The sequence below is a fragment of the Shewanella sp. WXL01 genome (assembly GCF_012263345.1).
Taxonomy (GTDB): domain Bacteria; phylum Pseudomonadota; class Gammaproteobacteria; order Enterobacterales; family Shewanellaceae; genus Shewanella; species Shewanella maritima.
The window spans coordinates 115,344-173,014 of sequence record NZ_JAAIKQ010000003.1; the positions used below are offsets into that span (position 1 = coordinate 115,344).

30 protein-coding genes, 1 other RNA gene and 1 pseudogene (1 of these 32 only partly in view) are annotated in these 57,671 nt (G+C 44.2%); 10 read left to right on the forward strand and 22 right to left on the reverse strand.

What is annotated here, in order from left to right; genetic code table 11:
• The first annotated feature begins 5 nt into the window (after positions 1 to 5).
• A complete protein-coding gene (gene folM, locus G3R49_RS09390; RefSeq protein ID WP_167869489.1) occupies positions 6 to 731 on the forward strand; it encodes a dihydromonapterin reductase in 726 nt (241 codons plus the stop codon).
• Between the two features lie 30 nt (positions 732 to 761).
• On the opposite strand, the gene G3R49_RS09395 is transcribed toward folM, so the two are convergent.
• The 6 genes from G3R49_RS09395 to G3R49_RS09420 form a co-directional block, all read right to left on the reverse strand.
• On the reverse strand, positions 762 to 1,460 hold the full coding sequence (locus G3R49_RS09395; protein WP_167869490.1) for a 5-formyltetrahydrofolate cyclo-ligase: 699 nt from the start codon (positions 1,458 to 1,460) through the stop codon (positions 762 to 764).
• A gap of 175 nt (positions 1,461 to 1,635) precedes the next feature.
• Positions 1,636 to 3,528 (reverse strand): hypothetical protein, encoded by a 1,893-nt coding sequence (locus tag G3R49_RS09400; protein WP_167869491.1) that lies wholly within the window; start codon positions 3,526 to 3,528, stop codon positions 1,636 to 1,638.
• Positions 3,529 to 3,597: 69 nt separating this feature from the next.
• The gene (locus G3R49_RS09405) at positions 3,598 to 6,081 is read right to left on the reverse strand and encodes a hypothetical protein (RefSeq protein WP_167869492.1); all 2,484 of its coding nucleotides are present in this window, start codon (positions 6,079 to 6,081) and stop codon (positions 3,598 to 3,600) included.
• Positions 6,071 to 7,540, reverse strand: a complete 1,470-nt coding sequence (locus tag G3R49_RS09410) for a glycerophosphodiester phosphodiesterase family protein (RefSeq protein WP_167869493.1) — start codon at positions 7,538 to 7,540, stop codon at positions 6,071 to 6,073. The genes G3R49_RS09405 and G3R49_RS09410 overlap by 11 nt, the downstream gene beginning before the upstream one ends.
• Before the next feature lie 375 nt (positions 7,541 to 7,915).
• A non-coding RNA gene (ssrS, locus tag G3R49_RS09415) (6S RNA) lies at positions 7,916 to 8,098 on the reverse strand.
• A 45-nt stretch (positions 8,099 to 8,143) separates the two neighbouring features.
• The gene (locus G3R49_RS09420) at positions 8,144 to 8,452 is read right to left on the reverse strand and encodes a cell division protein ZapA (RefSeq protein ID WP_130601211.1); all 309 of its coding nucleotides are present in this window, start codon (positions 8,450 to 8,452) and stop codon (positions 8,144 to 8,146) included.
• Positions 8,453 to 8,663: 211 nt separating this feature from the next.
• Here G3R49_RS09420 and G3R49_RS09425 point away from each other — a divergent pair, with 211 nt between their 5' ends.
• The 6 genes from G3R49_RS09425 (at position 8,664) to gcvP (ending at position 17,243) form a co-directional block, all read left to right on the forward strand.
• A complete protein-coding gene (locus tag G3R49_RS09425; RefSeq protein ID WP_130601213.1) occupies positions 8,664 to 9,239 on the forward strand; it encodes a UPF0149 family protein in 576 nt (191 codons plus the stop codon).
• Between the two features lie 156 nt (positions 9,240 to 9,395).
• Entirely contained in the window at positions 9,396 to 10,682 is a 1,287-nt protein-coding gene (ubiH, locus tag G3R49_RS09430) for a 2-octaprenyl-6-methoxyphenyl hydroxylase (RefSeq protein ID WP_167869494.1), read from the forward strand.
• A 51-nt stretch (positions 10,683 to 10,733) separates the two neighbouring features.
• Positions 10,734 to 11,957 (forward strand): FAD-dependent oxidoreductase, encoded by a 1,224-nt coding sequence (locus G3R49_RS09435; RefSeq protein WP_167869495.1) that lies wholly within the window; start codon positions 10,734 to 10,736, stop codon positions 11,955 to 11,957.
• A gap of 219 nt (positions 11,958 to 12,176) precedes the next feature.
• Positions 12,177 to 13,271, forward strand: coding sequence for a glycine cleavage system aminomethyltransferase GcvT (gcvT, locus tag G3R49_RS09440; protein ID WP_130601217.1), 1,095 nt, complete (start codon positions 12,177 to 12,179; stop codon positions 13,269 to 13,271).
• A gap of 164 nt (positions 13,272 to 13,435) precedes the next feature.
• Positions 13,436 to 13,825 carry a glycine cleavage system protein GcvH gene (gene gcvH / locus G3R49_RS09445; RefSeq protein ID WP_130601219.1) on the forward strand — a complete coding sequence of 130 codons (390 nt, stop codon included), beginning with the start codon at positions 13,436 to 13,438 and terminating at the stop codon, positions 13,823 to 13,825.
• A gap of 514 nt (positions 13,826 to 14,339) precedes the next feature.
• A complete protein-coding gene (gene gcvP, locus G3R49_RS09450; protein WP_167869496.1) occupies positions 14,340 to 17,243 on the forward strand; it encodes an aminomethyl-transferring glycine dehydrogenase in 2,904 nt (967 codons plus the stop codon).
• A 281-nt stretch (positions 17,244 to 17,524) separates the two neighbouring features.
• Here the strand turns inward: gcvP and G3R49_RS09455 are convergent.
• From G3R49_RS09455 to G3R49_RS09470, 4 genes and pseudogenes are all read right to left on the reverse strand, one after another.
• Positions 17,525 to 17,684 (reverse strand): annotated as a pseudogene (locus G3R49_RS09455) (integrase core domain-containing protein); the annotation flags it as partial.
• A gap of 164 nt (positions 17,685 to 17,848) precedes the next feature.
• Complete coding sequence (locus G3R49_RS09460; RefSeq protein ID WP_167869497.1) at positions 17,849 to 19,816, reverse strand: ATP-binding protein; 1,968 nt, start codon at positions 19,814 to 19,816, stop codon at positions 17,849 to 17,851.
• A gap of 389 nt (positions 19,817 to 20,205) precedes the next feature.
• Entirely contained in the window at positions 20,206 to 21,303 is a 1,098-nt protein-coding gene (locus G3R49_RS09465) for a DUF3883 domain-containing protein (RefSeq protein ID WP_167869498.1), read from the reverse strand.
• A 10-nt stretch (positions 21,304 to 21,313) separates the two neighbouring features.
• Positions 21,314 to 22,804: a DNA cytosine methyltransferase gene (locus tag G3R49_RS09470; protein WP_167869499.1), complete on the reverse strand. Its 1,491-nt coding sequence runs from the start codon at positions 22,802 to 22,804 to the stop codon at positions 21,314 to 21,316.
• A 539-nt stretch (positions 22,805 to 23,343) separates the two neighbouring features.
• On the opposite strand from G3R49_RS09470, the gene G3R49_RS09475 reads away from it, so the two are divergent.
• Entirely contained in the window at positions 23,344 to 25,566 is a 2,223-nt protein-coding gene (locus G3R49_RS09475; protein ID WP_167869500.1) for a M3 family metallopeptidase, read from the forward strand.
• 278 nt (positions 25,567 to 25,844) lie between these two features.
• Here the strand turns inward: G3R49_RS09475 and G3R49_RS09480 are convergent, their stop codons facing one another.
• Positions 25,845 to 27,389, reverse strand: coding sequence for a phosphatidylserine/phosphatidylglycerophosphate/cardiolipin synthase family protein (locus G3R49_RS09480; RefSeq protein ID WP_245335321.1), 1,545 nt, complete (start codon positions 27,387 to 27,389; stop codon positions 25,845 to 25,847).
• 265 nt (positions 27,390 to 27,654) lie between these two features.
• On the opposite strand from G3R49_RS09480, the gene G3R49_RS09485 reads away from it, so the two are divergent.
• The gene (locus G3R49_RS09485; protein WP_167869501.1) at positions 27,655 to 28,644 is read left to right on the forward strand and encodes a LysR family transcriptional regulator; all 990 of its coding nucleotides are present in this window, start codon (positions 27,655 to 27,657) and stop codon (positions 28,642 to 28,644) included.
• A 7-nt stretch (positions 28,645 to 28,651) separates the two neighbouring features.
• Here the strand turns inward: G3R49_RS09485 and G3R49_RS09490 are convergent, their stop codons facing one another.
• The gene (locus G3R49_RS09490) at positions 28,652 to 29,551 is read right to left on the reverse strand and encodes a LysR family transcriptional regulator (protein WP_130601237.1); all 900 of its coding nucleotides are present in this window, start codon (positions 29,549 to 29,551) and stop codon (positions 28,652 to 28,654) included.
• Between the two features lie 437 nt (positions 29,552 to 29,988).
• Between G3R49_RS09490 and G3R49_RS09495 the strand changes: the two genes are divergently transcribed.
• Positions 29,989 to 35,004, forward strand: a complete 5,016-nt coding sequence (locus G3R49_RS09495; RefSeq protein WP_167869502.1) for a S8 family serine peptidase — start codon at positions 29,989 to 29,991, stop codon at positions 35,002 to 35,004.
• A gap of 257 nt (positions 35,005 to 35,261) precedes the next feature.
• Here the strand turns inward: G3R49_RS09495 and G3R49_RS09500 are convergent, their stop codons facing one another.
• The 10 genes from G3R49_RS09500 to mnhG form a co-directional block, all read right to left on the reverse strand.
• Positions 35,262 to 37,475 carry a tetratricopeptide repeat protein gene (locus G3R49_RS09500; protein ID WP_167869503.1) on the reverse strand — a complete coding sequence of 738 codons (2,214 nt, stop codon included), beginning with the start codon at positions 37,473 to 37,475 and terminating at the stop codon, positions 35,262 to 35,264.
• Between the two features lie 10 nt (positions 37,476 to 37,485).
• Positions 37,486 to 38,166, reverse strand: a complete 681-nt coding sequence (locus G3R49_RS09505; RefSeq protein ID WP_130601243.1) for a response regulator — start codon at positions 38,164 to 38,166, stop codon at positions 37,486 to 37,488.
• Positions 38,167 to 38,443: 277 nt separating this feature from the next.
• Complete coding sequence (locus G3R49_RS19990) at positions 38,444 to 50,833, reverse strand: thrombospondin type 3 repeat-containing protein (RefSeq protein WP_210147177.1); 12,390 nt, start codon at positions 50,831 to 50,833, stop codon at positions 38,444 to 38,446.
• A 412-nt stretch (positions 50,834 to 51,245) separates the two neighbouring features.
• A complete protein-coding gene (locus tag G3R49_RS09545) occupies positions 51,246 to 52,946 on the reverse strand; it encodes a Na(+)/H(+) antiporter subunit D (RefSeq protein ID WP_167869504.1) in 1,701 nt (566 codons plus the stop codon).
• On the reverse strand, positions 52,933 to 53,289 hold the full coding sequence (locus G3R49_RS09550) for a hypothetical protein (RefSeq protein ID WP_245335323.1): 357 nt from the start codon (positions 53,287 to 53,289) through the stop codon (positions 52,933 to 52,935). Before G3R49_RS09550 ends, G3R49_RS09545 begins: the two co-directional genes overlap by 14 nt.
• Complete coding sequence (locus G3R49_RS09555) at positions 53,279 to 54,769, reverse strand: monovalent cation/H+ antiporter subunit D family protein (RefSeq protein WP_167869505.1); 1,491 nt, start codon at positions 54,767 to 54,769, stop codon at positions 53,279 to 53,281. The genes G3R49_RS09550 and G3R49_RS09555 overlap by 11 nt, the downstream gene beginning before the upstream one ends.
• Positions 54,766 to 56,241, reverse strand: coding sequence for a monovalent cation/H+ antiporter subunit D family protein (locus G3R49_RS09560; protein ID WP_130601249.1), 1,476 nt, complete (start codon positions 56,239 to 56,241; stop codon positions 54,766 to 54,768). Before G3R49_RS09560 ends, G3R49_RS09555 begins: the two co-directional genes overlap by 4 nt.
• Positions 56,241 to 56,603, reverse strand: coding sequence for a cation:proton antiporter subunit C (locus tag G3R49_RS09565; protein WP_130601251.1), 363 nt, complete (start codon positions 56,601 to 56,603; stop codon positions 56,241 to 56,243). The genes G3R49_RS09560 and G3R49_RS09565 overlap by 1 nt, the downstream gene beginning before the upstream one ends.
• Positions 56,584 to 57,594: a Na(+)/H(+) antiporter subunit B gene (locus tag G3R49_RS09570; protein ID WP_348633919.1), complete on the reverse strand. Its 1,011-nt coding sequence runs from the start codon at positions 57,592 to 57,594 to the stop codon at positions 56,584 to 56,586. Before G3R49_RS09570 ends, G3R49_RS09565 begins: the two co-directional genes overlap by 20 nt.
• A 26-nt stretch (positions 57,595 to 57,620) precedes the next feature.
• A protein-coding gene (gene mnhG, locus G3R49_RS09575; RefSeq protein ID WP_167869506.1) for a monovalent cation/H(+) antiporter subunit G crosses the window boundary here: on the reverse strand, positions 57,621 to 57,671 show its 3' end. It continues 291 nt past the right edge of the window; only the last 51 of its 342 coding nucleotides appear in the window; the start codon falls outside the window, past its right edge — the gene reads right to left on this strand; its stop codon occupies positions 57,621 to 57,623.

Sequence of the window (57,671 nt, forward strand, 5' to 3'; positions counted from 1 at the left end):
GGGATATGAGTCGTACGGTATTAATAACAGGTATTGGTAAGCGCATTGGCTTTTCATTAGCCAAGTATTTGTTAGCGAAAGGGCATAAAGTGATAGGTACTTATCGCTCTCACTACAGCAGTGTTGATCAGCTTGCTAAGCTTGGGGCAACGGTGATCCCTTGTGATTTTTGCCAAGATGGCGCTATCGATGCCCTAATAGAGCAAGTGAGCCAGCATACTCAGCTTGATACCATTATTCATAACGCATCAGACTGGTTACCAGATAACGCCGATATGCCGCCGCAGCAGATTATGCAGCGCATGATGCAAGTGCATGTAAATGCACCATACCAAATAAACTTAGGTTTGAGTGAATTGTTAAAAGCTAATGCGAAACTGCATGATGACAGCATTGGCGCCAGCAATATCATTCACATTACCGATTATGTCGCGGAAAAGGGCAGTAAAAAGCACATTGCTTATGCTGCGAGTAAGGCGGCGCTTCACAACTTAACCCTCTCTTTTGCGACTAGCCTAGCCCCAGCGGTAAAGGTTAATTCCATTGCGCCAGCGATGATTTTGTTTAATGAGTCAGATGATGATGCATACAAGAGCAAAACCCTTGCCAAAGCAATTCTGCCAAAAGAAGCGGGCAACGGTGAAATTCACTCGCTGGTGGAATATTTGCTAAGCAGCCACTACGTCACAGGTCGCAGTTTTGCAGTTGATGGTGGTCGGCATTTGAAGTAATCCAATGTTTGGATTACTTCGGCTAGCACGCTACCCAATACTCGAAAAACGTCTCGTTGGCGTGATGATGAGCGGTAGTGGAATATCCCAATACTCAACCGGCAGTTTACTAACTTGCTGACAATCGTGAGCAAAACCCACAGCCAGTGGCTGGCTTTCGACAACCTGCGCTAAGGTGCGATCGTAATAACCACCGCCCATTCCCATGCGATTACCACTGTCATCAAATGCCACTAATGGAGTTACGATGACATCTAATTGATTAACTGGCATCACCTTAGATGCATCAAGCTTTGGCTCGCCAATACCGTACTGGTTTTCTACCATCTCAGTTTGCTTGTCGTATTTTAAAAACAACAAGTTACCCGGACTAAACGGGTGCACAACGGGCAGGTAAGTTTCGATGCCTTGCTGCCAAAGCGCATCAATAATCTTGTTAGTAGCTAGCTCGCCGTCATGAGTTAAATACAAGGCGACACGCTTGGCGTTGAGGCGCTGAATTTCTGCCAGTAAATGGCGGCTGGCAATCAGTGCTAATTGTTGCTGCTCATCTTGCGTTATGCTATTGCGCTCTTGACGAATATGGCGGCGAATTGCCTGACGACTCATATTGTTTGAGTCGAATAATTGAATTTGACTTGCCGAGTTGGCAAAAGTGCTAATAGAGATATTCCCTTTGGCAGGAACTGCGTGAGGCATGTGCTCAGTCATAAAGCGGGTTAAGGTCATTCAATAATCTCTTGAGGTGAACGGCATTAAGAGGGGATTAACTCACAATGGCACTGTTAGCATGTTACAGCAACCAAGAATTATTGATAAACGTATCATTAAAATATTGCTTCTACTAGCATAAAAAAGGCGACCTAGGCCGCCTCATTCATCTCGATTGTGTACTGTTATACGGTTATTTATCGAGCTTTAATGACTTGAGTAACACTGCGCTATTGTATTCAGATATGGCTGATTTAGCGTTTAGCCAAAAACGTCTTCGAGTAAACATAATTGCCAATGGAATACTCAAAGCAGCAATTTCAACAGCTGAAAACACAACATACCCCACCGCAGGGATGATTAAACTTGCGAGCCCCTCAATATAGTCTTGATTATTATCTGGTAATAACCCCATTTGCTTATCCAAGTACATCATTAAAAATTGCAGCGCTATTGCAGCGATAGTTGCTATCACACCGCCCAGCAGTTTCATGTACCATTTTTGGGGACTAAAGGCGCCAAAGAACACCATGTAGATACCAACAAATAGTGCTAGCCCTACAATCATGTTGCTTGGTTCCATGACAAAGTACCCAATAGAAAGACTAAATGACACTAATGAGAGCATGAAATATGACATGACAAAGCCGATTGATAAGGTGAGTAACCATCTTTTTTGCTGGCTAATTTGTTTCCAATACAGTTTAGGGAGCAAGTGGTACAGCAGGGCAAACCAGGCAATGATGATGAGGTAGTTGGCCCAAACAGGAAAACCAAATAAGCCAAAGTCTCCAATCAATGCGCCAAAATAGAACCTATGATGATCTAACAAGCCTAAGCGGTGTTGTGACTCAAATGCGACTTCTGGCAATAGCAGCGCAACACCTGCTGCAAGCATTATGAAAATATAGCTAAAGTGAACTAAGTTTTTAGTCAGCTTCCAGATAAAACCAGCATTAGTCTGCTTTTTAAGTTGTGATAGTAGCGTTTGGTAATTACTCATTACCGCGGCTGCTATATCCTTGGAAACCCAGTTTTCTTGCAACAGGGCAAGTTTCGTATTGGTTTCATGCGCTTCAATCACAGCTTTAATGGCTGGTGTTGCTAATACTTGTTTATCAGACTCTTTATTGCCTTCGCCAAGCTTTTGAGCTCGTTTCCACACAGCAGGGTCATATACGCCACCGGCATCATGGGTGGCATTATGGCTCCCTGCGAAACACATTTTTGTATCGACGTTATCGATATGCGCAGTGAATTGTAGTGTGGGGAGATCAGCGGTGAGACCGTAAAGAAAAGTACAACCTTCAAGTGGTTCACTGACGTCAATCTCGGTGATACCTGTCATACCGTTAATAATATCTAGCCCCGAATTGGCCACATAATCTTGGGTCCAGTCATGGTAATCCGTGCTGTTGAAGAACCATTTTGTTGACCGTTTAGCATCGCCGTCAATGGTGTAGCTGTAATAAAGATAGCCCCCGCCATCGCACGTTCCGCAAGTTACTTTACCGCTGCCATGGCAGGTGTAGCAGGTTTTTTTGCCCGAACCATAACAAGATGAGCAGCTTTCCGTTGTGTATACGGTGCGATTATTGTGATCTTGTCGAGTCACATGGTTACGGCCGCTACCACCGCACTGAGTGCAGCTTGTACTGCCATTACCATGACAGGTGCCACAATCACATTGCCCTGTACCATGGCAGACATAGCATGGATCGCTGCCCACAAACCTATCGGGTGCTGAGCCTAGCGATTTATCTCGAATGACGAAGTTTTTGGCGACATCGTTAGACAGCATGCCTTTAAAAGTTTCATTAAAGAAAGGGTCTTGACCGCTAACATACTGTTTCGCATTTTCATGGGCACAATCACAAGCTTGCTGAGAGCTACCTGCGTTCACCCCGCTCGGGCAATGGGGGCCATGGTCGTGTTTATTGACCCCAATTTCAATTGTCCAACCAAAATGAAACTTAAGGTTAGGTGACTTTGCTTGCTCATCACTGAGCACTACAGGGACTTTTTCACCCGTTAAGTCTTGGCCATTCTTGCGAATGTAATCTTGAAACGCTTGTAATTGACTCACTGTAAAATCCTACTACTTAATGAATGAGTGAGCGATTTAGGCATGTGAAATAGCATGCTTAAATAGCGATTATTGTCGATGTAAATTGATAGTGAACTCAGTGCTTTCTGCCGTTAAATTCACCCATTGGCGCTCAGGTGTATATCCAGGGGCAGTGACTTTAATGTCATATGCGCCCTGCGGTAGCTGCATTTGTGGTGAGTATTTGGGTTTAATATTCATCACGGCAATACGTGCATTGTCGGCGTTGGTGATAATGCTTAGCGGCAATAATGCTGTTGTCTCTTGAGTGGGCTGATGCGCTTTACTGCTGTTTGCTGAGAATCCTTGCATGGCCTCATCAAGGTGGTGAATCGGGCCACGGATAGCGTCAAAGCCGCGGCTAATTTGCAAACTGCTATCTAGTGCATCACCAATAGGCTGTACTAGCGGCTGTGTGGTTAATAGCCAGCGCAAAGCATAGGAAATACTGGCGGAATCATTGGCTTCCATCTGCCTGAAAAAGTAGTTGGTAGCACTGTCTTCAAGGGTGAACTGATTACTACTAAATGACATGGGCACCACAAAAATGGAGGCCAGTAGTGTCGCCGATATGCCCGCATTAATCCGTTTTTGTTTAGAGTGCTTGGTGCGCGGCTCAGCAGGGTTGTGTTTCGCGGCTTTGATTAATTCCCATGCTTTTATAGGCAGCTTTAGCACCGTCAGTAACACTAAGGCTAAGCTTAGTGACATAGATATTGGCGGAATGATGGTCGCTCTCAGTGCAGATTTACCTGATGCTTCAAATGCACCACCATCGGCAAACTCCGCTTTTTGTGCTTCGAGCACACGCAATAATTCAGTGGTGTTGCGCTGAATATTAGGCTCAACTACTCGGTTTAAAAATTGCTTATTATTCCAGTCAGCTAGCGTGGGAGACACATACATGTCACCCATTTCAGCTTGTATTCGTTGTTGGGTTTGTTGATGCTGCTGAAATGCCTGCCAAGATAAATTGGGAGGAATATTATAACCTTTGTTGCGCATTTCATTACGCCAACGAGTGTCAGCTTCTTGTTTGACTTTGCTAGCCACAGCATTATCAAACTCACTTCGATTGGCCATCTGCCAGTAGTCAGCAAGGTGCAAACCTTTTTGTTTGAGTCGGGTTCTCACCTTGTCACTGGTCAGTTTGTGATGCCTAAAGCGGTGAATATCGTTTATCCCGCGCGGGTAGCCACCAGACTCTTTTATGAAGTCACCTTCCATTTTGACCAGTAGAATATTTTTATAGTGATTAACATCATTGGTATACACCATGCGATGATCGCGTATACCAGCATCGCCGCCAGTAGCCGCATCAATGGCCTGCATAGCGGTAAATAAGCCTAAGGTCATTACGCCTGTTACGATGGAGTTGGTGACATTTTCTGAGGTAGAAATCTCTTCGCGAATTAACCACTCATTGGGCTCAATATAAGGCATGCTATTTTTTTCAAATTCGCGGTCGTAACGAGTTTGAATACGCTCGAAGCAGTTATCTCTTCGGCTGCCTTTTTTCATGTCAGCACATTTACTGCGTTGCTCAAAATACGCGTAAATTTGTGGGGCTATTTTTTGTGCGCGCGCTTCTACTCGGGCTTCGTAGGCCGCTTCACCTTGTTGGTATTGCTGCCAACCTTGTTTAACTTGGTTTTGTGTATCAAGCCAATATTCGTCAGCTCGTTGAGGTGACGTTGCCAAAGCATCATTGTACTTTGCTGACCCCGCTAGGTAGTCCGTATAAGCTTGCTGAAGCTCACTACGGAAATTGTCGTAACGCTGATAGTGGCTGTCGAAGTTTGCCATGGCGCGGTCGCGGACAAACTTTTCCATAATAGGGCGTTTTTGTTGCTCAAGCTCTGACACCAAGACATCATCGGCATACACTAAACCGCCAAATACAGACAAGAACGTCTTCTCAACCCCCGTGTGGGGCAGATCTGGATCGTATTCAATACCTTCAAATTGAATCGACTTTTCGATCAACGCGCTACGAAGCACCTGTGAAAGGTAAGCTTGTTGTCGCTGCTCTGGGGTAGAGGCGTCAATAATGAAATAGTCGACCAACCATTTTTGGCCAAAAAACACTGTCGGCCAAACTAAGATGGCGATTAATGCAAAGCTGCCTAATGCGCTTGGAATCGTGGCTAATCGTTTTCCCTTAAGTAATAAATCGGCTAATAACAGGGTGACACCGATACCACTAATGGTTCGCCCGAAAAGCTCCACTGCATGCAATTCGGCTTCTGTGGCATTTTTACCGCCTGCAACATTTACTAGCGCCGCGTTAAATACCGCCTCAGGAAAAAGGTAAACCACCGAGCAAATAAACATGGTCAGCACCCACCAAAATGGTTTGCCTAATGCGGTAATTTGCGCAATTTGCTTTGCCTGTTTAGCTTGTTGCTTTTCGGCTTTTGCTTGCTGTTTTTGGGTATCTGCTAGTTGTTTTTCTGCCTGCGACATCTGCTGCTGTGTCGGAGATTGGTTCAATAAACCACTGGCAAAAGGGCTTTGTTTATTATTGCTCATTGTGCTTACTTGGTAATGTGATGATGATGGTTTCGCCATTGTTTCGTTCTATTTTTTCATCACTAATCGTCGGGAAACGAAATGGCTCATCCTTAGATATATCGGGCGTTTTGTGTTCAGCAGCAACGGCTACATTTGTGTGTGCAATGCGTTTAAGACCATGATTGAGCGATATGTAATAACCCTCGCTTTGGTAGCCCTGCATTTGTGCGAACTGAGTAAAGTCAGCATCAATTGGCAATGACGCAATGTATTTGCCCATAGCGGACGATGGCTGATAGTGGCCTTTAGGTTTGGCGGCTGAAAATAAGCGTTGGCATACTTCAAATGGTGTGGCGTCGACAATTGCGCCATTAGGTAATTGATTTGAGGTTAAACGTTGTAACTGTTGCTGATGATAGGCCGTGCCGTTAATCGTGTAGGTGTAAACCCGCATTCCTCGCTGTTTGGCTCTTGCTTTTACTGCAGGCGTTTGCATGAAGCTGCGAATATCCAAATGTAAGCCGGAATGACTGCCGAGTTTTTGCTGTATTTTATTTAATGCCGCACTGCTGGTGTGATCTTGATATCTGCTACGATATCGCTTGGTGCCGTAGCGATGCCCACGTTCGAAATTGCGCTGATTATCCAGATAGTAAGCATCATTCTTGACACCCTTCTTCATATCGGCAAGTAAGATATCGACACTGGTTGGGTGAGCTTTTTGCACCAAGCCAAGATAAACATTTGGGTTAATGCCTCGCAGCTTTTCTAAAGTGCGAATATCGTCAGCTGAGTAGTAAAAGTGCCCTTGACCAACATAGGTTAATAACATCTGGTTTAGCTCAGTTAATCGCTCTACATTGGCAGAGGATTTAATTTCTACATTAAGGGACTGTCCTCTATGGCGGTAGTAGGCAAAGGTTTGAAAGGCTTCAAGTGCCGTGATTGGGCGTATGTTGACGAGTTCTCGGGTGTCTTTATCCCTTAGTTTCAGCTCAGTGTATTGTTTTAAATTCATCCGGTTGAGTTTGTATTTCTCACCGGTGTAATGCACGGTCGCTCGGCCTGTTTCTTCATCGTGATGATTAACCCAGGTACCGTCTCTTAACAGCATCACATCAATTTCTACACTGTTAAAGTTGTCGACTAATGCACTTGCAATCGCCATTTGACCACTCTCTGGCTGGCGAAAGTCTCCCCTGTGTGCAGAAATGTCTAGAGCACACTGCTCGGTAGACAACATTTTTATTTCATCGTTGATATCCATGTATAAGTTGCGATCAGCTAATGCGAGTTGAATATCGACGGTATCTTTTCCTCTAAATTGACTATCTAAAGGAAAGTTAGCCAGTGCAGCAGGTCTTTTTTCTGGGACAGTTTTGATTGGTTCTGGGGCGGAAGAACAACCGCTTATGAGCCAAATTGTCGTGAGTGACAACAAGCAACAATACAGCCCTCTTAGTAATCTATTTGTCATAATCCATACTGCAAACCATTAATATTGAAGGCGTTATACCTCAGCATTAGTTGGTTAACAATTGGCATATGGGGAGATTTACCAAAACGATACAAGCCGCTTATTTTTCACTGTGATAAATGATGCATTTACCTATACTTGTATCGACTATTTGCTTGTATGCGCTCTTTGAATGGATTGATAGCTTTGTCGTATGTGGCTGGCAAATCGTGATTTTATAAACGCAACCTTGGGCAGAAAATTAAATAGCACTGACTGCGCGGTTATCAAAACCGCACAGTTGAGCTTGGCGTGATTTTATCTGAAGAGTAGTTGAACCCGTGACAAGGTATTAAACAGAAGGGATTTGGATATAACAGATAAGATAAAGTTGGAATGCTCCCCAAGATACCGTCGCCGGTGTAGCCCTTGAACCGTAGGTTCAAGGCGGGTAAATGTTTATCTCCTAAGGCTTCTCGGTACTTGCCAAGCATGCGCAATGTCAATAAAAGCATCTACCCTGGGTTTGTAAATATCGGCACAGGGACATTACCAGCTAAACGCATATCCCAGGGAGCAAAAACAGGGGTGATAATCGCAGTTGCGTGTATCAGAAATTCTAGTTTAGTCGTCCTTGTGGCTACGTTCAATCAAGGCATTTTCTAGCGTTGCTTGAAGTAGAGAGATACGCTCGTCCATTTGCGCCATGTACTGTTTGTTTTGTTGTTTTTCTTCAAACAGTTGGTTGCCAATATTGAGTGCGGCCATAATGGCTAACTCTTCACGGCTTAAATTGTTCGTGCGGGCTTTTAAGGTGCTCAGTTGGCTTTCAACTTCGCTGGCGACTGCGTGCAAGGCTGCCTCGCGTCCTTCAGGACATGCGATTGAGTAGGTGCGACCGAGAAGGGTAATTTCTACTGCACGATTACTCATACCTAGTTTGCGTCTTCCTTAATTTATTCACGATATTGGCGAACTATATAGGGCAATATTTAAAAGAGCAAGGCACAGCAAGGTTAATTTTCTTATTTGCTGTTTGTCTGAGCAAATCGGTACTTTTTTCCTACAACATAGGGGCGATCATTTGGTGAGCAGGGGCAACTCTGTTAGCATTAAGTCATTAATGTTCTAGCGAGAAAAGACTATGGCAACCCCACCTTCACTGTGTATTGATAAGTTAAAACAAGCCCTTGATGCGGCAGAAATTGGCCAGCATCCGGTTGAGGTTCACGGCGCGTTAGTTGGACTTATATGTGGCGGTGTTGAGCAGCAAGGTAATGCCTGGCAAAAAGCGCTTATCGATTTAATGAACGATGGTCAGCCGCTGCCAAATGATTTACAGCACTTAATTACCGAGCTTTATCAAGACACGGTAGCGCGTTTAGGTGATTACGAGTTTGGTTTTACTTTATTGCTACCTGAAGAAGAAGTGCAGCTTAGCCACCGTGTTGAAGCATTAGCACTATGGACACAAAGCTTCTTAACCGCTATTGCGGTAATCCAGCCTAAGCTAAATAGCGCATCAAGCGATGTAAAAGAAGTGATTAAAGACTTAGCTGAGATCGCTCAGGTTGAGTTTGACGTACAAGATGACGAAGAGTCAGAGGCGGCTTACACCGAGTTGCAAGAGTTTGTACGTATGTCAGCTATTTTATGTTATTCGGAATTTGGCCCTGAAATTACTCCAAATGAAGATGACAGCAAGCCGACGATTCACTAACTTGGCTTTCATTAGCTTAGCTTTTATCTAAGAACTTATGTTGATGAAGTCGCTTACCTGTTTTGTATAAGGCTGCAGTTTAAAGCCTGATATTAGAGCCTAAAGCGCTAACGACTTCATTTTGTTTGCACATTTTTTCGCACACGGAAATGCTAGATGCCAACATCTGAATCAGCACCTTCATCTCAATCAGCTACTTCATCTCAAATAGCTACTTCATCTCAAGCACTGTTTGATGTGGTTATTGTCGGCGGCGCAATGGCGGGCGCAACTCTCGCTCTAGCGCTGACTAAGCTCTCTGCTCAGCAGCCAAACAAACCCCTGCGTATTGCGCTTATTGAAGCCAAACAAGTTGATGCTAGCCACCCCGGATTCGATGCTCGTTCAATCGCCATTGCCCACGGCTCAATATTTCAGCTGCAACAACTTGGCATTTGGCAGCACATTGCCCATTTAGGTTCGGCAATTAATCAAATCCATGTGTCAGACCGTGGTCACTTTGGCATGACAGAGCTGCTTTCTGAGTCGCTTAATGTCGATGCCTTTGGTCAGGTGGTTGAGCTTGCAAGTGTGGGGCAGGTGTTAATGGCTGAGCTTGAAAAGCTCAACAAGCAGCATCCAAATATCTTAAGTTTGTATTGCCCAGCAGGTGTTGAAGAAGTTTCTGCACAAGCAGATTACCAGCAACTCACTTTAACAACAGGTGAGCAGCTTAACGCCAAACTCGTGGTTGCTGCCGATGGCGCGTTTTCAAAAGTGCGTACCCAGCTTAATCAACCAAGTGAACAGGTTGATTTTGAGCAGTCTGCCATTGTTGCCAATGTAGTTACCGACAAAGCGCATCAAGGCTGGGCCTTTGAGCGCTTTACTGAGCATGGGCCAATTGCGCTGCTGCCAATGAGTGACGTGCAAGGCAAAGCCAGATTGTCTTTAGTGTGGGCGATGCAACCAACTGAGGTTGAGCGCGTTAAAGCCTTACCTAAGAGTGAGTTTTTGGCTGAGCTACAAACTGCTTTTGGTCATCGTTGTGGCCGCTTTACAGATGTCGGCGCGCTGGTTAGCTACCCACTAACACTGAGTTATATGCCAAGACCGTTTTATCATCGCTGCGTGTTTGTGGGTAATGCCGCGCAAACCCTGCACCCAATAGCAGGGCAAGGCTTTAACCTTGGGCTGCGCGATATCAATGGTTTAATCAAGGCTATTGAGCAGGCATTGGCAGCTGGTGAAGCAGACCTTGGTAGTAGTGAGCTTATTCACAGCTATTATCAAAGTCGCCAGCAAGACAGAGATGCCACTCTCAATAATATTGAGTTTTTAGTGCGCGGCTTCTCAAATCAGCATTGGCCACTAGTTGCTGGGCGCAGCTTAGGGCTAAGATTGCTATCTTGGCTGCCACCGCTAAAAACGCCGGTTGCTGAAATTGCCATGGGGTGGCGCTAAGCTACTCCTAGCACTAGTCATTTGTCGATCACCAAGGAATAAGGAACACCTATGTATCAAACCCAAACCTATGATGTCGCCATTGTTGGCGGAGGTATGGTTGGCCTAGCTACTGCAATTGGCTTAGCTCAAGCGGATTTATCAGTAGTGGTGATTGATGCAAATACCACAGCGCCAAGTACAGGTGATGCCAAACTGCGTGTTAGCGCGATTAATAAAGCAAGTCAGCAATTACTCACTAATCTTGGTGCCTGGCAATATCTCGATGGTGAACGCTTAGGCCCGTATCAAAAAATGGCTGTGTGGGATAAAGACGCGCTCGGTAAAATCGACTTTGATGCCGCTAGCATTAGTGAGTCGACCTTAGGCACCATTATCGAAAATCAGGCGATTAGCTATGCGCTAGCAAAACGCGCCGCAGAGCTAAGCAATATTACCCATCTTGAAGGCCAACGCCTTGAGCGAGTGGCCTTTGGCGAGCGTGAAACTTGGCTGACGCTTGAAAGTGGCGATAATCTATCGGCTGCTTTGGTGGTTGGTGCCGATGGCGCTAACTCTTGGGTGCGTCAGCAATGCCAAATCCCGCTTACCTTTTGGGATTACGGCCATCACGCCATTGTTGCCAGTGTGCGCACTGAGTTAAACCATGATGCCACTGCGCGTCAGGCATTTTTACCTGATGGTCCACTCGCTATGTTGCCACTATTTGAAGATAACTTAAATTCAATTGTGTGGTCGGTAGACCCGCAGCAAGCTGAGCAATTGATGGCGTTAGACGACAGCGAGTTTAATAAAGCGCTAACAGCCGCATTTGATAGTCGCTTAGGTTTGTGTGAAGTGGTGAGTGAGCGTCAGTCATTCCCGCTGCGTATGCGTTATGCCCGTCATTTTGCTCGTCACCGTTTAGCGCTTGTTGGCGATGCAGCCCATACAATCCACCCATTAGCAGGGCAAGGGGTTAACCTTGGCTTTTTAGACGCCGCAAGTCTGGTGCAAATAGTGGTGGAGCTGCACGAGCAGGGTAAAGATATTGGCGATTATGCCAACCTTCGTCGTTATGAGCGCTGGCGCAAAGCTGAGGCAATGGAAATGATCGCGGCGATGGAAGGCTTCAAACGATTATTTGCCGGCAGTAATCCACTGAAAAAAGCTGTGCGCGATCTTGGATTATCACTGGTAGATAATATCGCTGGACTGAAAACAGTGTTCATCAAACAGGCCATGGGCAATAAAATCAATTTGCCTGAGCTGTGCCAGAAAACAAATTCTCACTAATAAGTGTTAAAAACGGTTATATATCAATCGATCCAGCCACATAGCCGTTTGTCATACAAAAAAGCCTAAATTCTCGCATTAGCTAAACTAATGCGAGAGCCCTCAGATTAGAAAAAATTCTTGTATACAATTCAGCTTGGCTGAGTATAATTTCGCGGCATTTTATCAAATACCTACATAGCGCCAAGACGCTGTGATGGCCCACAATAAGGGATAATAATGGCTAGCAAAACTGTACTTTACACTAAGCACTTAGAATCGAATGCGAAGATGGTTGATTTTCATGGCTGGGAAATGCCAATCAACTACGGCTCACAAATCGAAGAGCACCACGCAGTTCGTCAAGACGCTGGTATGTTCGACGTGTCACACATGACAGTTGTAGACGTAACAGGCACTGACGCTAAGGCATTTTTACGTAAGTTGTTAGCTAATGACGTTGCTAAGCTCACTGTACCTGGCAAAGCGCTATACGGCGGTATGCTAGATGAAAACGCTGGCGTAATTGACGACCTTATTACTTATTACCTGTCTGAAACTCATTACCGTGTAGTGGTTAACTCAGCGACTCGCGTAAAAGACCTAGCTTGGATCAACAAGCAAGCGGCTGCATTTGACGTAACTGTTACTGAGCGCCCAGAGCTTGCGATGATTGCAGTACAAGGCCCAAATGCTAAAGCAAAAGCGGCTGAAGTATTTTCTGATGAGCAAAAGCAAGCGGTTGAAGGCATGAAAATGTTCTTTGGCGCGCAAGCAGGCGACTTGTTTATCGCAACCACAGGTTACACAGGTGAAGCGGGTTACGAAATCATCGTGCCACAAGAGCAAGCTGAAGATTTATGGCAAAAGCTGCTTGATGCAGGGGTTCGCCCATGTGGTTTAGGTGCTCGTGATACACTGCGCCTTGAAGCTGGCATGAACCTTTACGGTCAAGATATGGATGAAACCATCAACCCGCTAGCAGCCAACATGGGTTGGACAGTAGCGTGGGAACCAACAGACCGTGACTTTATTGGCCGTGAAGCATTAACTGCAATCAAGGCACAAGGAACTGACAAATTAGTCGGTTTGGTCATGGAAGCCAAAGGTGTTTTACGCCATGATATGGCAGTGTTTTTCACTGATGCAGACGGCGTTGAGCACCAAGGTAAGATCACCAGTGGTACCTTCTCACCAACTTTAGGCTACTCTATTGCAATGGCGCGCGTACCAAACGGTATTGGCGAAGTAGCTGAAGTTGAAATGCGTAAGAAGCGTGTACCAGTTAAAGTGATTGCACCAAGCTTCGTTCGCAACGGTAAGCAAGCATTCTAGAAACAAATTTAAGAGACAAGTCGCATCAAGACTAACGTATAGGTGTTATTGCGAAGCAAAATAGCGTAAAACACTAGTTGGCCTAGCGTCTCGAATTAATACAATAGCTTTGCCTTAATCGGGCAAAGCAACAAGCAAAATTAGTAAATATAGGAATAACCACCATGAGCAACATTCCAGCAGAATTAAAATATGCTTCTTCACACGAGTGGGTTCGCAAAGAAGCTGACGGTAGCTACACAGTAGGTATCACAGAGCACGCACAAGAACTACTAGGTGACATGGTATTCGTTGAGCTACCAGAAGTAGGCGACACTGTATCAGCAGGCGAAGACTGCGCAGTAGCTGAGTCTGTAAAAGCGGCTTCAGACATCTACGCACCAATCTCTGGTGAAGTTGTTGCCATCAACGAAGCATTAGAAGACTCACCAGAGCTAGTAAACAGCGACGCTTTCGGTGACGGCTGGTTCTTCCGCGTAATGCCTTCTGACGAAGCTGAAGTAGAGTCACTACTAGATGCTGACGGTTACCAAGAAGTAATCGACGAAGAATAATCGTCGCAGACGATAAATGAAGCTCCCTCGGGAGCTTCTTTGTTTTTCCTCAAACGCAACAGCTGCGCATCAACTGCGCAAAGCAGTCAGAGGGAAAGCAGGTTAATACAAAGCCTGCCGCCAAGAGTAGGGTATTAATCAAGCCTTAATGCGTTAAGCGTTTAAGGATTAGGTAACAAAACCGCTAATAAATGGTCGTTACCGCGCCAATCAGCGTACTATACCAATTAGGATAAATGAGTGATCAGATATTACGCAGGAAAAATCGCTTAGAACAAGGCGCAAATAGAAGCTAGCTAGTTGTTCTACCTACAAAATTTGCAACGAAGTTATAAGTGATTTTAACCAGTAAGAATGAGCACATTCTTATGCTAATTGGTATTTGCTATCGAACAATAAGATAAGCACTACGCCTTAGGCATTCTCGTTAATTGAGTGCTACAAATCACACAACATAGATTCCGGCTCTGTGCCCTACAGCAACATCACCGGACGATTGGGAACACGATTTATCATGACTAAGCAAACACTGACACAATTAGAGCAGCATGAGTTATTTTTGACTCGTCATATTGGCCCTGACGAACAACAGCAGCAAGACATGCTTAACTTTGTTGGCGCTGAATCGCTTGAAGATTTAACCGCGCAAACTGTGCCGGGTGCCATTCGCCTAAAAGAAGAATTGGCCGTTGGTAATGCCTGTGGCGAAGCTGAAGGTACTGCTTACATCCGTGGTTTAGCTGACAAAAACAAAGTATTTAAAAGCTACATCGGTATGGGTTACTACGGTACTGAAGTGCCGAACGTGATCAAGCGTAACGTGTTTGAAAATCCGGGTTGGTACACAGCGTACACACCTTACCAGCCAGAGATTGCTCAAGGTCGTCTTGAAGCGATTCTTAACTTCCAGCAAATGTCGATGGACCTAACTGGTCTTGACCTAGCATCAGCTTCACTACTTGACGAAGCAACTGCAGCTGCTGAAGCCATGGCGCTAGCTAAGCGTGTATCTAAAGCGAAAAAAGCTAACATCTTCTTTGTTGCTGATGATGTGTTCCCACAAACATTAGACGTAGTGAAAACCCGTGCAGAATGTTTTGGTTTTGAAGTGGTTGTAGGCCCAGCAAGCGAAGCGGCTAACTACGAGCTATTTGGCGCATTGTTCCAATACACTAACCGCCACGGTCAAATTACTGATTACACAGAGCTATTTGCGGCGCTTAAAGAAAAGAAAGCCATCGTAACTGTAGCAACTGACATCATGTCGCTAGTGCTACTGAAATCACCAGGTGAAATGGGCGCAGACGTGGTATTTGGCAGCGCACAACGCTTTGGTGTACCTATGGGCTATGGTGGCCCACACGCTGCATTCTTTGTTGCACGTGACGCGCACAAGCGCTCTATGCCTGGCCGTATTATCGGCGTATCTAAAGATACTCGCGGTAACAGCGCACTGCGTATGGCAATGCAAACTCGTGAGCAGCACATCCGCCGCGAAAAAGCTAACTCAAATATTTGTACTGCGCAGATCTTGCTAGCTAACATGGCTTCATTCTACGCAGTATTCCACGGCGCAGTGGGCCTTAAAACCATTGCTAGCCGCATTAACCGTCTAACCGACATTCTAGCGACAGGCCTTAAAGCCAAAGGCGTTGAGCTAGTGAACAACACTTGGTTCGATACTATCTCTTTCAAAGGTCTAGACGTTGAAGCTGTTAAAGCGCGCGCAGTCGCTGCTGAGCTTAACCTACGTTATGACGAAGACGGCATTGTCGGTGTGAGCCTTGATGAAACTACACTTCGCTCTGACATTTCTGAGCTATTTGATGTGATTTTAGGTGAAGGCCACAGCCTAGATGTTGAAGCGATTGACGTTGACGTACTAGCAGGTAAGGCTTTTGTTAACGGCGGCGGGTCTATTCCAGCTGATCTTATCCGTAAAGATGCCATCTTGACGCACCCAACTTTCAATCGCTACCAAAGCGAAACTGAAATGATGCGTTACATCAAGCGTCTAGAAAATAAAGATTTAGCACTGAACCACTCAATGATCTCATTAGGTTCGTGCACCATGAAGCTAAACGCAGCGGTAGAAATGAACCCAGTAAGCTGGCCAGAATTTGCCAACATGCACCCATTCTGCCCGCTCGATCAAGCTGAAGGTTACACTCAGCTAATCAATGAGTTATCTGACTACCTAGTGAACATCACAGGTTACGATGCAGTATGTATCCAGCCTAACTCAGGCGCACAAGGTGAATATGCTGGTCTATTGGCGATTCAAAAATACCACGAGTCTCGCGGTGAAGCGCACCGCGACATCTGCCTAATTCCACAATCTGCACACGGTACTAACCCAGCATCGGCGCAGCTTGCAGGTATGAAGGTTGTGGTGACTGCTTGTGACAAGCAAGGTAACGTTGACTTAGAAGACCTAAAAGCGAAAGCGGCTGAGCTTGCTGACAACCTATCGTGCATCATGATCACGTACCCATCGACTCACGGTGTGTATGAAGAGTCAATCCGCGAAGTATGCGACATCGTGCATCAGCACGGCGGTCAGGTATACCTAGATGGCGCGAACATGAACGCACAGGTTGGTCTAACATCACCAGGCTTTATCGGCGCAGACGTATCACACTTAAACCTACACAAAACCTTTGCTATTCCACATGGTGGCGGTGGTCCAGGTATGGGCCCAATCGGTATTAAAAAGCACCTTGCACCATTCGTAGCAGGTCACACTGTGGTTAAGCCAGGCCGCGAAAGCGACAACAATGGCGCAGTATCAGCCGCGCCATACGGCAGCGCAAGCATCCTACCAATCAGCTGGATGTACATTAAGCTACTTGGCAACCAAGGCCTTAAAAAGTCGACGCAAATGGCGCTACTAAACGCCAACTATGTGACTAAGAAGCTGTCGGCTCACTACCCAGTGCTATTTACTGGCCGTAATGACCGCGTAGCGCACGAATGTATTATCGACCTACGCCCAATCAAAGAGTCATCAGGTGTAACTGAGATGGACATTGCTAAGCGTCTAAACGACTACGGCTTCCACGCGCCAACCATGAGCTTCCCAGTTGCGGGTACGCTAATGGTTGAGCCAACTGAGTCTGAGTCTAAGGTTGAGTTAGACCGCTTTATCGAGGCTATGATTGCCATTCGCGGCGAGATTGCCAAAGTGGAAGCAGGCGAGTGGCCAGCGGACAATAACCCACTATGTAATGCACCTCACACCATGGCAGACATTATGGACAGCGAGTTCGACTCACGCCCATACAGCCGTGAAGAAGCGGTATTCCCATGCGATGCAGTTAAGGCTAACAAGTTCTGGCCAACTGTGAATCGTATTGATGATGTTTATGGTGACCGCAATCTAATGTGCTCGTGCGTACCGTTATCTGACTACGAATAATTGCAGCCCAAACGCCATTATGGTGCAACGACCCAAATGTCATTCCCGCAAGGCTTTTTAGCGGGAATCTGAGTGTTAAAAAAGCGACCTTGAGTCGCTTTTTTTGTTGGCTTACTGTCGGCAGTAACGCTATTAGGTATAGCTACCTAAAAGTCATTCCCGCAGTGCTTTTGAGCGGGAATCTGGGGATAAAAAAAGCGACCTAGGGTCGCTTTTTTGTCTTAGGTAGTCCTCCCTTTTATGGTAATCCTCCCATTTTTAACCGCAATTAAAAGTAGAAGTTAGGCAGCCATCAGTGGTGGCCTGTCATTATTCGCTTTGTGTGATCTTTCATGGTTGTAAAACCATAATCACTTTGTCGCATAGTCTTGTACTTCTTCCAAGTGATTCACAGTTATAACGAGCTGTACGGCTGTATCGTTCGATGTAGACATTTTGTTGGCTTGTTCTAAATCGAAGTCTCACTCCTATTCTATGCGTATTACTTAAATGACGCAGATTCCTACGCACCACTCTCTATAGCGAGCTAAGCAGCTGTAAAAATAAAGCAGTTAAGTGGCACAAACTTTCTCTTGAAAGGGAGGTTGCCAAGTCAGAATGAAGGATTAGAACAATTCATCTCCATATGTTTGTTGATGATAAACTTGTACAGTTTTTACATCGTTTAAGTATTGTATTAACTCTTTGAGTATTATTGCGTGGAATCTCGTGGTTCCTGAATCAAGAATATGTGTGATACCGTGAAAGTCTCTCTGATGAAGGTTCTCCAAATCTAGTAAAGAGATTGCCTCATAGTTTTTTCTCCAATCAGTTCCCATTTCCCAAGCAATAACTAAATGAATATCTTTTTCAGACTTATATTCAGTTTCAAATTCACTAATCAGCGCATCTAAATTGTACTTATACTCGAGAATTTTAGGAGGGCTAGTATGTTCTGTTCTAAAATGAAGTTCCTCCACTCCTAGAGGGTTAGAGTCCTTATCAAACTCATGCAGTGTTAATGGTTCTTTAACCATGAACTTAAATACACCGTCGTATTGTTTTACTTGACTTGTCGCTAGCAGTTTTATTCCCCTAATAACCCCGCCAGCTATCAGTTGGTTAAATAATACTATTACATCTTGTTCAGATTGGGGTTCGGAAGTAATTGATATCTCATTTACTGGAGCGAAGAAGTTTCTGTTAGTCAACACTAATGGGTGCTCTTCTTCATGAGTTTCTTGCTCTTTAATCCATGCGTGCAATTCAATTTCTTTGGCTATATCTGGCTTCACACCGCTATCAGATTTAAGTAACTTTTTCCATTTCTTGAATCGATTAACAATTGCTACAGCTACTTTTTCCCCAGCTTCTTTTAACTCTGGCTGAAATCCTTTACGTCCTAAATCCGGATCTGCATCTTTAAAGTGGACGATAATATGGCATTGATTTTGATACCCGATATTTGACGTAAGTGGTATCGCAATCAACTCTCCTTGAGTCATATTATTATTGGCTAGTTGAAGTCCCCCTTTTAATACACGATAACCTTTTCGAAGTTTTGCTAACCCATCATTAAGTTGATCCCACACTTTCGTTGAGTATGTAAAATATCCATATGCTTCAACTTTGTAAGAATTGATTAAATCGATATATTCTTTGTCTGATGATAAACGGAGGGCCTTTAAGTCTTCAGAACTAAAAAATTCATAGATTCCATTTGACTTGGTATACTTTGTTGGAATTGCTGATGCGTCCTTACCTTGGGATACCAACTTAGCTTGAAGCTGAGTGACATCTTTTAAATTAACGCTAGCTTTAATTTTTTTGTGAGGGTAAATGTATGCCGCATCACAGTCGGATACTGTCTTAGAATTGCCAGATTTATCGATAACAGTCAATTCAAAAGTGATATAATTTCTATCCTCGTTAAGATAATGGATAGCTCCCAGTGGAGTTTTAATTAATAACAAATATAGCCATTGCTCTGGTGTTGATGCGGTATACCACGATAAGTCTTTAGGACGTGTATGCTCCCCACCAAACTTAAGTTTAAAAGTTGAACCTCGTTCTATTTTCTCGAAAGATTTATCGGCGATATTTGTATAAGTAACGACTGGACGTGTGACTATACCTTTGTAATCTTCAACCCAATCTCGTCCACCGACCAGTTCCCCCACGAATTCATGGCCATTACCTTTAGTGCCAAACCTAAGATAGTCAAAGCCGTAACCAATATACGTCGCACCAACTCCTTTATTCCCTCTAGTACTTCCTCCGTTCTTAAACGAAATATTGGGAGCCAAGAAAGACTCAAATTCCTTCTCTTTGAAACCAACTCCATTGTCTGTAATAGAGAACGAGTTTTCAGAAAGATCTACAGTCAGCCACAATTTTCGCTGATATTCTGAACCTTCAATATTTGCCCGTCGGTCAACAGCATCCATTGCATTTTGTATTAACTCTGAAAAGGAATCGTACATACCAACATAAGACTTTAAAATGTTCTTTATTTCTCTTTTTTGCGCTGCAGACACAATCTCAGCATCAGCCCCTTGGCTCGATAGTAGAGGGTCCCACGTTTTTGCTATCATTTGTTGTTCCTTAGAACCAATTTTTATAGGGAGCAGTTCTATGCAGTTCACCTTAACCAACTAACGAAACTATACTACTTACTGTAAACGTGTAAATCATCATGTTGGCGTAACATTAACAAGCACTTATTTAAGAGTGCCGTTGTAACTCCAATTATTAATTTAGCTTATTCAACCCAAAGCCAATTACGGATTTGCTGCACAAGCGATATCGCGCTGTGTTATTTTTGAGTTAAACCGAGCTTGGTAGGAAGAGAGCTTTGATAAAGTTGATGCCTAAAACAAGCTCGATGCAATGAACGTTGAAGTTTTAACCTAAGCTTTGTCCCAGTTTTATAAATGGTATGCTTTTTTACGCTGTTCAGGTGTAAGGTCATCAGCAGCCATTGTTAACCTTCCAGAGTAATTTCTTCACCAAATTCTAGAATCAAAGGGGCAATAGTAACGCTATCGCATGTCACTCCAATAGGCATATTATCCACTGAGCGAAGAATTTCTTCTGCCTTGTTTTTAATATCCTTTGCTACACGCAACTTGGCTCCATTACTTGTTGCTTCATAAACTCGATAAATGTCATACGGCTTACCACTATCACGAGCTTCAAGCAACTCAGCTATTGATATATGGAATTTTGAGTTGAATTTATATTTAGTAGTTTTTACATCAAGTAACCGTTCTTTTGAAGTTTTGTTGAGTAGCAAACTAAAATCAAAAGGAGATATTGGGTTATCGTCTGCTTTCCAGCTGAAATCTTCAATTTCACCATTGTTTTTAAGTTCAACAAAATGCTCGTTAACTAACCGCTCACCTAGTATACCTGTAGCGCTCGTTGAAGCTTTTGCCTTCTCAAGTTCTTCTTTGGAGACGAAACGTACTTTACGGCGCCTACGTAGCTCCTTGAAGCTCTCAATATCTCCGAGAATAACGTCTTCTATCAAGGCATCGTCAAACAAGCTCTGGAGTGGGTGTTCGTCTGATACAGCAGAACTGTCCAATATTTCTTTAATACTAGTTCTATTGACTTCTACCATTGACTTGTGAGAGTTAAACTGGCTGTTATAACGATTAGTGATGGTGTTATGTAGAGCAGTATCTTGTTCACTGGCTTTTGCTATCAGGTATATTTCGATTTGAGTAGGAAAAGGAGCCCCATTGAATACCATGACTGCATAGTCATGGTTACTCAATAGTTCATAACGATCTTTACCAGACTCATGTGCATTAATCAGCTCACCATTTAACCGCATGTTTTTTTGCTGTCGTACTATTTTTCTTTCCAGAACATGGCGAGGCGAATCTTCCGGGCCATTAAGAGCCAACGTTACATTATGCTTTCCATCCCCCCAATCGATAGGATACATTTGTTCAATAAATATTTTCTTATCAAGGTTCCAAGCTTTTTGACGTGTACCAGATTTCGAATCGAAGTGACAGTTGAACAAAGTCAAATCAGAAGATGATAGACGTTTGATAGCTATTTTTTCCATTTATCTTTTCCTAGAATTCCAGTTTTTCGCGTATACACTGTGCTACATGGTAGGACATCAGTGGAGGTACAGCGTTACCTATCTGCTTGAATGCTGGGTTCATACTACCAGCAAACTTAAAACCATCAGGGAATGATTGCAGTCTGGCAGCTTCTCTGATTGATATGGTCCGAGACTGTGATGAGTCATAGTGAATATGTGAATAGCTGTCTTTTCCTAAATGAGCCATCAAAGTGCGAGCTGGTTGATCTGGTTCCATTTTTCTCCACTTATTGGGAAATTTGCTAGGGTCATAAGGTGGAACAATTTTCTTCTTCAACTCTTCATAGCTTACAGAACCTTTGTTAATCGTGATTCCCTTATTCCTCTCCGCTACCAAAGCCTCTTCAAACATTTCCATAGCAACTCTGTGAGCCTCTGGATACTGATCACCTGGAGCCATACGAGAAAAAATCGGGTAGTCTCTTGGAAGGAAGCGGATTAAATGATCATACACACCTGAGTCTTTATTAGAGAAGTTTGGCCACTGGGTGCGCATTAGCCGAGCATAGTCATTTAGTTCAGTTTCTGGATATGGATCAAGAGTAGTGAAACGCTGAGGTGCTTTCTTTAATTTGCATCTATGGTCATCCGGTATCCTTGGCAAGTCTTTCAGTGCTTCCTCTGCTGTTATTGCAAGTGGGAGATCTTCTGAAGGTTCTGCTAACTCAATATAACGATGATGGACACACTCGGGATTGATAGTCTTTAGAGCTACTTGTCGAGAACTATGGTAACCACGAGGTAATTCAAAGAAATGAGTTGGAGTAGGGAATTGTACCTCTTCTACGTCAAGCTCTTCTGCATAAGCAATTAAGATCATTCGCTCACGCATTTCTGGCACACCAAAATACACCGAGTTCATCAATGTGTACTTAGCAATGTATCCCAATTCTTCGAGAGTTTCACATACTTCTTCCGCTATGTTATGTCCGCCATAATTCAAAACATCTGGAACATTTTCCATCATGATTGCTAGCGGTTGAAAAGCTTTAACATAATCTAAATAACGGAGATAGAGGTTACCGCGAGGGTCAACTTTAAATGCTTCTGGATGATCATAAACCTCTCTTAGCTTCGAACGACCAACACGAGCAAAAGCTTGACATGGTGGACCTCCTACAAGAACATCTATGGCCTCTTGAACGTTTCCCTTTAGACAAAGCTCTTCGACTATATCTTTAGGTTCTAGTTTAGTAATATCGTGCGGATTACTATGCTTTTCTAGCTGTTCTGCATCTAAATGAGAATGGAAGTTCATAGCGTGTGTTTTAGCTGCATGCTTATCTATTTCAATTCCTGCTTTGATTTCAAATCCTGCTTTATTGAAACCAAGCGAAATCCCCCCACAGCCTGCAAATAGGTCTAGTGTTCTTGCTCTTCCTGTATTCCGGAGCGCTTCCAGTTTGTTTTGCCGAACAGAAGACCAACGACTTCGTTCTGATTGTGTGATTACGTTCATTCCAACTACTATTTAATACCTTTGCTAGATTTATTTTAGACAACAAACTTCAGGAAATTGGATATCATAACTGATTTCCATAATTTACCACACAGATAAAATCATCTTCCATTTCACAGCTCACCGTTTGTTGTGGTCGATTAGAATTGGTCAGGGTTTTGTATTTAAACCGTAACATCTGGATCTGACTAAGCCCTCGTAACATCGAGGTCATTAATATTTACGTCAAAGTTAATTCTCAGCTCCCTAGTTTCGCACTTTGGGCTGCGAAACCGGCACATGCTTTATCTTCCAAACAGCTATCAGTCACTCTTCAATATCAATTATCAAAAGTTACATTTGTGTTATCGACAAATGATACCCTGTAACATATTATGCAGTTCGCTTTATATTTGAAACCTCTAATGAATTTGAAAAGCTGAATCGTTTTATCAATCACTTTTTGCTAGGGGTTTGTGGCATTAGTTTGCCTAACTTTAGAAACATAAATAAAAACACAAGATCTAGGCCTCACTTAAATCAATTGATAAGGAAGAGACATGTCCATTCATCGACGATTTTCAGTACTTGCCTGTGCAAGTGCAGTTTCAATCGCAATTTTGGCAACAGGTTGTAGCCATCAACAAGAACAAGAATCAAAAGTGGCTAAACAAGCTGAACCGTCTGCAGCGAATGCAACAGTTGGCGCTGAAGCTGCACAAACAGTTACGCAAGCTTCGCTCAAGGATGGTAGTAATCCATTTTTCAACACTTGGGACACGCCTTACGGTGTACCGCCGTTTGACGATATTAAAACTGAGCATTTCTTGCCTGCGTTCAAACAGTCAATGGAAACGCATTTACAAGAAGTCGATGCCATTGCCAACAATGAGCAACCGGCGACATTTGATAACACGATTAAGCCTTTAGAGCTGGCTGGCGCTGATTTAACTCGCGTTGCTATGGTGTTCTTTAACCTTACAGGTACAGAGTCAAACGCTGACATGCAAGCATTGCAACGTGAAATTTCACCTATGCTAAGCCGTCATAGCACGACCATTCAAATGAATGAAAACCTGTTCAAGCGTATTAAAACCGTTTACCAAACACGTGAGCAAAGTAATCTTAATGCTGAGCAGCTTCGCTTAGTTGAGCGCATGTATAACGACGCTGTTCGTTCTGGTGCAAACCTTGAAGGTGAAGCGAGAGAACGTTTTGCAGCCATTAATGAGCAAATCTCAAGCTTGACCACAAGCTTTGGTCAAAACACGCTTAATGACAGCCGTGGATTTAAGCTAGTGCTGGAAGAAACTGACCTAGACGGTATGTCGCAGTCAATGGTTGAAGCGGCATCAGCTACGGCAGAAGCGCAAGGGCTAAAAGGTAAGTACGTTATCACGCTGCAGCGTTCAAGTGTTGAGCCGTTCTTGCAGTTCTCTAACCGCAGAGACTTACGTGAAAAAGCCTTCAAAGGTTGGGCACTACGTGGTGACAACGACAACGAGTTCGACAATAAGAAAAACGTTGAGCAAATCGTCAAACTTCGTGCTGAGCGCGCACAGTTACTAGGTTATAAGCACCATTCAGACTACGTATTATCAAACACCATGGCAGCGTCGCCAGAAGCAGCCATGGATTTGCTTTTAAAAGTTTGGGACCCAGCTGTTAAACAAGCTAAAAAAGAGCGTGAATGGATTTTAGAGCAAATGGCAGCAGAAGGAGCAAAACACGAATTTGCTGCTTGGGATTGGCGTTACTACGCAGAAAAAGTACGTAAAGCCCGCTTTGATTTAGACCAAGGTGAGATCACCCAATACTTCGAGCTAAATAACATGCTGGAAGCTAAGTTTTATGTTGCTGAACAACTGTTTGGTTTAACGTTTGCTGAGCGTACCGACATTCCTGTTTATAACCCTAGCGTTCGCGTGTGGGAAGTAAGAGACGCAAGCAAAAACGTTATTGGCTTATTCTTTGGTGATTACTACGCTCGCTCTACTAAGCGTTCAGGTGCTTGGATGAGTGCGTTTAGAACTCAGCAAAAACTTGCTGGTAACGTTAAGCCGCTTATCATCAATAACATGAATCTGAACAAGCCAGCTGAAGGCGAGCCAACCTTAATGAGCTTCTCGGATGCCACTACCTTGTTCCATGAATTCGGACATGCGCTGCATGGCTTGTTGTCTGACGTAACTTACCCAACGCTTGCTGGTACTAGTGTGTCACGCGACTGGGTTGAGTTCCCGGCGCAGCTATATGAGCACTTTATTGCCCAGCCGCAAATGCTCAAAAAGTTTGCTTTGCACTATAAAACTAACGAGCCAATGCCAGATGCGCTTATTGAGCGTATGAAAAAGGCCAGCACCTTTAATCAAGGTTTCGCAACGGTTGAGTTTACCGCATCAGCACTTGTTGATATGGCATATCACAAAATGACCAAAGTAGATTCGATAGATGTACGTGCTTTTGAAGACAAGACGTTAGGCGATTACGGCAAACCAGAAGAAATTATCATGCGTCACCGGAGTCCTCACTTCGGTCACATTTTTGCTGGCGGATATTCATCAGCATACTATGCGTATATGTGGTCTGAAATCTTAGATTCAGATGGCTTCAATGCGTTTGTTGAAGCGGGTGATATCTTCGATAAACAAACTGCTGATAAGCTATATAAATACGTATTTAGTACAGGCGATACGCTTAATTACGATGAAGCATATAAGAGCTTCCGTGGTCGCGCACCAACCACAGATGCACTGCTAGAAAACCGTGGTTTTAAGCAGTAATCACAGCCAATAGCAATATCGTTTAAAAGTGCCGCTTCAGTGAAGCGGCACTTTTTTGTAGCATCGGGGCAAAGTGTAACATTTGGGTCAGAGTAAGATGTTAAATCCTAATCTGTTTGTTGGGTGTAAAGTGGATTTTTAATCGAACACAAAGATGGTTGTCTTTTTGCGTATGCCCACTTTTTAACATCTGGGTCAGAGTAAAATTTGCATTAAAGCAGCTTCTTAGTTCGGCGCTTTTCTGTAAAGCACTGAATCAAAGCACCGAATTAAAGCTACTAAAGAATACTCTTAGGCACGACTCGCCTTAATTTTACTTTCATTCGTTTGAGCCTGCCGACTTCGCTGTCGGGGTTCCAATCTGGTGTTATCCGCCAGGCGTTTTCTGGAAGCATTTCAGCGAGCATACCGCGTTTAACCTCGCTGGCGATTTGTGTTGATGGGATGATGACTAAGCTCTCGGTATTAAGATGAGTGCTTCTTGGGTCGAGGTTAAAGGTGCCTATGACTGCAGTGTGATTATCAATCACCATGGTTTTCGCGTGTAAACCAAATATCGGCATTTCAGGCAGTTGTTTTTGCATGACTTCTGACATTACTTTTTGCCTGATTTGCGCATCTGGTTTGAACTCATAAAGTTCGATGCCAGTTTCTAGTATTTCTTCCCTGTCTCTTTGATAGCCGCTAAATGCTTCAAGGTTGTCGTTGGAGGCTAAGCTGTTGGTGAGGACTTTCACTTTTACGCCGCTATCAACCAATGACTTTAATAAGGCTCTGGTTGTTTTGGTGGTGACTAAGTAGGGCGTTTGTATTGTTAGTGATGTTTTGGCTGATTTTGCTAGCTCAATCAGTTTATCAGTGGTTTTACCGCCGCCACCTAAGAAGTCATCTTCGGTATTTTTGCCTGGTATGTCGGCAATGTATTCAACATCATTTAACCAGTGGAGCTGGCCGCTTTGTTGGATTTCAGCAAATACCTTAGGGAGATCATTGATCATCTGCCTGACTTTTGGGACAAAGTTGTCGGGGTTACAGGCGTAGTTGTGTAAATCGCTGAAGTCGTCGGTGAATTTAGTGGATGTTTCAACGAGCTTTTCGATAGGTACGCTCAACGCGCTTTGCCAGTAATCGTTAAATGACGTTTGAATGTCATCGGTTGCGCCACCTAAAACTAGCACGTCTCTGTCTCTGAAATTGTAGGTATGGTCATAGCCAAAATATTCATCAGCCACGTTTCGCCCACCTGTAATCGATACCTGACCGTCAACCGTGAAGGTTTTATTGTGCATGCGCTGATTTACGCCGTGAAAGTCGGTCACCACGTTATAAAGCTTCTGCGCGATATTCTTACCAATGTTGATATTGGGGTTGTAGATTTTGACCTCTAGGTTTTTATGGGCTGAGAGCTTCAATAGCTGCTCAGCTGTGGCGTTAACCAAGATATCATCAACCAAAATACGTACTTTTATGCCTCTGTTGGCTGCTCGCACTAGGTAATCAACTGCAATAAGCCCGATATTGTCAGCTGAAAATATAAAGTACTGAATATCAATGGTCTTTTGTGCTTGCTGGCTTAACCAGGCTCTGGTGAGCATGGCCTCAGTGCCCTGTTCGAGAACATAGATGCCCGTGCTTGATGTCATTTTGTCGGTGAAGGGAGCGAGATATTGACTCAAATTGCCTTGCTCTGCTGCTGGGATTTGCTTGCAATGATCTTTGCTATAAATCGGTAAATACTGCTCATTGGCCGAACATGAAGAGATAAGCATCAAGCTAATTAATGCCGATGCAATTTTTATCAGTATCTGATGCGAACGTTCCAAGTTGTTTCACTCATGTTGGGCTACCTGCCGTTAGAGTACGTTATTCCTTGATGGTTTTTAAGCTGAAGAAAGCAACTTTTAACATTTGGGTCAGAGTAAGGTATTGCCATAGAGGGCATACTTCGAAGTCAAAACTCTGATGAAATCCAATGTCACTGTGAAATAGTATCGTTTGGAAATCCTTTAAGGTTTAGTTAAACGGCGATTGATACATTAGTAGCGTTGACTCAATTTCTCCTATTTCGGAGTAGCCCACGTTAGTAAAATGAAAAATACGCCTTTTGACACCTTGAACTTGAATCTTATTAAAGTTTTTCTGTCTCTATATGAAAGCCTTAATACATATCGCACTGCAAAGCAGCTGAACCTTAGTCAGCCTGCTATTAGTCGTCATTTACAGAAACTTAGATACGCATTTAATGACCCACTTTTCGTTAAGGTTCACAAGGGATTGAAGCCAACTAATAAAGCGCATTTCTTGGCTGAAAAGCTACCTGAAATTTGGCGTGATCTTGAAGAGGTGATTAATCATGAAGAAGAGTTTCAGATTGAGAAGCTTTCTGGTCAGTTAAACATTGCATTGCATCCGCTATATATTGATTTACTCAGTGACAAGCTATTTATCGAGCTAAAGCAGCGTGCCCCCAATGTGCAATTGGTGATATCTGTGTGGAGCAATGACACCGAAGCACAGCTACTGGAGGGTAAGCTGGATTTTGGCATTACCATTGACCCATTGGACATGTCGAAAGAGGTGAGTCAACGTAGGCTGCCTAAGTTGTACGCTAAGCTATACCTTAATAACCAGCATCCGCTAATTGATGAGCAAATTAACCAACATACGTTTTCAAAATATGCGTTGGCAATTCTGCATGTGCGGGGTTGGAACGAACATATAACCTATACAGAGCGCTATTTGTCTCGATTTGGAGTTACGCCTAAAATTGAATACCGTAGCCCTCATCCTAGTTCTATTCTTAACGTTGTGTCCCAAACACAGCTATTACATCCCATCGTTGCAAATTACTACGACTTATCCTCAGAGCAAGTAAGCAAAAAGTTCATATATATAGAGGACTCTCCATTGATGTTAGATAGTGCATTTTGTTATCACTATCGCCATCGAAACTCACCTATACATCAGTGGTTTTATGAGACTATCGAAGATATGTTGCAGCATGAATACCGACGCGATCACGTTCAGCTAGAATCGGTAGCTCCTTGTTTTAATGCGAGAGCTGAAACAATACAGTAGCGCAAGCTTATAACGCCTGCTGAATATAATGCACAAAGGCTCTTTCTGAGGGGAGGAGCTGTCGATGCTTCAAATATACAATACTAAATGAAGCTTGAATTTCAGGCATATCACTAACAGGTAAGGTGGTTAGCTCGCCCTGTTTCATGTCCTTTTCGACCGAAATATCAGGTGCTAGAGCAATTAAATCACAATCTGATAAAGAATCTTTAATTGCTTGAAATTGTTCAAATTTAATTAAGCCAGCAAACCCTTGCCTACTTTTCCTAAACAGATCGTCGAACTGTTCGGTTATGCCTTTAGGCATCGCACTTGGTATAGCAAGTGGAAATGACTTCAAATCATTCAGTGAAACCGTTGAGCATTTTGCGAGAGGATGTGAATGTCTTACGCAAAAGATGACTTTAAATGGTGGTAATTGGATTATTTCGAGCTCACTTTTTTTATCGAGCTCAGTTGCCTTAGTTTCTGCTATGAATAAACCGATCTCAGCTTTATAAAGTTGTCGATATAAGCTGTGCCACTGACCTACTTTTAAATCTACGCTGACTTTGGGGTATGCGTGAATAAACTGCCCCATAACCGGACCAACAATACTATTAAGTGGAATTGCACTGGCGCCAATACTTAAATCTCCATTACCTAATTCTTGTATCGCTTGAATTTCTGCCTTCATAAACTCGACATCCCGGACAATTCGGGTGCCATGAGAAACCACTATTTCTCCCATTGGCGTTAATGTAACGGAACGTGAGGAGCGATCTAGTAATTTTACGCCTAATAATTCCTCCATTTTCTGAATGCTACGAGAAAGTGATGGTTGTGCAAGATTTAATTGCATTGCTGCTTGATGGAAATGTTTTGACTGTGCTACCGCCAAAAAATGTTTTAAATGTCGCAACTCCATCGAATCCTCTCAATAAATATGCAAAAGATATATATAGCTATTACCGATTGATAACAATTACGACAAGATACGCAAAAATATAATTTAATCAATAGTTGGCTTGTTAAATTGGTTTTCTAACGATTGCTTATGTTGGTTTTTATTTTATTCACAGATGCTTCTGTAGGTTTCTCCTTGGTTAAGTTGTTGTTTTTTATTGTGTTGCGCGTAATTCTTTATGTTTCAATATGTATCATTTTTGAAACTATTAATCGATTACAAAAATTAATTGTTGTGATTACAAAAATAAATTAATTCAAGTTTTTGTCTTTTTTATTGATTACAAAATAGCATCAATAATAGACAGATTATGCATTGGAGTTTTTTGTTGCGAGATTGTAATAATGGTTAAGGGAGAATATCTTCCTGTACCCATAATAATAAATTAGGAATCATCCATGAAACTAAAGAAGCTCACATTAATGACATTAGCAGCAATGTATACTGCTGGTGCCGGCAATGTCGCAGCGAGTAATCATGCTACGACAAATGATGCCAAAGTGAATTTACAGTCTGTTGATATAATGGAACTATATCGCGTTCAACAAGAGTTAAAATCGCATCAAGTTGATGAAAATTTTAAACCTCTTCGTCGCTCGAATATGACAAACATTCAGTTTGCTCCCAAAAAAACAGAAGACAAAATAAAGATAGAACCCAATTTAACCGGCACTCATACTTATATTATTCGTCTGCACGGTAACTCTGTTGCGACTTATGGCGGTGGGTTACCCGGCTTACCAGCAACCAAAGCAACAACCAATGGTAAGCGCGGTAAACTGTTTACTGCAGGAAAAGCAAACGGTGCACTATCGAGCGCCATCAATGCGTACACCAACCACTTACTCAATAACCAAAATAGTGTTATTCAAAAAGCGGGCATCCAAGCCAAGCAGCAATTTACATTAGCCGCTAATGCAATTACCGCTGAATTAACTCAGTATGAGGCCGCACAAATTGCAGCCATGTCTGAAGTTGCTTATGTTCAACGCTCAAAAGTGTACCAATTACACACTGATATTGGCCCTGAACATGTGGGTGCGATGGGTGTTTGGGATGGCACTAAAACCAGTGATGGTGGTGCTTATCAAGGTGAAGGGATGGTTGTGGGGATCATTGATACTGGTGTGAACACAGACCACCCCTCTTTTGCCGCCACTGATGCCGATGGATATACCCACACTAACCCATTAGGCAGCGGCAACTATCTAGGCGACTGTGCGTTAGAAGAGTTCGCTAATCGTTGTAATGACAAGCTAATTGGTGTGTACACCCATAAAGATGTTACCGCTGAGTTTGTTGATGAATGGGGTAATCCATTAGCGCCAAAATTTGGTGAAGATTTCCAAGGTCATGGTAGCCACGTAGCCGGCACGGTTGCTGGTAACGTACTCTATGACGTTGATGTTGTAGGTTCTGAGCTTGGTGGTGGTACAGGCCACCCAGTTGGTGTGAAAATGCCGCGTATTTCAGGTGTAGCACCTCGCGCAAATATCATTTCATATCAAGTGTGTATGGTCAGTGGTGGTTGTTCTGGCGACGCCATGTTATTTGCCATTGAACAAGCAATTAAAGATGGTGTTGATGTGATCAACATGTCTATTGGTGGCGCAGAAAGCTTCCCTTGGGATGATGCATTTGAAATGGCATTCCTTTCAGCACGTGAAGCAGGTGTAGCCGTTGCATTATCAGCAGGTAACTCAGGTGAAGCCTTTGGTACTGACTCACTGTATACCGTCGATCACACCTCGCCTTGGGTACTGAATGTTGCTGCAACCACCCATGCTCGCAGTATCAAAATTGCTGACAAAGCACTGGATAATTTCTCTGGTGGTGACGCCGCATTAATGCCGAGCCGATTAGATGGCGCAGGTATTTCTGACGCATTCACTGGTCAATTTGTATTAGCAGCTGATTACGGTGATGCTCGCTGTAATAGTCCTTTCCCGGCTGGCACATTCTCATCCGATCACATTGTTGTTTGTGAACGTGGCGATATTGCTCGTGTAGAAAAAGCAGTCAATGCTGCAGCAGGTGGCGCTGGTGCATTTGTACTGTATAACACTTGGGATGAAGGTGATGCGATAGTGAATGATACCTACGCGATTCCAGGTATCCATATCACAGCCACACAATGGTACGGTAACTGGCAAACCATGGGGTTACAACCTTGGTTAGCATCGGGTACAGGCCATCAAGGCACGGTAACTGCGTCAAACGTCACCCGCGAGATTAACCCAGATGATGCAGATTGGCTTGCCAACTTCTCATCACGCGGACCATCAATCACAGTCGATGAGATTTTCTCACCGGGTATCGCTGCACCGGGTGTGGATATTTTTGCGCCTTGGAATGATGAAAACCCACTCAACCCACAAGCGGATACCCGTAACTACAATGCAATTAGTGGAACCTCAATGGCGAGTCCGCATATTGCCGGTATCATGGCGTTAGTCCGTCAAGCCAATCCAGATTGGACTGCTTCAGAAGTGCAATCAGCACTGCAAATGACCGCTGATAATCAAGCGATTAAGACTACACATCCACTGGATGGCAAAGTAGAAGTAGCCGGTCCTTATCGTGCAGGTCACGGTTTAGCTAATGCTGAACGTGCCATCAATGCAGGTTTAATTATGGATGAGTCGGCTGATAACTTTCGCCGTGCAAACCCTAATAATGGTGGTCAAGTTCGTGAGCTGAACCTGCCTCAATTAATTAATAAAGATTGTGGCTTAAGCTGTAGTTGGATTCGAACTGTCACTGCGACTAAAGACGGTACTTGGAACGTCAATACTAACTTTAGTGATCGCAGTCCGCTGTTCTGGGATTTTACCCTCGACCCAACAGCTAAAGTGACGGTAACACCATCAACATTCACCCTAAAAGCCGGTGAAAGCATTGATTTAACGGTCACCAGCTTCTTCAAAGAATCTGACATGGCTTGGTATGAGGGGACAGTGCAAACGACTGCAGGCCATATTGAGCTTGTAGCAGAAGATGCCAATATTCCATCGTCACACTGGCCATTCCTCGCCACTTACACAGGTAAAACCCTACCAAGTACCATCAATATCACAGCACACGATGATCAGTCGCATCATGTGATTGCCGATGTACCGTTTGGGGCGCCGGCATCAAGTTTAAGTGGTGTTGTATATCAAGCAGTTGAAGCGCAAGCTAAGATGATTGAATTACCTCGCCGCCAGTTTACCGACATCATCATTGATGATGAGTTCTACTGGAACTTAGATTTACCTCATATTCATACTACAGAGGTCACGGTACCGGAAAACACTGCAGTCTTCCGTGCAGAATTACTGGGCCGAGTCAGTTCAGAACAAGATAGTCCGTACAACCAGTATCTTGATACCAGTATCTATATTTTTAGAGATTACAATCAAGATGGTCGTTTACACCAATCAGAAGCCATTTGTGGCTCTATGAACGGTCAAACCACCAAAGGGGAGTTCTGTGCTTTAGAAAACCCTGATGCGGGTGACTACACTATTTTAGTGATGAATGCCTATCCAATGCCGCCATACGACAATATCGACACCATTGAAATGGCGCATGTGATTATTCCTAAACAGGAATCAACTGACATTACACTGCAATTTGATGATAGCGCTGAGCGTAACTCTGATCTGACGATTGATTGGAATATGCCGATGGAGCAAGGCAAGCGTTACTACTCTGCTGCAGCCATTACTGCAGGTGACAATGCAGAAGGCTCACTTGCATTAGTACCATTACAAATCACTCGTGGCGTAGACAGCGTATCAATCGATAGCTCTCAAGATGCTGCTCGTGTAGGTGACATCATTAATGTCGATGTAGTCATCCAGCCTAACCTTTCTGGTAGTGATCGCAATGTTGAATTGACGGCAATGCTTTCAGACGGCTTACGTTTAGTGCCTGACTCTATCAAAGAAATGGAAGGATTAACCATTACAGATAGTGGTTTCTCATTACTGACATCTCAAATCAACACTGCTGATATGGCAACGAACTACAAGATCACCACGAGTCTTGAAGACGCCATGTGTCGTACACCGCTGGATATTGACTATCCTGATGGCGAGCCAGTCAACGGTGGCTACTTGAACCTGTCACGCTTTGGCATGGATGTCTCTTGGGGTAGCTTCTATGAGGTCAACGAGTGGGGCTGGGGTAACTGGGTCCATGATATTGAAATCCCAGTTGCTGCAGGTGAAACCACAGTATTTGATAATGCAGACTATTTCACCACTGACAAGCTTATTTTAAGTTCGAAAGGTTGGTTACAACTGGATTACTTGCAGTACAACCCATGGGACTTTGTGCCGATGAGCATGTACTTAGAGCTGCCAAATACAGAGTACTCTACGCCACCTGATTTTATCATTGCACCTTTCTGGGGCGGTAAAGATGCCGTTGGCGATTTCTTTGGAAATCAAAAATGGAACTTAGCCATGTACGAGCCAAACTGGCAGTTATCAGAGTCTAAAGGTGTCACACTGGCCTATGCTGATGACTACACCATTATTGAATGGAACAAAGCAGGTACCCATGATCAGAGCTGGGATGAAAACTGGAATGAGTCAATTACCCCTCGCGGAGATAGTTATGACTTCCAAGTATTCTTGAAAGCCAATACCGATCACAAACCGGGTCAGTACGAGCTAATCATGGCTTATGACAACATTGATTTTGCGGGTGAGCCTGGTGAAGGTTCTATTGGTGTGCGTGGCTACCATGGCCCTCGAGGTACTTATGGTCCATTACGCGGTCACACTGGTGTGAGCTATGCCTTCAATGACTTAACAGACAAACTGCAAGATGACTTAATTGTGTGTTATGACATTACCGGCCCAAGCGAAAGTATGATTGTGGTCAGTATGCAGGCTGAAGTGACCGACTCAGCATTAGGTATTGACCAAAGCGTGACACTGACAGGTGAAGTGGAAGGCATTAGCAATGCTAATCAGACGCAAACAATCACAGTTGCATCTAATATTGTTATGGCTGAGATTGCTGATCATGTCATGGAGGAGAACACGACATTGACTGGTATTAGCGTTAGCTATGCTGACAACGATGGCGGTTTATCAGGCAACACCATTACTGTGACCGGTGATAATATCTCTGCAGTAGTGCATGGACATACTTCAGGCTCTACATTTGATATCACACCAGATGCTGACTTCCATGGTGAAACAATGGTAACGGTGACGGTTGCAGATAACATTTATTCTAATGATGCTGCACGAACCACATTTATGTTAACGGTGAACTCGGATGGCGTTGAGCCAGCACCGGAATCGCCTGAGACACCGGAATCGCCAGCACCAGAATCTGATTCAGGTGGTCAGTTAGGTTTCGTTGGTTTGATATTGTTGTGGTTAGCTGTCGGCATGCGCCGTAAGCATAGCTAACTATTATTTGCTCTAATTATGAGTAATAGATAGTGTGAGAGTTATCTTATTGGAGTCTTTCCAAGTCTAAGATAACTCTCATATGTTGGCATTTGAGTGTTCTAACGTTAAACGCTTTGTTAAATCTAATATAAGGAAAGCGCTGGATGACAAACCAGCGCTTTTTAACATCTGGGTCAGAGTAAAATTAGGGATGGCCTTTGGGGAGCTATTTACGGATAACTTCATCCAGGTGATTCAGCTAAGTTAGCGATGAATTAACGATGACAGAGTGGGATGGTTATCGTCACAGCCAGACCGCCTAGGTCACTTTGTGAGGCGGAGATAGTGCCGTCGTGGGCTTGGATAATGTTTTGGCTGATGGACAGCCCTAAGCCTGAGCCACCTGTACGTCTATTGCGCGACTTCTCTACTCGGTAGAGTCGTTCAAATATCTTTTCGAGCTCTTTATCTGGCACGCCGGGTGAGCTGTCTTTCAATACCAGTATTAAATTGTTCGAGCTAACATCTAGGCTTAACGAGATTTGGCCGGGTGCGTCTGTGTATTTAATACTGTTTGTGAGCAAATTCGATAGCACTTGTTTGATGCGGTCTGTATCGATATTCACTGGCGCTGTGTCGGCATTAATAGACAGATGCCACTCGAAGCCTTCAGCATTAGCATAGTGCTCAAACTCTTCGCCCCAGTTCATTAAGATTGGTACAAAGTCGACTTGTTTCGCTTCAAACGATAAACCATTCACATCAGATAGGGCGAGCTCATATATGTCGCTAATCAGATGATTCAAATCATCAATTTTAGTGCCGAGCTTTTGGTAGCTAACATCTACATCATCAACCAATTGATATTTAAGCGCATCCACCTGCAATTTTAGCGCGGTTAACGGTGTACGTAACTCGTGAGAAACGTCTGCTAGAATCTGGTTTTTTTGGTTTAATGCATCTTGATAAAGGCTGGCTTTTAATACGGCTAATTTACGGCGTTGATAGAAAAAGTAAATCAGCACCGAAAACAGTAAAAGCAGCACAAATGAGATAAATATCACCCCTTGAGAAATAGTTTTATGCGCCTGGGCTTCGGCCTCTACGGCTCTATTTTCTTCCTGTAATTTTGCGACCTTGACTTGTTCTTCAAGTAGGTTGATATCACGCTTATGTTTTTCGATCTCTTTAATTCTTTGCTCTGAATGAAGCTGCAGTTTTATCTTAAAAGCAGCCTCTAAATGCTGGTGCGCGTCATCGTATTCACCCAGTTCATGATGAATATTACTAAGTAGTTCATTATCGCTTAACTGGTGATCTAGCAGACCAAGCTTGTTGGAGATAATGAGTGACTTTTCTAGGTATTGTTTTGCTTTTGGGTAATCAAATTCTTCTAAATAATAAGCACCTAGGTCATGCCACACATGCCGTAATTGATGGTCGGTTGGTGCGAGCAGAGCCTTTTCTACCGCTATGGTTAAGTGCTTGAAGCGCTGACTATTATCGTTAAGTTTTTGGTATATCTTCGCCATCTGCAGGTGAGAGCGAGATAGCAGTTGGTTGGCAGATTCACTTATGAAAATGTTGATAGCTTGATTGGTGTAGTCAATGGCTTTGTCAAAATCATTGGTTTGAAGATAGATACTGCCGATTCGGTGGTAATCAAATCCCATGTCTTGAATGCTATTGAGCTGTTTATCGTAATCCAGTGCTTTGAGGTAAAAGGTTAGCGACTTGCTGTAGTCGTGAGCGCGGTAATAAAGCTCACCTAGATTAAAGTAGTTGCCCGCGAGCTCTCCAATGTCGTTAGTTGTTTCAAAGTAGCGCATGGCTCTAATTTGATATTCTGCGGCTAAAACTAAATCGCCTTGCGACTCGTACAATGTACCAAGTTGGCTAAATATCCGCGCTTCATTGTGATGGTCTTCGTTTTGCTGATAAATATCTAGGGCAATTAAGAAGTATTCTTTAGCTTCTTTTAGCTTCATTTGCAGGCGAAGAAATGAGCCAGCTAATTGATATAAACGCCCAAGTTCAATGGCGTCAGGCAAAGCGATAGGTAAGGCCTGGTCGATAATAATTTCAGCGGCTTTAGCATAGTTATTTTTGTGTCTTTCAAAAAGCGCTGTACTGATGAGCACTTTAACTTTTAGCTCATTGTTATAGCCTGGAAGCGCTGAGACTAGATCATTTAACAGCTGTTCAGATTTGGCTTGCTGGCTGCTTCTGCGATAAATAGACACCAACTTTATTTGTGCGTGAACAAGGTCGTCACCTGTCGCAGTTTTGATGATTTGCTTAACCTGCTGCTCTGCACTTTTCGAAGCCGATGTTATGTCATTAAGCTGAGCTTCAATGTTAGAGGTGAGGGGAGGTTGGGCTTGTGTTTGCGCTTGAGCCTGAACCTGAAAAATAATGATACTTTGAATGCAAGCGACGAAAAACAGCACTTTAAAGCATAAACCCAAAGCGCTGTTGATTGAATGCATTGTGCCTGTTTTAGCAAAGACAGAAGCGATAGCCTGCTCCATAGACCGATTCTATCGGGTTTTCAGTAATACCGGCTTCTTTGAATTTATTACGAATTTTTTTGACATGGCTGTCAATCGTTCTATCTGTAATATGACGGTATTGAGGGTAGGCTAGGTCTAATATTTCGTCGCGCGAATAGATCCTGTCTGGCTTGTTGTATAGCAGCGAGAACAAGCTTGCCTCAAGGGTGGATAACTCGACTTTTTTGTCCTGATAAACCACCTTGCCTTTCTCTGTGTCTACTGTGAGCTTTGAAAAGCTCACAGTACCTTGGCTGCGAGCCAATAGTGTTTTGGAGCGAAGGATCAGCTCCATGGTATCAAATGGTTTGCAGACATAGTCATCCGCACCGGTACTTAGGCCGAGATTTTTATCAGACTGATTGCACTTGGCTGTGAGCATGATTATGGGCACATTGCTAAACTGTCTTATCTCGTCACAACACTCTATCCCAGTTTTATTGGGTAGCATTATATCTAAGATAATCAGATCAGGTTGGTAGGTAGAAACAGCTTGAGTGACATTGTTGCCATCATCAATATGCAGTGTTTCAAAGTTTTGGTGACGATAAAATAATGCCAGATTTTCGGCAATATCATGATCATCTTCGACAATCAGAATTTTTTGTTTTTCTTGTATTTCGTTCATGTGGCATACCGCTGCTGGTCGTTCCTTGTTCCAGCACTACCCCTATTAGTTGTTACAAAACGACTAAGTATTGTAAAACGTCCATGGCTATTACAAGTTTAGAATTTATTCTCCCATAGTAAATGACTGATTGCCATCTTGTTAAGATGCATAGTGAAAAACTCCCGCTTAGCTATGTTGCCATCCTCTTTGCGGTAATCGAGAAGATGGCAATCTAGCTAAGGAGAGCCGCTAGGTTTGAAGTGTTGCGGGCTTATCTATGTGTTTTATTATTTTCCTATTTGTACCTTCTTCGTTTTAGAGCAACTAACATCAGTAACATCCACCATACGCCCAAGGCACCACCACTATTTGTGTTTGTTTCTGGTTGTGTCGGCTCTTCTGGTTCAGGCTCAGTCTCAGCTTTGTTGGTTACGGTTAAGCTGGTGGTTACTGAATAGCTTAATTCGCCATCAGATACCGTAACTTGAAGCTCAATGACTTCATCACCGCTGACTTCAGGTGTTGTTAGCGTCAGTTGATGAGAGGTTTGATTCTCAAGTACCGCAGTTGGGCCTGATAACTGCTGCCATTGATACGTCAGTGAGTCATCTTCGGCATCACTACCGACTGCTGTCAGGGTAATACTGCTGTTTTCTTCAACTTCACTGTTATGACTCTCAACTACTAGCGATGGTGCAGTGTTTACCGGAGGAGTACCGTTTTGTACGGTCACTACGCCCGGATCTTCAATTGCTCCATTTACTTGTCCGTCGATGTCGTTAGGGCCACCGTCTTCAATGAGCAGTCGAATACAGTTATTGCCTTCAACTAATCCTTGAGCCGAAGCCTGAGTATAAGCTGCATCATTTACGAGAGGGCAGTTACCGTTTTCATCTGCTAACGCCGAGCTAATGGTGTTACGAGCATCAACAACAAAGCTATACCAGCCTAGTGATGGGCTGTACTTACGGTAGATTGCGTCAGCTGGCAGCGTTTGACCTTTAGCTAATGGAATGACCACTGCTGCAGAACCACCATGCTCACTCAAGCCGTTAACGATGAAGTTATAAACAGGCGTAATGCTGTCAAAATACTCATCTTGTGGGTCAGCATCACCTGCTTGTAACAGCGCAGCTAGGTCTTCAATAGCAAAACTAGCTGTGCCTGCGGTAACACCAAGTCGAGCTGCAAATAAACCAAGGGTCATTGATAACCCATCTTCTGTGTGTGCAGGCTCTGCATCACTTTGAGTTGGTATGCGCGTGGTGTTGCTATCATTATCTAAATAATCAGCAATACCGTCGCCGTCGCTATCTGCATAGCCTTCATCACTATCAGAGACACCATCATTATCAGAATCTGCATCACTGCTTAGCGCTGGTAAGTCTGCAATGACTAGTTGCGCTGTGCGAGTGACGGCAAGTGCGTCACTCGTATTGGCTTCAGTGGCAATAGCATTAACTTGATATACACCTGATTGCAGTAAGCTTGGGTCTACCTCGAAAGTCATCAAACTATCATCAATGTCAGCATCAACGAGTCCATCAACACTTGACCATATCAGGGTATGGGTATCGTTTTGGTTAATATCACGTACATTCGCTGTGATAGTAACCATACCTGCATTGGCGTCGATAACACTAACTAGATGACCATCTTGATGCATTGTTAGGTTCATTCTTGGTGCGGCATTGCGTTCAATCACTGTTAATTCAGTTGTGTTGGCATTACCAATAAATGCGTTTACACCAAAGTCTAGCTGAAGCTGCAATTGATCCTGGTTAGTAACGCCTTCAGGAATGAGAACATTGAGTTGGCCAACTTGACCTGCTTCAATGTCTGCAACTAGTTGATTATTAACAAGCCCATTTACCAGCAAGCTATATGAGACTTGTACTGGGTAATTAGCTGCTTCACCACTTAAATAAGCATTGACTCGATACTCGCCACCAGCCTCTACAGGACGTTGTGAAGGCAGAGTGAGCATTGGCACAATATCAAGATTGAATGATGACACCGCTATGTTGCCAAGGGCGTCAGTTGCTTCTACCTGAACAATATGGCTACCAGACGTGAGTAGGGTGTCGCTCATAATGCTTACTGCTATGTCACCGTCTACCAAGTCTGTTGCTGATATTGAAACTAAGTCAGCAATATTGGTTAAACGTCCCTGAGCATTAATCGATATGTCGCTTAGATCGTCAAAGCTTGGTGCAGTAGTATCAACAATCTTAATGATTTGCTCTGCACTCGATTCATTGCCCGATATATCGGTCGCAGTCCAGGTGATAACGTGCTCGCCTAAGCTAAAGGTAAAGTTATCAGTATCAACTGTTAGCGAAGGTGAAGCGTCATTATCATCAGACACCGTTGGCTCAGGCACTTGTACTTGAGTTAACTCGGCCGTAGCTTCAAATGTCATGCTTTCAACATTACTAATCACAGGTGCTTGAGTGTCTGACTCGCCTGGGGTTAGCGGGTTAGGGTCATTGATATCAAGAACGCCGTCACCGTCATCGTCATCATCGGCGTTGTTACCAATGCCATCATTATCGGTATCTAACGTTTCAGTTGGATCGTTAGGGAATGCATCTGCGTTATCACCTACACCATCGTTATCTGAATCTAGTGTTTCAGAGGCGTCATTCGGGAAGGCATCGGCATTGTCACCCACACCGTCGTTATCTGAATCTAAGGTTTCAGTTGGATCGTTAGGGAATGCATCTGCGTTATCACCTACACCATCATTATCTGAATCTAGCGTTTCAGATGCGTCGTTAGGGAATGCATCTGCATTGTCACCCACACCGTCGTTATCTGAATCTAAGGTTTCAGTCGGGTCGTTAGGGAATGCATCTGCATTGTCACCCACACCGTCGTTATCTGAATCTAAGGTTTCAGTCGGGTCGTTAGGGAATGCATCTGCGTTGTCACCCACGCCGTCGTTATCTGAATCTTTGGTTTCAGATGCGTCGTTAGGGAAAGCATCTGCGTTATCGCCTACACCGTCGTTATCTGAATCTAAGGTTTCAGTTGGATCAGTTGGGAATGCATCCGCATTGTCACCCACGCCGTCGTTATCTGAATCTTTGGTTTCAGTCGGGTCAGTAGGGAAAGCATCTGTGTTGTCACCCACACCATCGTTATCTGAATCTTTGGTTTCAGTTGGATCTGTTGGGAAGGCATCTGCATTGTCACCCACGCCATCATTATCTGAATCTTTCGTTTCAGTCGGATCTGTTGGGAAGGCATCTGCGTTATCACCCACACCGTCGTTATCTGAATCTTTGGTTTCAGATGCGTCGTTAGGGAAGGCATCTGCATTGTCACCCACGCCATCGTTATCTGAATCTAGTGTTTCAGATGCGTCGTTAGGGAAAGCATCTGCGTTATCACCCACACCATCGTTATCTGAATCTAGTGTTTCAGTTGGGTCAGTAGGGAAGGCATCTGCGTTATCACCCACACCATCGTTATCTGAATCTAATGTTTCAGATGCGTCGTTAGGGAAGGCATCTGCGTTATCGCCTACACCGTCGTTATCTGAATCTTTGGTTTCAGATGCGTCGTTAGGGAATGCATCTGCGTTATCACCCACACCGTCGTTATCTGAATCTTTTGTTTCAGATGAGTCGTTCGGGAATGCATCTGCATTGTCACCCACACCGTCGTTATCTGAATCTAAGGTTTCAGTAGGATCAGTAGGGAAGGCATCTGCATTGTCACCCACACCGTCGTTATCTGAATCTAAGGTTTCAGTCGGGTCGTTAGGGAATGCATCTGCATTGTCACCCACACCGTCGTTATCTGAATCTAGCGTTTCAGATGCGTCGTTAGGGAATGCATCTGCATTGTCACCCACGCCGTCCTTATCTGAATCTTTCGTTTCAGAAGCGTCGTTAGGGAAAGCATCTGCGTTATCACCCACACCATCGTTATCTGAATCTAATGTTTCAGATGGATCAGTTGGGAAGGCATCCGCATTGTCACCCACGCCGTCGTTATCTGAATCTTTGGTTTCAGTAGGATCAGTAGGGAAGGCATCTGCATTGTCACCCACGCCGTCGTTATCTGAATCTAAGGTCTCAGTTGGATCAGTAGGGAATGCATCTGCGTTATCACCCACACCGTCGTTATCTGAATCTAAGGTCTCAGTTGGATCGGTAGGGAAGGCATCCGCGTTATCACCCACGCCGTCGTTATCTGAATCTAAGGTTTCAGATGCGTCGTTAGGGAAGGCATCAGCATTGTCACCCACGCCGTCGTTATCTGAATCTTTGGTTTCAGATGCGTCGTTAGGGAAGGCATCAGCATTGTCACCCACACCGTCGTTATCTGAATCTAAGGTTTCAGAGGCGTCATTCGGGAAGGCATCTGCATTGTCACCCACGCCATCATTATCTGAATCTTTTGTTTCAGTAGGATCAGCAGGGAAGGCATCCGCGTTATCACCCACACCGTCGTTATCTGAATCTAGCGTTTCAGATGCGTCGTTAGGGAAGGCATCTGCATTGTCACCCACACCGTCGTTATCTGAATCTAGCGTTTCAGAGGCATCATTCGGGAAGGCATCCGCATTGTCACCTACGCCGTCGTTATCAGAATCTAACCACTCACTGCTGTCGTAAGGGAAGGCATCTGATTGATCGCCATAGCCATCGTTGTCGGAATCAACACTTTCATTAGCGTCATTCGGGAATGCATCTGCGTTATCACCCACACCGTCGTTATCTGAGTCTAGCCACTCACTGCTGTCGTAAGGGAAGGCATCTGATTGATCGCCATAGCCGTCGTTGTCGGAATCAACTGTTTCATTAGCATCAAATGGGAATGCATCAGTATTGTCGCCGATACCATCATTATCTGAATCCAGGGTTTCAGTTGGGTCTAGAGGGAATGCATCATTGATATCTTCGACACCATCAGCATCATCATCTCGATCATTAGCGTTGGTTAAACCATCGCCATCTAGATCGTAGTCGTTAAGCATGTTGACTAGGTGTATACCAAAACCATTCCAGTCTGAGCCGGCGATTATCAAGTTACCATCGTCTTGAACGATTATTTTGATAGGGTCATATTCTTGAACATCTAGCTTTACATAACCTAAAGTATTGAACTGGCTGTCTAACTCGCCATTTTCAGTAAAGCGAACAACGTGTGCATAATCAGCCGTTACACCGCTCAATACCAGTATGCGACCGTCACGTTGAACCTGAATATCTTGAACATTCCAGACACTAACATTTTCGTCAAAATCGTTGGCCGAATAGCCATTGTCGGCAAATGAGCCGTCAAGTTGGCCATCAACAATTTTCAGTAAGCTTAAGCGTTCGCTGACATTTGAGGTTGTGCCAGCTGCATAAACATTACCTTCAGCATCTTTTGCTAGCTTAATAGAGCGGGCAAACATATCGCTATCAAGCGCTAGTTCACCATTGGTACCAAAGCTAGTATCAATGTTGCCATCAACGTCAATTTTGGTCAGATAGAAAGTGCGATCTTGTTTCTGCATTGCTAACACTTGGCTATCGTCATCAAGCACGATGGCATCTTGCACATAGATATAACTACCTATTTCTGGCTCACCAATTGTCAGGCTGCCAGCATTACCAAAATTGGTATCAAGTGTGCCATCGGGGCTAAATTTATGACCAATGTTTTGATAGGTGTACTGACCGAAAACTACCGTGCTGCCATCTGACAATGTTGAAGCAACATCTGCCCCACGGATAATTAAGTTGTCTTCATTATCGTAGGTACCTGTTTCATTGAAGCTTGTGTCTATGGCGCCTGTTGTATCGTATTGAGCGATAAAGACTTGATTGTCTTTTTCGCCAGTCACTTTAACGCTGTTTTCAGTGGTTAGCGCCAATTTAAAGTTGGTTTGTACCTCGTCGTAAAGCGCGTAAAGCACACCATTTTCACCGAATTCAGTGTTAACTGCGCCTGTGCTATCAATATCTATGATCACACCGCTATCTTCATCGAGCGTGTTGTGACTAGAACTACCCACCAGATACAGACCATTATCGTGAGCAACGGCGTCAGTAATATAAATTTCTCTATCGCCATTATGCACATAAGCTGAAGCAATACCGTTTAAGCCATAACTTGTGATTAGGTCACCGGCGTCATCGGTATCAGCATTGTTACCAATACCATCACCATCAGTATCATATTGCTCTGTTTGATCATTAGGGAAAACGTCAGCATTGTCACCCAGACCATCGCTATCAGAGTCTAACCACTCACTGCTGTCGTATGGGAAGGCATCTGCGTTATCACCTACGCTGTCGTTGTCGCTATCTAACGTTTCAGCAGGATCATTCGGGAAGGCATCTGCATTATCACCAACACCGTCGTTATCAGAATCAAGTGTTTCAGAGGCGTCATTAGGGAAGGCATCTGCGTTATCACCTACGCCGTCGTTATCGCTATCTAATGTTTCAGCTGGGTCGTTCGGGAAAGCATCTGCATTATCACCCACGCCATCACTATCTGAATCGACAGTTTCAGAGGCGTCATTAGGGAAGGCATCTGCGTTGTCGCCCACACCGTCTTTATCGCTATCTAACGTTTCAGCTGGGTCGTTCGGGAAGGCATCTGCGTTATCACCTACACCGTCGTTATCGCTATCCAGCGTTTCAGAGGCGTCATTCGGGAATGCGTCAGCGTTATCACCTACGCCGTCGTTATCGCTATCCAGCGTTTCAGCTGGGTCGTTCGGGAAGGCATCTGCATTATCACCAACGTTATCGTTATCACTATCTAACGTTTCAGTTGGATCCATTGGGAATGCGTCAGCGTTGTCGCCCACACCGTCTTTATCGCTATCTAACGTTTCAGTTGGATCGTTCGGGAATGCATCAGCATTATCACCGACGTTATCGTTATCAGAATCTAACGTTTCAGTTGGATCCGTTGGGAAGGCATCTGAGTTATCACCCACGCCATCGCTATCTGAATCTAGCGTTTCAGTTGGGTCTAGAGGGAATGCATCGCTGATGTCTTCGACACCGTCTGCATCATCATCTAGATCATTAGCGTTGGTTAAGCCATCGCCATCAAGGTCGAAGTCGTTAAGCATGTTGACTAGGTGAATACCAAAGCCATTCCAGTCAGAGCCAGCGATTATCAAGTTACCGTCGTCTTGAACGATTAATTTGATTGGGTCGTAATCTTGAACATCTAGTTTTACGTAACCCAAGGTATTGAACTGGCTGTCTAACTCACCATTTTCAGTGAAACGAACAACGTGGGCATAATCAGCCTCTACACCGCTCAATACCAGTATGCGGCCATCACGTTGCACATGAATATCTTGAACATTCCAGACGCTAACATTTTCGTCAAAATCGTTGGCCGAATAGCCATTGTCAGCAAATGTGCTGTTAAGTTCGCCATCAACAATTTTCAGTACACTGAGTCGTTTAGGTACATCAAATGATGTGCCTGCAGCGTAAATATTGCCTTCGGCATCTTTGGCTAATTTAATTGAGCGGCTGAGCATATCGCTATCAAGCGCGAGCTCACCATCGGTACCAAAGCTGGTATCTACATTGCCGTCGACATCAATTTTGGTCAGGTAGAACGTGCGATCTTGCTTTTTCATCGCCAGTACTTGGCTATCATCAGCAAGCACAATGGCATCTTCTACATAAATGGCGCTACCCAATGCAGGGGTGCCAATTGTCAGGCTGCCAGCATTAGCAAAATTGCTATCAAGCGTACCATCGGCGCTAAACTTATGCCCAAAGTTCTGATAGGTGTATTTGCCGTAAACGACGGTACTGCCATCAGATAATGTTGAGGCAACGTCTACACCATCAACAATTAAGTTATCTTCGTTGTCGTAGATACCCGTTTCATTGAAGCTAGTATCAAGCGCACCTGTTGCATCGTATTGAGCGATAAAGACTTGATTGTCTTTTTCGCCAGTAATTTTGATGCCATTTTCAGCGGTAAGTGCGACTTCAAAATGGGTTTCTACTTCATCGTATAGTGCATAAAGAATGCCGCTGTCACCGAAGTCAGTATTAATTGCACCCGTGTTGTCCACATCAATGATCACACCGCTCTCTTCATCAAGGGTGTTGTGATATGAACTACCTACCAAATACACGCCGTTATCATGGGCAATGGCATCAGTAATATAAATTTCTCTATCGCCGTTATGCACATAAGCTGAAGCAATACCGTTTAAGCCATAGCTAGTGATCAAGTCACCGGCATCATCTGTATCAGCATTGTTGCCTACACCATCCCCATCGGTGTCGTATTGCTCTGTTGGATCATTAGGGAATATGTCAGTGTTATCGCCTAAACCATCGCTATCAGAATCTAGGTATTCAGATGCATCGTTATCAAATGCATCTTCAAATGCCCAGTAACCGTCAGCATCAGCATCGCGGTATAAATTGCCACTTAATAACAACGCTGGGTATTGTTCGGAGGTGCCAAAGTCCCAGTTTTCTGAAGACCAATCATCTGTGTAAGCTGTGCTGCTACAGTCAGCATCGTACGGCGTAATAGGGCACTTAAGTTCGTAAGAGGTATATCCAACCCCAGAGTTATTAAATGTGGTTGAGATGCCTGTTGCTTCGGTATCCCAAAGGGCATAATTCACTGCTAATGTATTTGACGCGCTGTAACCTAAAAGGCCACCAGTATTGGTATTTTGGCCATCATTGGTATTAATCGAACCAACGGCTAACACGCGCGTAAAGGTTGCGTTGGCATTTAAGTCACCAGCGATACCACCAATAACCGAGTCACCTAACAGTGAAACATCAGCGAATGAGTCGATAATCTCTGTTACGCCATCAATATCACCAATTAAGCCACCCAAAATGGTAGGAGCGGTAATGCTACCTCGAGCAAATACTCGAGTTAATACGCTTGTGCCTTCAATCTTACCGATAAGGCCGCCTGCAACTTCAATATCAGTCTCAATGCCAGCCGCATCAATCAGGGTGATATCTGCAATGGCGTAACTATCATTAATTGTGACGCTTTCAGCATCACCAATTAAGCCGCCAGCAGAAGTAATGGCTTGAATATCGCCTTCAAAGCTCACGTTATCTAATGTGTTGGTACCTGATAATTGACCAAACAAACCACCGGTGTCCGAACCAGCATCACCAGTAATAGAAATTGACGTGATATTACCTTGTGCATGAACTTGATCTGCATCTAGGTTATAAAGCCTACCCGCAACTAAGCCGCTGTCATCATTACCAAGGATAGTACCTTGCACACTAATATTGCTCAGTACAGCTGAATCAGAACTGCTGTTTCGCGCAATTAAGAATGCTGAGTTATTCAAGCCGGTGACGCTAGTTAAATCACCGTCGATATTAATATTGGTGACACTAACTGTACCCACATAACCTAATAGCGCTTGGTAGTCTTCATCTGGGCGATTAATAAATAGATTATGAATGGTGAAACCATTACCGTTGAAGTTGGCGGCAAAGCGGTCATCAGAAGTACCAATAGGCTGCCAACCTTCACCTGCGTTGTAGTAGGTTTCATCTGAAAGATCGCCGTCACCATCTGTATCGAAATCTAAATCAGCCGTTAACTCGTAACCAATACAACCTGTGCCGTCAGTTAAGCCTGCACAACCCGCGGTAACACCACTTAAGCTATTACCAGTTAAGTCATCACGCATCGCGTGTAGTTGTGCCAAGGTTGAGATTTCAATTAAGCCATCATCGTCAATATCAACATCGTGCGCAGCAGTTGAGCCTGTCGCATCAAATGGATAAAGATCTGAGCCATTAGCAACGCCATCGTTATCGGCATCAGGGTCTGAGTTATCACCAATTAAATCGCCATCAGCATCAGACCACTCTGTTGGATCATTTGGGAATGCATCAGCGTTGTCACCGACACCGTCATTATCTGAATCGACACTTTCTGCTGAGTCATCTGGGAAAGCATCTAACGTGTCAGGTGTACCGTCATTGTCTCTATCGTGGTAAACCACGCCATTAATAATTGGCGCAGGATATTGGTTTGATGCGCCAAAGTTCCAGTAGGCTTCATCCCAATTGGCATAAATGCCCACGTTTGCAACAGGTGCTTGTAATTCAGCTGTGGTATAGCCAGTACCTGAGCCACTGGTGTCCATATTACTAGCTTCAGTATCCCAATAAGAATCCGTGACCGTACCTAAACCAGAACCAGTTAATCCGCCTTTATTAATTGCTTGCTTGGCAGAAAGAGTGGAGTAGCTATTGGTGATACTTGAAGCTGCGTTAGCAACACTACCAATTAATCCGCCGACAGCAATACTCGCCTCAGCCCTGACATGAGCAGCAACATTGGTGACATCTGAACTGGTCAGGTTACCAATAAAGCCGCCACCCACACTGCCAGAGGTAATGACTAAGCCGTTAACCAGACAGTTTTCAACGCTACCATTTGCTAACTCGCCTGCAAATGCACCGGCATCACCTTGGCCTGTTACATCAACAGTCGCTAAACATTGCTTAACGCTAGCTTGACTAACACGAGCTGCAATACCGCCGGCATAAGCACCACCTTGATTACTGGTGACTGTGCCCTTAAACGAGATGTTGGTCATAACACTTGGGGTGCTACCATAGATATAACCTACGAGACCGGCTACGTAATAACCGCTAGCCGTTACCTGACCATCAACGTGAAGGTTTTCGATAGTGGCATTTTCAGCATGACCGAATAAACCCAGGCTGTCGTCATCGCCTGATAAAGTGGTGTTGTTGATATAAAGGTTTGAGATTGTGAAGTTATTACCGTTGAAGATACCGATAAATGGGGTGTTAATATCACCAATAGGTGTCCAGCCTTCACCTGTGTTAAAACTATCGTTATTGATGCCATCCTGATTTTCATCAAAATCTAAATCATTAACTAATTCATAACCATAACAAGCTAAAACATCGTTACCATTACCGCATCCTGTCGTGACATCACCATTGCCGTCGTTATAAGCGAAGCCGCCGAGGTTATTTCGCACATTGTTTAGCTCAGCGAGGGTTGAAATATCAATTAAGCCGTCACCATCCGCGTCAATATCTGATGCATCTGCAATACCGTCGTTGTCGTCATCTAAGTCGGCAATATCACCCGTGCCATCATTGTCATTGTCAGCTGTTTCTGCTGCATCATTAGGAAAGGCATCGGCATTGTCGCCAACGCCATCATTATCAGCATCTAAGTGCTCTGTAGGGTCAGCATCCAATGCATCTTCAAAATCGAAATAGCCATCACCATCTGTATCTCTGTATGACTGACCACCGATTTTCAATACAGGATGTTGGCTATCAGAGCCAAAATCCCAGTTGCTACTCGTCCAGGCGCTGTATGGATTTGTTGAACACGCCGCATCGGAAACTGACGTAGGGCAGTTAATATCTGCTGATGCGTAGCCATCGCCAATATCATTAAGCGTTTGGTTTGTACCGGTTTTCTCGAAGTCCCACACTGACGTTGTAGTTATCACTGTGTGGCTTGCGCTGTAGCCAGCTAACGCGCCTAGTGTTGAATCATTATCGATGACACTCGATATCGCGCCGGTGACTAAAACATGACCAAGAGTCAAATCATTACTTAACAAACCGACGAGGCCACCAGTGCGTGAAACCCCGGTACTGCCGACATCATTACCTTGCACACTTGCTGTGACAAGCACATCAGATGCACTTGTCGCTAAGGTTGCTTCACCGAATAAGCCACCGACATTACGGTCACCACTAATTGAGCCTGTAACAACAACGCGCTCGAGGCTTGATATGCCTTGGGCATCACCAGCAATACCACCAACGTTGTCGTTGGTTGCATCAATATTTACTGCGACTGAACTGTCGGCGACATTAACTTGGTCACCATAACCAATAAAGCCACCCACTTCTTCATCACCGGTAATGCTGCCCTTAAAGCTTGAGTTTTCAATATTGATTGGATAGGTTACGTAACCTAAAAAACCGCCGACACTGTCGCCTGTCGCGGTAATATCAGCGTCAATATGTACGTTTGAAATTTCACCTGTTTGTGAAAAATCACCGACTAAAGCGCCCATTTCTTTGACGCCAGTTAACGAGCCAGTAATTGTGATATTTTCAAAATAACTGGTGTTAGTAAATTCAGTCTTTGCCGCTAAAATACCGGCTTCAGTACGACCTGTAACATTGGCATCTAACAGTGATAAATTCTTAATCGTTACGCCGTTGATGATACGAAATAGTGCCGTTCTATCCGAAGTCGCTTTATTAATTGTTAGGTTAGAAATGCTATGGCCATTGCCATCTAACGTACCGCTAAAGCGCTCAATGCGAGTAAAGCCAGCACCAGCATTCCAGTAGCTATCATCGGTTAAATCGCCGTTACCGTTTTCATCGAAATCTAAATCGGCAGTTAACTCATAGCCAAAACAAGCCAGTATATCCACATTGTTACCACAACCTGTCGCGTTATCACCGCCACCGTCGTTGTATGCCGTGCCGCCTTCGTTGTTACGGATATTATTAAATTGGGCAAGGGTAGATATTTCGATTAGGCCATCGCCATCAATATCGACATCTACAACGTCTAGTACACCGTCGTTATCGGTATCTGTCGCATTAGCTTTTATTGGTGAAGTTATACTAATCACCCCAAAAAGGGTGGTTAACAACAGAGGAAACTTGAACTTCATATTCGGCACCAAGGTTACATTTATTTTGTAAAAGTGTGATGAAGATCGATTTTATTCAACAAATAAGGAAGAAATAAGGAACAAATATGCAAAGTGATTTTATTTTAAGCGTTTAGGATTCGAATGTGTTGTGACGAGCTTGCCTAGTGTTTTTGGTTTAATCTATTGTTTTTAAGTGCTTTTTATCTTTATTTGATAGCTAGTCTATTGACCTTGCATGCTAAAGGAATCGTTGCTGGCAGATGCATCATTTGTAAGTCTTTTGGATGGTTTGACGAGATCAGCTTTAAGCCTATAACAGGCAGGTTTTGTCATTCTTCTATGAGAAAGACTTTAACCGTTTGCTTAAGCTATAAATAAAAAACGCGGCTCAGTATGCTGAGCCGCGTTTTTATTGGTTATGTGTATGTTATTATCTAATAAAACCAATAAACAGGTAGGCTGCGAGAATCACTGCGACCCACAGCACCATGTTACCTGACGGGTAGGCGCTAGAGATAAAGCTACCATTGCCTTTATGTTGGCGAGCTAAAAATGCTTGGCATTGGCTCAGTTTACCTAACGCTGCTTGACGTAGTTTGCCATCCACTTTCCAGATAACGGCAAACATACGCTGCACGATATTAGGCATAAGGCGACGGTATACCCAGTCTACGTCCAAATGGGTTGAGCGCAGTTCTGGCGGATACATGTTCTTTAAGTTCAACCATACAAAGGCCAGTGCTGAGAACAGTAACAGCTGAGTTTGTGCTAGCACGTGTGTCGCATCATAAGGGTTGTAACCGGTATCGTAAGGCAGCAGCGAGTAAAGTGCTGATGGATAGATACCAATACCAATACATAGACACGCTGCAATAAACATTGCCCACAGCATATTGCTTGGTGGATCATTCGCACGAATACCTGAGTCGTGGGCGAAGAATGCAAAGTAAGGGATCTTAATACCTGCGTGGTGGAATACGCCAGCAGAAGCAAATAGTAGCATCAACCAAACCCAATCATGTCCACCTTCAATGGCAGCTGACATCACCATCGATTTACTGACGAAACCACTAAATAGCGGGAAGGCTGAAATAGAGGCCGCGCCGACAATACATAAAATGGTGGTTTTGGGCATGGTTTTATACAGACCGCCTAGATCTGAGCCATTGATTCGCCCTGTCATATGCAGCACTGCGCCCATGCTCATAAACAGTAAGCCTTTAAATATCACATCGTTAAATGCGTGAGACACAGCGCCGTTAAGTGCCAGTTCGGTACCGATACCAATACCTACCACCATAAAACCAACTTGGTTAATCAAGCTATAGGCAAGCACGCGGCGAAGATCGTTCTCGATAACCGCAAAGAAAATCGGGAAACAAGTCATTGCCGCGCCGATGTATATGAGCAGCTCTGTACTAGGATAACCGCGAGCTAACGCATAAACCGCTACCTTGGTAGTGAATGCGCTTAGCAGCACAGTACCGGTTGGGGTTGATTCTGGGTAGGCGTCGGTAAGCCAGGTGTGAGCGAAAGGAAACGCACACTTGATGCCAAAAGCGATGAAGATTAGCCAGCCTGCAACGCCTTCTAAGCCAATAAAGTCAAAGCTGATGCTGCCGGTTTCGTTGGCATAGAAAAGTGCGCCAATTAACAAAATGACACCTGAGAGTACTTGCATGATTAGGTAGCGCATACCCGCGCTGTATGCGCGCTGAGTGCGGCGAGCCCAAATCAAAAATACTGAGGTAAAGGCAAGTAATTCCCAAAATACAAATAGGGTGATCAGATCTCCAGCAAACACCGCACCAATGGCACTACCCGCATAAAGCATGGCAGCGACTTGCTGCACAGTATCTTTCACATGCAAGGAGTAGACAACCGCGATTAGCGCAGCAATATGGAAAATATAACCGAACATTAAGCTGAGCTTATCTGCACGGTAGGGGACTAATTCATAGTCCAAGAACATCATTTGCAGATGGATACCTTCAGGTACGGTCCACAGATGTAAGCCACTTAGAATTGGAATTGCGATCATCAATGCGCCACGCAGTTTTCCACGTGTTGTTGCTGCAATCAGACCGCCGATTAAAAACAGTACAAATGGCGGTAGCTCAAGCATCCACATTATGATCACCTTTATGAGTTGAGTTAACTTGGTTGACGTTAGCGTTATCTGAATCGCTGGCTGAATCAGATCTTGTTAGTGATTCTGGCGCTTCAACTTCATCGTAATAGTCTTCTGGGCGCATTAAGAAGGTACGCATCCATTTGGCGATTAACACCAAGATAACGCAGCCAACGAAACCATAAATGGGATAGAAAATCGGTAGATTTTCCCAGCTATGATAAACGTGACGGTGGATCACAAAATCAAGTACCACAAGCAGGCCACAGCAGGCGTACAGTGCATATAAAATACGCTGAATATTTTTGGGGTTGTCAAAGAAGTACTGCTTCTCATTGTCCATGGCTGACTCCTGATACAGTCAAGATAGCTTTCGCCAGTTCATAAAAGGGCTGTGGATGAATGAACATAATCAAGCAGCCTAACGTGGTAATAGTTAACGCGATTAGCGAAGGCAATGGCGCTTCTTTTATGCCACTAGTGGGCGGCGTGAAGCCTTTACCTGGGAAAAACGCATGGTAAGGAATAGGTAATAGATAGGCGATGTTGAGCAATGAGCTCAGCATTAAGGTTGCCATAACCACCCAGTGGCCAGTCTCCATGGTGCCCATCAATAAGAACCATTTGCTCCAGGTACCGCCAGTAGGAGGTACGCCAATAATGCTCAGGCTACCGATGAAAAAGGCCGCCATGGTAATTGGCATGGTGTAGCCAAGGCCACGCATTTCACTGATTTTTGATTTGTGGGCGGCAACTAAGATAGCGCCGGCACAAAAGAATAAAGTGATTTTGCCAAAGGCGTGTGAGGCAATGTGCATTGAGCTGCCTATCACCCCTGACGAATTGGCCAGCAGTGCGCCAATGGTGATATAGCCAAGTTGACTCACTGTTGAATAGGCTAATCGGGCTTTAAGGTTGTCCTGTTGCATGGCAACAACCGATGCCATTAGCACTGAAAACGCCGCTAAATACAGTAAAAAGTCGGTGGTTGGCAGTTTAGGTAGTAAATCTAGGCCAAAGATAAAGATACAGACTTTGAGTACCGTAAATACCCCAGCTTTTACCACGGCAACTGCGTGAAGTAATGCACTGACTGGCGTTGGCGCAACCATCGCCGCTGGCAACCAGCGGTGAAATGGCATAATGGCTGCTTTGCCGATACCAAATATAAACAGCACCAATATTGCCCCTGCAATGGTAGGGCTGACATTGGTATCAAACACGCCGCCGGCTTTAAATTCTAGGCTGCCACCGACTATCCAAGTAAGGATGATGGCGAGTAAGAAAAAAGCAATAGAAGTACTGAGTAAAATGCCTAAGTAAACACGGCCGCCTTGCTTAGCTTTATCAGTACCAGCATGGGTGACCAGCGGGTAGGTTGACAGGGTCAACACTTCATAAAACACAAACAGCGTGAATAGGTTGGCAGAAAAGGCCAACGCCATTACCGCACTAATAGCCAGCGCGAAACAGATGAAGAAGCGGGTTTGGTTATCTTCGTTATGACCACGCATATAGCCAATGGCGTATATGGTGGTAACTATCCAAAGAAAGCTAGCGATTAACGCAAACAGCATTCCTAGAGGCTCAACAACAAAGCTTATCTCTAAGCCAGGCATGAGCTCCCACCAGGTTAGTTCGATGCTTGCACCCGCTTGCAGTGCTTGATAAAGGTTGACCACGCAGTACAGCACCACAAGGCTTGTTGTGATGGTTACCGCTTCTCGAAGGTTAGGTTTGCTTCCTGTTACGGCAATGGCTGCAGTGGCAAACAAAGGTAATAAAATCGTTAGCTGTAACATCAGCGTCAAAGAAAGATTCATGGGTTAATTCCAAACAAACTTTGAGAAGCCGCCTGTGCTACTTGCACACTCAGGCGAGTATCAATACCAAAATAGATATTAGCGATGACCAAAGCCCAAATTGGACCAAGGAAAGACCAAGGCGCCTCTTTGACTTCACGTCCAGGAATTGGTGGTTTGAAGTAGGCGGCTTCGACGATTCGCCAAATATAGACCACGGCTAATATTGAGCCGAGTAGGATAAGCACGGCGACAGGCCACATGCCTGCTTCAACGGTGGCAATAAGCAGATACCACTTACTGACAAAGCCCACGGTTAATGGCACACCAATTAAACTTAACCCGCCAACAACAATGGCTGACATGGTGAGTGGCATCTGTCTACCTAAGCCTTGGAGTTGACTCAATTGAACGCTACCGATGCGATACATTACCGCGCCAAGGGCTAAAAACAGTGCGCCTTTCATTAACGCGTGGTTAAACAGGTGCAATAAGGTGGCCATCACGCCGGTACTGGTATTAATGGAGTAACCGATGATCATATAGCCTACTTGCGCGATACTGGAGTAGGCCAAAATATGCTTGACGTTCTTTTGGTAAATAGCAGCGATAGAGGCGGCAAATACCCCAACTAACCCTAATACCATCAAGATACTTTGCAGTGGCAAACTCGAGAATGAGAACGAAATGCCAAATACAGTAAAGGTGAAACGGATCAGCAGGTATACAGCTACTTTAGTGGAGGTTGCTGCTAAAAATGCGGTGACAATTGATGGTGCGTAGGCGTAGGCATTAGGTAACCACAGGTGCAGTGGAAATAGTGCCAGCTTTAAACAAATCCCCACTAGTACGAATGCAAACGCAGCAAACACAGTACGGTTTTGTCCAACGTCCGCCAATCGCGTAGCTAAATCGTTCATATTGAGCGTACCGGTCATTTGATACAACATACCGATACCAATCAAAATAAAGGTCGCACCAATAGTCCCCATGATCAGGTATTGGTAGGCTGCCCACAGTGCACGTCTATCACGCCCAAGGGCGATTAACGCGTAGGCTGACAGTGATGATATTTCCAAAAATACAAATACATTGAACGCATCACCGGTCGCGACAATACCAAACATACCGGTTAGCGATAGCAGGTATAAACTATAGAACAGGGTGTGGCGGTCTTCGCTGAGTTCTTTATGAATACTCTTGTTGGCCGCAAATAACACTACTGCACCGATAGTTGAAATAATCAGCAGTAGGAAAGCATTGAGCTTATCAATGCGGTATTCAATGCCCCAAGGTGCTTCCCAGCCCCCGAGCTCATAGATGATAGTGCCGGTTTTCATTACCTCAGCAAGCAGCAGTACACTGTTTACACAGGCCGCCACACTCACTAATAAGGCAAAGATCCACACCAATTTAGAACGGTTGATAAACAAGCATAACGGGGCTGCAATCAGTGGCAGCACAACTTGTAAAATAGGCAGGTGAGCTAGCACTATGAATTGTCCTCGTTAAGCAGGTCTTGTTTTTGGATTTCGTCCTCTTCAACGCAGCCATAAGCTTCTTTAATTCTTACCGCCAACGCCAAACCAAGGGCGGTCGTCGCAATACCAACAACAATGGCAGTTAGAATAAGCACATGGGGAAGTGGGTTAGAGTAGTCGCTAATCCCTTCGGCTAAAATCGGTGCGCTGCCGCGCTCAACCATGCCGACTGTAATGTAGAAAATAAATACCGAGGTTTGGAAAATCGTCAGTCCAACCAGTTTTTTAATCAAGTTACCGTGGGCGATAACGATGTAGAAACCTATCATCATTAGCAGCACCACAATCCAATAGTTATAGAGTCCGAGAAACATCTTGCTCCCCTTGTTGTTCAGTGCCGTTTTGTTCTGCAGTTTTTTGTTGCGCTTGTCGGCGTCCAGCAAAGCTGAAGAAGATAATTAGCATCACAGATGTCACCGTGATACCCACGCCGAGTTCAATGAGTAGAATGCCTAAGTGCTGACCAGCGACCGGATCCTCAGCTAATACGTCATAGTCGAGGAAATTAGCACCGTTGAGCATAGAAACCACACCAACGCAGGCATAAAGCAGTAATCCGATTGCGGCAAGTAGCCTTATTAGCCCTTGGTTGAATACGCGCTTGGCGGTGTCTAAGCCAAACAGCATGGTGTAGAGAATGATTGCCGCGGCAAAGATTACCCCAGCCTGGAATCCGCCGCCGGGACCAAAGTCACCGTGGAATTGCACATATAGCGCAAATAGTAAGATAAACGGAATTAACGCTTTGCTGACAATACGTAATACCATGTGACGCTCGTGCATTTGCTCTACGGTCGCTTCATCTGACTTGGCTTGTTTGCTGCGTTTAGGTAAGGCAAGTAATGACAGCACACCTATGCCAGCGGTAAAGATAACCGCAACTTCACCTAAGGTATCAAAGGCACGGTAGCTGCCTAATACCGCAGTAACAATGTTTGGCACACCGACCTCTTGCATGGAGTCATGAATATAGCGCGGTGCTACATGCATATGAACAGGAGCATCAACGGCGCCGAAATAAGGCATATCTAGCGTGCCGTAAATCAACATGCCACCTGTAACCAAAACCACAAACAAGGCAAGGAACGGCTTATGACGTCCAGACTGTTCTTTGCGACCTGTCATGGTAATGGCGGTTAACATCAAAAGCCCAGATATACCGGCACCGACAGAAGCTTCAGTAAAGGCGACATCAACAGCATCGAGCACCACAAAAAAGCTGGCTGAAAGTAGACCATAAATACCGGTTAACATAACGACTGCTAGCAAGTCTCTGGTGCGAACGATTGCGATTGCAATCACCACTAAAAAGGTGAGCAGTACAATATCAACTATAGTTTCGATGACGTGTTTCCTCCCTCATCGGCGTCTTTGTGCTGCTT

Bases quoted from the DNA above. Each gene is read 5' to 3' on its own strand.
- folM (WP_167869489.1), top strand. From the start codon at position 6: ATGAGTCGTACGGTATTAATAACAGGTATTGGTAAGCGCATTGGCTTT.
- G3R49_RS09395 (WP_167869490.1), bottom strand. From the start codon at position 1,460: ATGACCTTAACCCGCTTTATGACTGAGCACATGCCTCACGCAGTTCCT.
- G3R49_RS09405 (WP_167869492.1), bottom strand. From the start codon at position 6,081: ATGAGCAATAATAAACAAAGCCCTTTTGCCAGTGGTTTATTGAACCAA.
- G3R49_RS09410 (WP_167869493.1), bottom strand. From the start codon at position 7,540: ATGACAAATAGATTACTAAGAGGGCTGTATTGTTGCTTGTTGTCACTC.
- G3R49_RS09420 (WP_130601211.1), bottom strand. From the start codon at position 8,452: ATGAGTAATCGTGCAGTAGAAATTACCCTTCTCGGTCGCACCTACTCA.
- G3R49_RS09425 (WP_130601213.1), top strand. From the start codon at position 8,664: ATGGCAACCCCACCTTCACTGTGTATTGATAAGTTAAAACAAGCCCTT.
- ubiH (WP_167869494.1), top strand. From the start codon at position 9,396: ATGCCAACATCTGAATCAGCACCTTCATCTCAATCAGCTACTTCATCT.
- G3R49_RS09435 (WP_167869495.1), top strand. From the start codon at position 10,734: ATGTATCAAACCCAAACCTATGATGTCGCCATTGTTGGCGGAGGTATG.
- gcvT (WP_130601217.1), top strand. From the start codon at position 12,177: ATGGCTAGCAAAACTGTACTTTACACTAAGCACTTAGAATCGAATGCG.
- gcvH (WP_130601219.1), top strand. From the start codon at position 13,436: ATGAGCAACATTCCAGCAGAATTAAAATATGCTTCTTCACACGAGTGG.
- gcvP (WP_167869496.1), top strand. From the start codon at position 14,340: ATGACTAAGCAAACACTGACACAATTAGAGCAGCATGAGTTATTTTTG.
- G3R49_RS09460 (WP_167869497.1), bottom strand. From the start codon at position 19,816: ATGATAGCAAAAACGTGGGACCCTCTACTATCGAGCCAAGGGGCTGAT.
- G3R49_RS09465 (WP_167869498.1), bottom strand. From the start codon at position 21,303: ATGGAAAAAATAGCTATCAAACGTCTATCATCTTCTGATTTGACTTTG.
- G3R49_RS09470 (WP_167869499.1), bottom strand. From the start codon at position 22,804: ATGAACGTAATCACACAATCAGAACGAAGTCGTTGGTCTTCTGTTCGG.
- G3R49_RS09475 (WP_167869500.1), top strand. From the start codon at position 23,344: ATGTCCATTCATCGACGATTTTCAGTACTTGCCTGTGCAAGTGCAGTT.
- G3R49_RS09485 (WP_167869501.1), top strand. From the start codon at position 27,655: ATGAAAAATACGCCTTTTGACACCTTGAACTTGAATCTTATTAAAGTT.
- G3R49_RS09490 (WP_130601237.1), bottom strand. From the start codon at position 29,551: ATGGAGTTGCGACATTTAAAACATTTTTTGGCGGTAGCACAGTCAAAA.
- G3R49_RS09495 (WP_167869502.1), top strand. From the start codon at position 29,989: ATGAAACTAAAGAAGCTCACATTAATGACATTAGCAGCAATGTATACT.
- G3R49_RS09500 (WP_167869503.1), bottom strand. From the start codon at position 37,475: ATGCATTCAATCAACAGCGCTTTGGGTTTATGCTTTAAAGTGCTGTTT.
- G3R49_RS09505 (WP_130601243.1), bottom strand. From the start codon at position 38,166: ATGAACGAAATACAAGAAAAACAAAAAATTCTGATTGTCGAAGATGAT.
- G3R49_RS19990 (WP_210147177.1), bottom strand. From the start codon at position 50,833: ATGAAGTTCAAGTTTCCTCTGTTGTTAACCACCCTTTTTGGGGTGATT.
- G3R49_RS09545 (WP_167869504.1), bottom strand. From the start codon at position 52,946: ATGTGGATGCTTGAGCTACCGCCATTTGTACTGTTTTTAATCGGCGGT.
- G3R49_RS09550 (WP_245335323.1), bottom strand. From the start codon at position 53,289: ATGGACAATGAGAAGCAGTACTTCTTTGACAACCCCAAAAATATTCAG.
- G3R49_RS09555 (WP_167869505.1), bottom strand. From the start codon at position 54,769: ATGAATCTTTCTTTGACGCTGATGTTACAGCTAACGATTTTATTACCT.
- G3R49_RS09565 (WP_130601251.1), bottom strand. From the start codon at position 56,603: ATGTTTCTCGGACTCTATAACTATTGGATTGTGGTGCTGCTAATGATG.